The organism is Pseudarthrobacter sp. MOO14 (assembly GCF_058267675.1).
This window is the reverse complement of sequence record NZ_CM177849.1, coordinates 2,268,214-2,322,344: the sequence shown is the minus strand read 5'-3', so window position 1 is coordinate 2,322,344 and position 54,131 is coordinate 2,268,214. Positions and strand designations below refer to the sequence as shown.

59 protein-coding genes and 1 pseudogene (2 of these 60 only partly in view) are annotated in these 54,131 nt (G+C 67.9%); 36 read left to right on the top strand and 24 right to left on the bottom strand.

Annotated elements, in window-relative coordinates:
- On the top strand, window positions 1-106 hold the final stretch of the coding sequence (locus AC4EEV_RS10890) for an EamA family transporter (RefSeq protein WP_133832385.1). It extends 929 nt beyond the left edge of the window; 106 of the gene's 1,035 nt are visible here — the last part of the coding sequence; its start codon lies off the left edge, out of view; its stop codon occupies window positions 104-106.
- A 98-nt stretch (window positions 107-204) separates the two neighbouring features.
- Here the strand turns inward: AC4EEV_RS10890 and AC4EEV_RS10885 are convergent, their stop codons facing one another.
- Window positions 205-471: a WXG100 family type VII secretion target gene (locus AC4EEV_RS10885; RefSeq protein WP_018762880.1), complete on the bottom strand. Its 267-nt coding sequence runs from the start codon at window positions 469-471 to the stop codon at window positions 205-207.
- A 214-nt stretch (window positions 472-685) separates the two neighbouring features.
- Between AC4EEV_RS10885 and AC4EEV_RS10880 the strand changes: the two genes are divergently transcribed.
- A complete protein-coding gene (locus AC4EEV_RS10880) occupies window positions 686-958 on the top strand; it encodes a DUF2277 domain-containing protein (RefSeq protein WP_018762881.1) in 273 nt (90 codons plus the stop codon).
- Window positions 959-961: 3 nt separating this feature from the next.
- Here AC4EEV_RS10880 and AC4EEV_RS10875 read toward each other — a convergent pair whose 3' ends face one another.
- The 6 genes from AC4EEV_RS10875 to AC4EEV_RS10850 all read right to left on the bottom strand — a co-directional run bounded on the left by AC4EEV_RS10875 (window position 962) and on the right by AC4EEV_RS10850 (window position 6,444).
- Window positions 962-3,229, bottom strand: a complete 2,268-nt coding sequence (locus tag AC4EEV_RS10875; RefSeq protein ID WP_491328938.1) for a heavy metal translocating P-type ATPase — start codon at window positions 3,227-3,229, stop codon at window positions 962-964.
- A 28-nt stretch (window positions 3,230-3,257) separates the two neighbouring features.
- Window positions 3,258-3,497, bottom strand: coding sequence for a heavy-metal-associated domain-containing protein (locus AC4EEV_RS10870; protein ID WP_018762883.1), 240 nt, complete (start codon window positions 3,495-3,497; stop codon window positions 3,258-3,260).
- Between the two features lie 49 nt (window positions 3,498-3,546).
- The gene (locus AC4EEV_RS10865) at window positions 3,547-3,906 is read right to left on the bottom strand and encodes a metal-sensitive transcriptional regulator (RefSeq protein WP_018762884.1); all 360 of its coding nucleotides are present in this window, start codon (window positions 3,904-3,906) and stop codon (window positions 3,547-3,549) included.
- A 299-nt stretch (window positions 3,907-4,205) separates the two neighbouring features.
- Window positions 4,206-4,718 (bottom strand): universal stress protein, encoded by a 513-nt coding sequence (locus AC4EEV_RS10860; RefSeq protein WP_026264907.1) that lies wholly within the window; start codon window positions 4,716-4,718, stop codon window positions 4,206-4,208.
- A 94-nt stretch (window positions 4,719-4,812) separates the two neighbouring features.
- The gene (locus AC4EEV_RS10855) at window positions 4,813-5,577 is read right to left on the bottom strand and encodes a class F sortase (RefSeq protein ID WP_018762886.1); all 765 of its coding nucleotides are present in this window, start codon (window positions 5,575-5,577) and stop codon (window positions 4,813-4,815) included.
- A 102-nt stretch (window positions 5,578-5,679) separates the two neighbouring features.
- Window positions 5,680-6,444, bottom strand: a complete 765-nt coding sequence (locus AC4EEV_RS10850; RefSeq protein ID WP_285318985.1) for a hypothetical protein — start codon at window positions 6,442-6,444, stop codon at window positions 5,680-5,682.
- Between the two features lie 276 nt (window positions 6,445-6,720).
- On the opposite strand from AC4EEV_RS10850, the gene AC4EEV_RS10845 reads away from it, so the two are divergent.
- Genes AC4EEV_RS10845 through AC4EEV_RS10835 form a run of 3 tightly spaced genes read left to right on the top strand, consistent with a single transcriptional unit; the run spans window position 6,721 to window position 8,359 of the window.
- Entirely contained in the window at window positions 6,721-6,921 is a 201-nt protein-coding gene (locus AC4EEV_RS10845; RefSeq protein ID WP_018762888.1) for a hypothetical protein, read from the top strand.
- A 51-nt stretch (window positions 6,922-6,972) separates the two neighbouring features.
- Entirely contained in the window at window positions 6,973-8,079 is a 1,107-nt protein-coding gene (locus tag AC4EEV_RS10840; protein ID WP_491328937.1) for a WD40/YVTN/BNR-like repeat-containing protein, read from the top strand.
- Window positions 8,072-8,359: a MoaD/ThiS family protein gene (locus AC4EEV_RS10835; RefSeq protein WP_026264908.1), complete on the top strand. Its 288-nt coding sequence runs from the start codon at window positions 8,072-8,074 to the stop codon at window positions 8,357-8,359. The genes AC4EEV_RS10840 and AC4EEV_RS10835 overlap by 8 nt, the downstream gene beginning before the upstream one ends.
- A gap of 70 nt (window positions 8,360-8,429) precedes the next feature.
- Here AC4EEV_RS10835 and AC4EEV_RS10830 read toward each other — a convergent pair whose 3' ends face one another.
- Window positions 8,430-8,666: a hypothetical protein gene (locus tag AC4EEV_RS10830; RefSeq protein WP_018762891.1), complete on the bottom strand. Its 237-nt coding sequence runs from the start codon at window positions 8,664-8,666 to the stop codon at window positions 8,430-8,432.
- 123 nt (window positions 8,667-8,789) lie between these two features.
- Window positions 8,790-10,016: a pyridoxal phosphate-dependent aminotransferase gene (locus AC4EEV_RS10825; protein ID WP_109044813.1), complete on the bottom strand. Its 1,227-nt coding sequence runs from the start codon at window positions 10,014-10,016 to the stop codon at window positions 8,790-8,792.
- 155 nt (window positions 10,017-10,171) lie between these two features.
- On the opposite strand from AC4EEV_RS10825, the gene AC4EEV_RS10820 reads away from it, so the two are divergent.
- Window positions 10,172-11,095 (top strand): AEC family transporter, encoded by a 924-nt coding sequence (locus AC4EEV_RS10820; RefSeq protein ID WP_018762893.1) that lies wholly within the window; start codon window positions 10,172-10,174, stop codon window positions 11,093-11,095.
- 50 nt (window positions 11,096-11,145) lie between these two features.
- On the top strand, window positions 11,146-12,234 hold the full coding sequence (locus AC4EEV_RS10815) for an ATP-dependent DNA ligase (protein ID WP_491328936.1): 1,089 nt from the start codon (window positions 11,146-11,148) through the stop codon (window positions 12,232-12,234).
- Between the two features lie 106 nt (window positions 12,235-12,340).
- Here the strand turns inward: AC4EEV_RS10815 and AC4EEV_RS10810 are convergent, their stop codons facing one another.
- Window positions 12,341-13,660 carry an MFS transporter gene (locus AC4EEV_RS10810; protein ID WP_018762895.1) on the bottom strand — a complete coding sequence of 440 codons (1,320 nt, stop codon included), beginning with the start codon at window positions 13,658-13,660 and terminating at the stop codon, window positions 12,341-12,343.
- A gap of 229 nt (window positions 13,661-13,889) precedes the next feature.
- On the opposite strand from AC4EEV_RS10810, the gene AC4EEV_RS10805 reads away from it, so the two are divergent.
- The 12 genes from AC4EEV_RS10805 to AC4EEV_RS10750 all read left to right on the top strand — a co-directional run bounded on the left by AC4EEV_RS10805 (window position 13,890) and on the right by AC4EEV_RS10750 (window position 25,302).
- The gene (locus AC4EEV_RS10805; RefSeq protein ID WP_206073891.1) at window positions 13,890-14,765 is read left to right on the top strand and encodes an IclR family transcriptional regulator; all 876 of its coding nucleotides are present in this window, start codon (window positions 13,890-13,892) and stop codon (window positions 14,763-14,765) included.
- A 164-nt stretch (window positions 14,766-14,929) separates the two neighbouring features.
- Window positions 14,930-15,811, top strand: a complete 882-nt coding sequence (locus AC4EEV_RS10800) for a shikimate dehydrogenase (RefSeq protein ID WP_026264911.1) — start codon at window positions 14,930-14,932, stop codon at window positions 15,809-15,811.
- Window positions 15,811-17,688, top strand: a complete 1,878-nt coding sequence (locus AC4EEV_RS10795; protein WP_491328935.1) for a bifunctional sugar phosphate isomerase/epimerase/4-hydroxyphenylpyruvate dioxygenase family protein — start codon at window positions 15,811-15,813, stop codon at window positions 17,686-17,688. Before AC4EEV_RS10800 ends, AC4EEV_RS10795 begins: the two co-directional genes overlap by 1 nt.
- Window positions 17,689-17,741: 53 nt before the next feature.
- Window positions 17,742-18,629: a protocatechuate 3,4-dioxygenase subunit beta gene (pcaH, locus tag AC4EEV_RS10790; protein WP_491328934.1), complete on the top strand. Its 888-nt coding sequence runs from the start codon at window positions 17,742-17,744 to the stop codon at window positions 18,627-18,629.
- A gap of 4 nt (window positions 18,630-18,633) precedes the next feature.
- On the top strand, window positions 18,634-19,191 hold the full coding sequence (pcaG, locus tag AC4EEV_RS10785; RefSeq protein WP_109044808.1) for a protocatechuate 3,4-dioxygenase subunit alpha: 558 nt from the start codon (window positions 18,634-18,636) through the stop codon (window positions 19,189-19,191).
- Window positions 19,188-20,657 (top strand): lyase family protein, encoded by a 1,470-nt coding sequence (locus AC4EEV_RS10780; RefSeq protein WP_491328933.1) that lies wholly within the window; start codon window positions 19,188-19,190, stop codon window positions 20,655-20,657. Before pcaG ends, AC4EEV_RS10780 begins: the two co-directional genes overlap by 4 nt.
- On the top strand, window positions 20,650-21,468 hold the full coding sequence (locus tag AC4EEV_RS10775) for an alpha/beta fold hydrolase (RefSeq protein WP_491328932.1): 819 nt from the start codon (window positions 20,650-20,652) through the stop codon (window positions 21,466-21,468). The genes AC4EEV_RS10780 and AC4EEV_RS10775 overlap by 8 nt, the downstream gene beginning before the upstream one ends.
- Complete coding sequence (pcaC, locus tag AC4EEV_RS10770) at window positions 21,465-21,905, top strand: 4-carboxymuconolactone decarboxylase (RefSeq protein ID WP_018762903.1); 441 nt, start codon at window positions 21,465-21,467, stop codon at window positions 21,903-21,905. The genes AC4EEV_RS10775 and pcaC overlap by 4 nt, the downstream gene beginning before the upstream one ends.
- On the top strand, window positions 21,902-23,101 hold the full coding sequence (locus tag AC4EEV_RS10765) for a thiolase family protein (protein WP_109044805.1): 1,200 nt from the start codon (window positions 21,902-21,904) through the stop codon (window positions 23,099-23,101). Before pcaC ends, AC4EEV_RS10765 begins: the two co-directional genes overlap by 4 nt.
- The gene (locus tag AC4EEV_RS10760; RefSeq protein WP_018762905.1) at window positions 23,101-23,790 is read left to right on the top strand and encodes a 3-oxoacid CoA-transferase subunit A; all 690 of its coding nucleotides are present in this window, start codon (window positions 23,101-23,103) and stop codon (window positions 23,788-23,790) included. Before AC4EEV_RS10765 ends, AC4EEV_RS10760 begins: the two co-directional genes overlap by 1 nt.
- Before the next feature lies 1 nt (window position 23,791).
- A complete protein-coding gene (locus AC4EEV_RS10755; protein WP_109044803.1) occupies window positions 23,792-24,466 on the top strand; it encodes a 3-oxoacid CoA-transferase subunit B in 675 nt (224 codons plus the stop codon).
- Window positions 24,467-24,489: 23 nt separating this feature from the next.
- The gene (locus AC4EEV_RS10750) at window positions 24,490-25,302 is read left to right on the top strand and encodes an IclR family transcriptional regulator domain-containing protein (protein WP_491328931.1); all 813 of its coding nucleotides are present in this window, start codon (window positions 24,490-24,492) and stop codon (window positions 25,300-25,302) included.
- Window positions 25,303-25,309: 7 nt separating this feature from the next.
- On the opposite strand, the gene AC4EEV_RS10745 is transcribed toward AC4EEV_RS10750, so the two are convergent.
- The gene (locus tag AC4EEV_RS10745; protein ID WP_018762908.1) at window positions 25,310-25,744 is read right to left on the bottom strand and encodes a hypothetical protein; all 435 of its coding nucleotides are present in this window, start codon (window positions 25,742-25,744) and stop codon (window positions 25,310-25,312) included.
- A 301-nt stretch (window positions 25,745-26,045) separates the two neighbouring features.
- On the opposite strand from AC4EEV_RS10745, the gene AC4EEV_RS10740 reads away from it, so the two are divergent.
- From AC4EEV_RS10740 to AC4EEV_RS10705, 8 genes are all read left to right on the top strand, one after another.
- Window positions 26,046-27,578: an efflux RND transporter periplasmic adaptor subunit gene (locus AC4EEV_RS10740; RefSeq protein WP_491328930.1), complete on the top strand. Its 1,533-nt coding sequence runs from the start codon at window positions 26,046-26,048 to the stop codon at window positions 27,576-27,578.
- Window positions 27,575-28,300 (top strand): ABC transporter ATP-binding protein, encoded by a 726-nt coding sequence (locus AC4EEV_RS10735; protein ID WP_018762910.1) that lies wholly within the window; start codon window positions 27,575-27,577, stop codon window positions 28,298-28,300. Before AC4EEV_RS10740 ends, AC4EEV_RS10735 begins: the two co-directional genes overlap by 4 nt.
- Entirely contained in the window at window positions 28,297-29,538 is a 1,242-nt protein-coding gene (locus tag AC4EEV_RS10730) for an ABC transporter permease (RefSeq protein WP_285246436.1), read from the top strand. The genes AC4EEV_RS10735 and AC4EEV_RS10730 overlap by 4 nt, the downstream gene beginning before the upstream one ends.
- 7 nt (window positions 29,539-29,545) lie before the next feature.
- A complete protein-coding gene (locus AC4EEV_RS10725) occupies window positions 29,546-29,965 on the top strand; it encodes a hypothetical protein (RefSeq protein WP_018762912.1) in 420 nt (139 codons plus the stop codon).
- Window positions 29,966-30,329: 364 nt separating this feature from the next.
- Window positions 30,330-31,511 (top strand): Re/Si-specific NAD(P)(+) transhydrogenase subunit alpha, encoded by a 1,182-nt coding sequence (locus tag AC4EEV_RS10720; RefSeq protein ID WP_491328929.1) that lies wholly within the window; start codon window positions 30,330-30,332, stop codon window positions 31,509-31,511.
- Window positions 31,511-31,819, top strand: coding sequence for an NAD(P) transhydrogenase subunit alpha part 2 (locus AC4EEV_RS10715; protein WP_491328928.1), 309 nt, complete (start codon window positions 31,511-31,513; stop codon window positions 31,817-31,819). Before AC4EEV_RS10720 ends, AC4EEV_RS10715 begins: the two co-directional genes overlap by 1 nt.
- The gene (locus tag AC4EEV_RS10710; RefSeq protein ID WP_018762916.1) at window positions 31,816-33,189 is read left to right on the top strand and encodes an NAD(P)(+) transhydrogenase (Re/Si-specific) subunit beta; all 1,374 of its coding nucleotides are present in this window, start codon (window positions 31,816-31,818) and stop codon (window positions 33,187-33,189) included. The genes AC4EEV_RS10715 and AC4EEV_RS10710 overlap by 4 nt, the downstream gene beginning before the upstream one ends.
- Before the next feature lie 74 nt (window positions 33,190-33,263).
- Window positions 33,264-34,184, top strand: coding sequence for a diacylglycerol/lipid kinase family protein (locus AC4EEV_RS10705; RefSeq protein WP_018762917.1), 921 nt, complete (start codon window positions 33,264-33,266; stop codon window positions 34,182-34,184).
- 21 nt (window positions 34,185-34,205) lie between these two features.
- Here AC4EEV_RS10705 and AC4EEV_RS10700 read toward each other — a convergent pair whose 3' ends face one another.
- From AC4EEV_RS10700 to AC4EEV_RS10675, 6 genes are all read right to left on the bottom strand, one after another.
- Window positions 34,206-34,931, bottom strand: coding sequence for a maleate cis-trans isomerase family protein (locus AC4EEV_RS10700; RefSeq protein WP_461839571.1), 726 nt, complete (start codon window positions 34,929-34,931; stop codon window positions 34,206-34,208).
- Between the two features lie 8 nt (window positions 34,932-34,939).
- Window positions 34,940-36,364, bottom strand: a complete 1,425-nt coding sequence (locus AC4EEV_RS10695; RefSeq protein WP_491328927.1) for an amidohydrolase family protein — start codon at window positions 36,362-36,364, stop codon at window positions 34,940-34,942.
- A 35-nt stretch (window positions 36,365-36,399) separates the two neighbouring features.
- Window positions 36,400-37,188, bottom strand: coding sequence for an aspartate/glutamate racemase family protein (locus AC4EEV_RS10690; RefSeq protein WP_491328926.1), 789 nt, complete (start codon window positions 37,186-37,188; stop codon window positions 36,400-36,402).
- Complete coding sequence (locus AC4EEV_RS10685; protein ID WP_491328925.1) at window positions 37,185-37,868, bottom strand: GntR family transcriptional regulator; 684 nt, start codon at window positions 37,866-37,868, stop codon at window positions 37,185-37,187. Before AC4EEV_RS10685 ends, AC4EEV_RS10690 begins: the two co-directional genes overlap by 4 nt.
- Window positions 37,869-37,949: 81 nt before the next feature.
- Entirely contained in the window at window positions 37,950-39,305 is a 1,356-nt protein-coding gene (locus AC4EEV_RS10680) for an MFS transporter (protein ID WP_491328924.1), read from the bottom strand.
- 175 nt (window positions 39,306-39,480) lie between these two features.
- On the bottom strand, window positions 39,481-40,314 hold the full coding sequence (locus AC4EEV_RS10675; protein WP_109044791.1) for an ACT domain-containing protein: 834 nt from the start codon (window positions 40,312-40,314) through the stop codon (window positions 39,481-39,483).
- Window positions 40,315-40,471: 157 nt separating this feature from the next.
- Between AC4EEV_RS10675 and AC4EEV_RS10670 the strand changes: the two genes are divergently transcribed.
- Window positions 40,472-41,536, top strand: a complete 1,065-nt coding sequence (locus tag AC4EEV_RS10670; RefSeq protein ID WP_491328923.1) for an FUSC family protein — start codon at window positions 40,472-40,474, stop codon at window positions 41,534-41,536.
- Between the two features lie 49 nt (window positions 41,537-41,585).
- Here the strand turns inward: AC4EEV_RS10670 and AC4EEV_RS10665 are convergent, their stop codons facing one another.
- Window positions 41,586-42,830, bottom strand: coding sequence for an MFS transporter (locus AC4EEV_RS10665; RefSeq protein ID WP_491328922.1), 1,245 nt, complete (start codon window positions 42,828-42,830; stop codon window positions 41,586-41,588).
- Window positions 42,831-42,984: 154 nt separating this feature from the next.
- On the opposite strand from AC4EEV_RS10665, the gene AC4EEV_RS10660 reads away from it, so the two are divergent.
- Entirely contained in the window at window positions 42,985-43,728 is a 744-nt protein-coding gene (locus AC4EEV_RS10660; protein WP_109044861.1) for an IclR family transcriptional regulator, read from the top strand.
- A 112-nt stretch (window positions 43,729-43,840) separates the two neighbouring features.
- Window positions 43,841-45,028, top strand: a complete 1,188-nt coding sequence (locus AC4EEV_RS10655; protein ID WP_109044789.1) for a 4-hydroxybenzoate 3-monooxygenase — start codon at window positions 43,841-43,843, stop codon at window positions 45,026-45,028.
- Between the two features lie 38 nt (window positions 45,029-45,066).
- On the opposite strand, the gene AC4EEV_RS10650 is transcribed toward AC4EEV_RS10655, so the two are convergent.
- Window positions 45,067-45,606, bottom strand: coding sequence for a TetR/AcrR family transcriptional regulator (locus AC4EEV_RS10650; protein WP_491328921.1), 540 nt, complete (start codon window positions 45,604-45,606; stop codon window positions 45,067-45,069).
- Between the two features lie 54 nt (window positions 45,607-45,660).
- Here AC4EEV_RS10650 and AC4EEV_RS10645 point away from each other — a divergent pair, with 54 nt between their 5' ends.
- On the top strand, window positions 45,661-46,701 hold the full coding sequence (locus tag AC4EEV_RS10645) for an FAD-dependent monooxygenase (RefSeq protein ID WP_491328920.1): 1,041 nt from the start codon (window positions 45,661-45,663) through the stop codon (window positions 46,699-46,701).
- Here the strand turns inward: AC4EEV_RS10645 and AC4EEV_RS10640 are convergent.
- Both AC4EEV_RS10640 and AC4EEV_RS10635 read right to left on the bottom strand, forming a co-directional pair.
- Window positions 46,676-46,831: pseudogene (locus AC4EEV_RS10640) on the bottom strand (acyl-CoA thioesterase); the annotation flags it as partial. The gene AC4EEV_RS10645 and the pseudogene AC4EEV_RS10640 overlap by 26 nt on opposite strands.
- Before the next feature lie 7 nt (window positions 46,832-46,838).
- Window positions 46,839-47,342 carry a GNAT family N-acetyltransferase gene (locus AC4EEV_RS10635; protein ID WP_109044787.1) on the bottom strand — a complete coding sequence of 168 codons (504 nt, stop codon included), beginning with the start codon at window positions 47,340-47,342 and terminating at the stop codon, window positions 46,839-46,841.
- 155 nt (window positions 47,343-47,497) lie between these two features.
- Here AC4EEV_RS10635 and AC4EEV_RS10630 point away from each other — a divergent pair, with 155 nt between their 5' ends.
- From AC4EEV_RS10630 to AC4EEV_RS10620, 3 genes are all read left to right on the top strand, one after another.
- Window positions 47,498-48,013 carry a MarR family winged helix-turn-helix transcriptional regulator gene (locus tag AC4EEV_RS10630; RefSeq protein ID WP_018763702.1) on the top strand — a complete coding sequence of 172 codons (516 nt, stop codon included), beginning with the start codon at window positions 47,498-47,500 and terminating at the stop codon, window positions 48,011-48,013.
- A gap of 131 nt (window positions 48,014-48,144) precedes the next feature.
- Window positions 48,145-48,432, top strand: a complete 288-nt coding sequence (locus AC4EEV_RS10625; RefSeq protein ID WP_491328919.1) for a hypothetical protein — start codon at window positions 48,145-48,147, stop codon at window positions 48,430-48,432.
- Window positions 48,429-49,361 carry a serine/threonine-protein kinase gene (locus AC4EEV_RS10620; protein ID WP_018763700.1) on the top strand — a complete coding sequence of 311 codons (933 nt, stop codon included), beginning with the start codon at window positions 48,429-48,431 and terminating at the stop codon, window positions 49,359-49,361. Before AC4EEV_RS10625 ends, AC4EEV_RS10620 begins: the two co-directional genes overlap by 4 nt.
- Here the strand turns inward: AC4EEV_RS10620 and AC4EEV_RS10615 are convergent.
- Both AC4EEV_RS10615 and purB read right to left on the bottom strand, forming a co-directional pair.
- On the bottom strand, window positions 49,358-50,035 hold the full coding sequence (locus AC4EEV_RS10615) for a histidine phosphatase family protein (protein WP_285319027.1): 678 nt from the start codon (window positions 50,033-50,035) through the stop codon (window positions 49,358-49,360). The genes AC4EEV_RS10620 and AC4EEV_RS10615 overlap by 4 nt on opposite strands.
- A 142-nt stretch (window positions 50,036-50,177) precedes the next feature.
- Entirely contained in the window at window positions 50,178-51,620 is a 1,443-nt protein-coding gene (gene purB, locus AC4EEV_RS10610) for an adenylosuccinate lyase (protein ID WP_491328918.1), read from the bottom strand.
- Window positions 51,621-51,787: 167 nt separating this feature from the next.
- Here purB and AC4EEV_RS10605 point away from each other — a divergent pair, with 167 nt between their 5' ends.
- Window positions 51,788-52,093, top strand: a complete 306-nt coding sequence (locus AC4EEV_RS10605; protein ID WP_109864191.1) for a hypothetical protein — start codon at window positions 51,788-51,790, stop codon at window positions 52,091-52,093.
- Window positions 52,090-53,463 (top strand): hypothetical protein, encoded by a 1,374-nt coding sequence (locus AC4EEV_RS10600; protein WP_491328917.1) that lies wholly within the window; start codon window positions 52,090-52,092, stop codon window positions 53,461-53,463. Before AC4EEV_RS10605 ends, AC4EEV_RS10600 begins: the two co-directional genes overlap by 4 nt.
- Before the next feature lies 1 nt (window position 53,464).
- On the opposite strand, the gene AC4EEV_RS10595 is transcribed toward AC4EEV_RS10600, so the two are convergent.
- Window positions 53,465-54,131, bottom strand: partial view of a hypothetical protein gene (locus AC4EEV_RS10595; protein ID WP_491328916.1) — the 3' portion only. Its footprint extends 233 nt past the window's final position; 667 of the gene's 900 nt are visible here — the last part of the coding sequence; its start codon lies beyond the right edge, outside the window — the gene reads right to left on this strand; it ends in the stop codon at window positions 53,465-53,467.

The following is a 54,131-nucleotide window of genomic DNA, read 5'->3' as shown; positions in this document are numbered from 1 at the left end:
GCGGCTCGACGAGCTCCGCGCCGCGGCCGCGGACGGGGAAGCGCCCGGGGCTCCCATGCCGGCGTCGGCCCTGGAGCACGCGAACGACGTCGAACCCGTGCCGTAGCCGCTGCCGTCCAGGGGAACCCATGCCTTAAAGGACAACGGCCCGGGCACCTTGCGGTGCCCGGGCCGTCCGGGCGGCACATCGTGCCGCCCAAGGCATTAGCCGTTCGAGGCCTGGCTCTGCTGCTCAGCATTGCGCTTGGCCTTGCTGCCGGCCTCTTTCAAGGCCTCGGCAACCTTGGTCAGCAGCGTGGAGTGCTGGCCATCCCATTCGCTCTTGAACTTGTCCGCGTCCGGGCCCTTCCAGTCGGTCCCGTGCAGAAGTTTGGTAAGTGTGGATTTCTGCGTCTCGATCTCGGACGCCCCTGCCTGAAGCTTGCTGCCGAGCTGGCGAAGCTGCTCAACGTCTGCACCCCAAATAGCCATCAGTTTCTCCTTGTTAGAACGTGGATCCGAACCTGGTCGGCATCCCCAGCGGCCCCCCGGCTCATCCGGAAGATCCATTGCCTAAAACCTACCCCGGTCCGTAAAACGGTGTCGATGGGCAGCCCTGCCCATGCAGGCCTCCCCATGGCGCCGTGGCTGGATCCGGTAAAAAAAGGGGTCGATCCCAGGCGTTCGAAGAGCCTAGCATGGCGGTATGTGCCGGAATATCCGAACCCTTCACAACTTTGAACCGCACGCCACGTCGGAGGAAGTCCATGCTGCCGCATTGCAGTATGTCCGCAAGATCAGCGGCAGCACCAAACCGTCCAAGGTCAACCAGGAAGCCTTTGACGATGCGGTGCACGAGATTGCGCACATCACGCAGCACCTGCTTGACGCCCTGGTGACGCAGGCGCCGCCGAAGGACCGTGAGGCCGAAGCGGCCAAGGCCAGGGCGCGCGCGTCCGTGCGGTACGGTACCGCCTGAGGTTCACTGCCCCGGTTTTCCGAAGCTGCGCAACCGCAGCGAGTTGGCAACCACCAGGACGGAGCTGGCGGCCATCGCGGCTCCGGCAACCATAGGGTTGAGCAGGCCGAAGGCCGCCACCGGGATGCCCACCGCGTTGTAGAAGAATGCCCAGAACAGGTTGGCCTTGATGGTGGCCAGGGTCTTCCGGGACAGCTCGATGGCCTGCGCCACTTGGGCCAGGTCGCTGCCCATGACGGTCAGGTCGGCGGCCTCGATGGCAACGTCGGTTCCGGACCCCATGGCAATCCCCAGATCCGCCTGCGCCAGGGCGGCGGCGTCATTTACGCCGTCGCCGGCCATGGCCACCGTGGCACCGCCGGCCTGGAGTTTGCGCACCGCTTCGACCTTTCCTTCGGGCAGGACGCCGGCGTGGACATCGTCCGCGGCGATGCCGACGGCGGCGGCCACCCGGGCGGCGACCGCGGCATTGTCCCCGGTCAGCAGGATGGGCCGCAGGCCCAGCGCCTTCAACCGGGCGACGGCGGCCGCGGAACCTTCCTTGACGGTGTCCCGGAGGCTGATGATTCCGGCCGGCATGCCGTCCACCGCGACGCAAACAGCCGTGGCACCGCTTTCCTCGGCGGCCATCAGGTTTACCTGCTGGGCGGGGTCCAGGATGATGCCGTTCTGCTCCAGCCAGCCGCTGCGCCCCGCCAACACAAACCTGCCCTGCACGGTTCCGGATACCCCGCCGCCCGGGGCGGAACTGAACCCTTGCACCGGCGGCAGGCCGTCGTCGTCCGTTGTGCCTGCAGGATCCAGGGCGGAAGCCGCGGCCGCAACGGCCCGGCCCACCGGGTGCTCGGAGGCGGCCTCGACGGCGCCGGCGAGCCGGAGGATTCCACCCCGGGTGAACCCGGGGAATGCCAGCACGGCGTCTACGGCCAAGGCGCCGGTGGTGACCGTGCCGGTCTTGTCCAGCAGGATGGTGTCCACGGTGCGGGTATCCTCCAGGACCTGCGGGCCCTTGATCAACAGGCCCAGCTGCGCTCCGCGGCCGCTGCCCGCCAGCAGGCCGACCGGGGTGGCCAGGCCCAGGGCGCACGGGCAGGCAATCACCAGCACGGCGACGGCCGCCGTGAAGGCCTGTCGAAGGTGGCCGCCGTCCGCGTCCGGGCCGGCGAGCAGGAGCCACAACACGAACGTGAGGGCGGCAATGGCCAGGACCACCGGAACGAAGACGGCGCTGATGCGGTCCGCGAGGCGGGCAATAGGTGCCTTGCCGGTCTGGGCCTGGGATACCAGGCGGGCCATCTGGGCCAGGGTGGTCTGAGACCCCACCCGGGTTGCCCGGACCAGCAGACGCCCGGAAGTGTTGATGGTGGCGCCGGTTACGCGGCTGTCCGGGGCCACCTCCACGGGAACGGACTCGCCCGTGACCAGCGACGTGTCCACGGCGGAATCGCCCTCGATGACCACACCGTCGGTGGCGATCTTCTCGCCCGGGCGGACCACCAGGACGTCGCCCACCTGCAGGTGGTCCGCGGGGATCTGCTGTTCGCGTCCGCCGCGCAGGACCGTGGCGTCCTTGGCGCCCAGGTTCAGCAGGGCCTGGAGCGCGTCGCCGGCCTTGTGCTTGGCGTTGGCCTCCAAGTAGCGGCCGAGGAGCAGGAAGGTGGTGACCACGGACGCCACCTCGAAGTACAGGCCGCCGGACATGGCCTCCATGCCCGGGTGCTCCGTCATGCCGGGGTCGGCCACCAGCTGCCAGGCCGAGAAAAGGTAGGCGGCGGCGACGCCGAGCGACACCAGAGTGTCCATGGTGGATGCCAGATGCCTGGCGTTGACTGCGGCCGCGCGGTGGAAGGGCCACGCCGCCCAGGTAACCACGGGAAGCGACAGCAGGGCCGCCGCCCAGCCCCAGTTGGGGAACTGGAACGCCGGGACCATGCTCACCAGGAAGACCGGAACGGTCAGGACGGCGGCGAGGATGAGGCGGGGGCGAAGCTGGGCGGCGGCGTGTTCGACGCTGCGTTCCGCCGTGCGCGGCACGCGGACGCTCGCTGTGTACCCTGCGGCGTTGACCGTGTCCACCAGCTGCTCGTCGGTGATGCCGTCCGGGGCCGTCACGTAGGCCTGCTCCAGCGGGAGGTTGACCGCGGCTGCCACGCCGTCGAGCTTGCCGAGTTTCTTTTCCACCCGGTTGACGCAGGAGGCGCACGTCATCCCCTGGATGTCCAGTTCCACCACGCGGGTGCCCGGCGGGTGCAGCAGTTCTTGGTGGCTCATGTCCGCTTTCCGGTATGGGAGGGGTTTTTCAGGCCTCGTTGGCGACCATCAGGTAGCCGGCCTCAGCCACGGCCTCCCCGAGGTCCTGGGGCGAGAGGCCGCCGCTGGACGTGATGGTCACGGTGGAGATGCCGCCGGCGTTGAGGTCCACCTTCACGGCTTGGACCCCGTCCAGGGCTTCGATTTCTTCGCTGACCGCGGATACGCAGTGGCCGCAGGTCATGCCCGAGACACTGATGGTGGTGATGGCGGGGGAGGTGGTGCTCATGGCGTGCTCCTTCTTTCTGGCCGGCGGTAGCCGGGGTGGGGTTCTGTGGTCAGCGAAGCAGGCGGCCGATGGCGTCGGCGGCTTCCTTCACCTTGGCGTCGATCGCCTCGGCGCGCGCGGCGGGGTCCGGTTCCGAGGCAGCGCCCACCACGCAATGGCCGATGTGTTCCTCGACCAGGCCCAGGCTGACGGCATGCAGGGCCTTGGTGACGGCGGAAACCTGGGTCAGGATGTCGATGCAGTACTTGTCTTCATCCACCATGCGGGCGATGCCCCGGACCTGGCCTTCGATGCGCTTCAGGCGCCGAAGGTAGGCCTCCTTGTTCCCCGTGTACCCGTGCTGGGGCGTTTCATCGCCTGCCGGGCGGGCAGTATCCACCGCCGCGGCAGCTTCTTCGGTAGGGTTCATGTACCCAAAACTATACCCCGTGGGGGTATCTGGCAAGTACCCCGTGGGGGTATTACTCCCCGAAGGGATTCCTGCGTGGCCGGCTGCTGAAAGGGCACAAAAAAGCTCCGGAGTGCGTTATTGGGGGATACGCACTCCGGAGCAGCATTTGGGCAGTTTCCCGCTTTCCACTTCCGCGGAACCGGCCTGCTTGAATCAGCTTACTGGCTGGTAGGGCACCGCGCCAGCTACGCGAATAACTACTTTCGCTTTACTTTAGGCGGTCACCCGGCGGGCTGTTTGCCTTTGGAATCCGCGGGTCACGGTACGTCCTCATGGGCTGGCATCCGATAGGGGACCACCAGGACGGGGCGGCTCTGGTGATGGCTGAGCCACGTGCCCGCCGAGCCGCTGAGGGCCTCCGAAAGGCGGTGCGAAAAGCCGCGCTCGGAGGTTCCCACGATGATCATCGGGGCGTCCAGTTCGGCGGCGAGCTGCCCCAGGGCGCGGGCCGGATCCCCGGCAAGCGTGCGGAGCGACCACTCCGGCGCGCCGCCGCCGGACGCCGCTTTGTCCACGGCAGCACGGATCAGGGCCTTCAGTTCGGTTGCAACGCCGCGGATGTCGCTGTCGTCGTCCGGGTGCAGGGAGAGGCGGTGGGCGGATCGGGCAGGGTCCCACTCGACCAGGTAGCTGGCCTCATCCACGTAAGCGCATACCAGGGGCGCGGCCAGTCGGGCTGAAAGGTTGGCGGCGGTCTGGAGGACCTCGGGGTGCTGTCCGGGCGTAACGCCCACCAGCAGCGGTGCACCGTCAGCGTATTCCCACGTCATGCTGCCCATTGTCCGCCCGCGGGGTCCGGCGTCAACAGGTACCTTCGGCCTGTCGCATGGAGCCGTTCGCCCTGCGCTGTTGCCGGTTTCGGCGCTAGGCCGCTGCCGGGTAGGCAGTGACCACAACATTCTTGCCCCACGGATCTTCCGTGTAGCAACTGATCAGGACCAGCCGGTTGGGCACCATGTCCCAGACCGGGCTGTCCTTCAGGGTGGACTTCACGTAGGTGGTGACACTGTCCACCTTGTAGGTGATGGTGCCGGCAGCGGTTTCCACCTCAAAGCGGTCGCCCACGGCCGCCGTTGAACTGAGGTGGTTGAAGGGGGCGTCCGCGCCCTCCCAGCTGTGGCCGATCACGTAGGTGGTGTTGCCGGAGCCTTTGCCCGGGACTCCGAACGGTGTCAGCCAGTAGCCGTCCTTGGTGGCAGGCGGCTCGATGGTCCGGCTGGACTGGGCGGCGCCATCGAGGTCCAGGGGATGGATGGCCACATCGAAGTCAGCGGAGGGGTAGCGGATGTGGACGGGTTGCGCCGCAGCCGGAAGCTGGGGTCCTGCCGGGGCCGCCGAGCCCGGGATTGCGGCCGGTGACGCCTGGACAGGGGCGGACGTGGCATCCGGCGTGCCTGTTGACGCCATCGGGGCGGCCGCACTGCCGGACGGAACGGCGCCTGGCGTCATGGGGACCGTGACCGCGGAGCCGGTGTGGGACGCCGCGTGTCCTTGGGGGAACAACGGACTGCCAAAGGTGAACGACAGGAAGGCCACCACGCCGCAGGAGAGGATGGCCAGGTCGCCCCGGTTCACGCGCCGCCACGGCCGCCTGGCCCGGGCAGCATGCCGGCTCCGTTCCTGTGGCATGGCACTCCTCCTGCGTTGTTCGGTGGTGGAAGGAAGGCGTCCTGCCGGGCACTGGCAGGACGCCTTCCTTGTCGCGGGGCCGCTGCGAGCGGCCTGTCCCGGCTAGCCGGCGCTGTTCACGGAGCGGGACCGGCGGCGTACTGCCACCGCAGCTCCTGCGGCCGCCAGTGCCCCCACGCCGGCAAGCCATGCCGGGCCGCCGTCCCGGGCGTCAACCGCCGTCTGGGCGTTGAAGCCCTGGTTGGTTCCCACGCTGACGGGGGCTGCCACCGGAGCGGCCTGGGCTGCGGCCTGCGGGGACGCGGCAACCTGCTGGGCGGCAGCGGGCTGGGCCGGCGCGGCCGCAGCGACGACCGGGGCCGGCGGGTTGACCACCGGAGCCGCGGCCGGCGGCTGCACCACGGGCTGAGCGACGACGACGGGCGGATCGACGGCCGGCGGTGTGACCACGGGGGGATCGACGACGACCGGCGGTGTCACCACCGGTGGGGTCACCGCCGGGGGATCGACGACGACCGGCGGTGTCACGACCGGCGGTGTCACGACTGGCGGGGTCACCACGGGAGGATCGACGACGACGGGAGGATCGATGACCTCGCCCGGGGGCAGCGGCGCGCAATTGGCGACGTAGAGGATCTTTCCTGCGTTGGTCCAGTTCTTTCCCTGTGGAAGTTTGGGCGTTGGCGGGATGATGTCTTGTGCATGCTGGTCGTGACCGCCAATCCCGTTGACGTTGAACGACAACGGCGTCAGGCCGCCGCTTCCCTGATGGCAGACCACCACCTGGTCGGAGGCCGCCATGGCGGGTGCTGTGACGCTGAGCAGGCCCAGCCCCATCACCCCCAGTGTGGCTAAGGTGCGTTTCATGTTTTCTCCCCATATATATGTGTGAAACGGACCATGGTGGGGAAAGGCAGCGGTGGCGCCAATGGCCCCAGCAGCACGGTCAGCTTGCGTGAGTTTTCAGGCTAGGGGCGCCCCCGAAGGCAGTCGCGAGTAGCGGCTACTCGTCTTTTCTGCGGCCGGGGCGGCCAGGTTACTTGCGGGTACCCTAAAAGCCGCACGGCCCACCTGCTTCCGCTGCAAAGCCTTGTCCGCCACCTGCGCCCCGCCTAACGTTTTAAGTGACGCAGGGAGGTGAACATGGAAATCTTCATGTGGTGGCTGGACCTGGACCTTGCAAGCAAAGAGTGGCTCCGGGAAAACCTCTATGCGGAGGAGTTGCCGCTTCCGGTACTCCAGGGCATTGCGGAGGCCGGCGGACCCCACCCCGGTAATCCGGCGGCCGTCCTTAACGCCGCCGACTGGGACTTTATCCAGACCCAATCGGAGTTCGTGGACTGAACGCCTGCGGGACCTTGGAAACCATTGCGCGCTGATCCCTCGGGTGGTTGCATGGTGCGCATGGCAACGGCGCAAACATTCCTCCTGGCGATCGGCACTAAAAAGGGACTCTGGCTGGCCACAAGCCAGGACCGGCAGGAGTGGTCTTTCACCGGGCCCCATTTCCTGATGGCAGAAATCCCCAGCATCGGGATCGACACCAGGGAGGGCCGCACCAGGATCATGGTGGGAGTCAGCAGCCCGCACTGGGGTCCCACGGTGGCGCACTCCGATGACCTCGGCGCCACCTGGACCGAGCCGGAGCACGGGGCCATCAGGTTCCCGGAGGACACGGGCGCGGCCTTGGAGCGCGTCTGGCAGATCTATCCGGACGCGGAGTCACGCCCCGGTGTGGTGTGGGCAGGAGCCGAACCCATCTCGGTGTGGAAGTCCACGGACGGCGGCGAGCACTTCGAGCTGAACCGGGGTTTGTGGGACCACCCCCACCGCAGCGAATGGGGAGCCGGCTATGGCGGGGCGGCGGCGCACTCGATCGTGGTCCACCCCGGAGGGGACACCGTCCACGTGGCCATGAGCACCGGCGGCGTTTACCGCTCGCTCGACGGTGGCACGTCGTGGGAAGCGCGCAACAAGGGAATCTCCGCGTACTTCATGCCGGATCCCAACCCCGAGTTTGGCCAGTGCGTGCACAAGATCGCGGCGGACGCGGTGGTGGACGGGCGCCTCTACGCGCAAAACCATCACGGGGTCTACCGGACGGACAACAATGCCGAGAGCTGGGACTCCATCGCCGAGGGCCTGCCGGCCGATTTCGGCTTCGTCATGCTGGCCCACCCGCGCAGGGCGGGGACGGCATGGGTGGTTCCGCTGAAGGCCGACGGCGAACGCATCCCGCCCGGGGGCCAGCTCGCCGTGCACCGGACGGACGATGCCGGGGACACCTGGACGAGGCTCGATGCCGGCCTGCCGGACAAGGAATACAACAGCGTGCTCCGGGATGCGGCGTCGGTGGACACGGCCGAGCCGGCAGGGGTGTACTTCGGCACCCGGGGAGGGGCCGTTTACGCGAGTGCGGATGAGGGCGGAACGTTCACGGAAGTGGCCACCCACCTGCCGGACGTCCTGTGCGTGCGGGCGGCAGTGGTGGCCGGTGCCTGACATTTCGTTGGTGCTTCCCAGCGTCCTGCAGCCCTTGGCCGGCGGGCAGTCCGTGCTGACTGCACCCGCCGACGGGCCGGTGACGGTGGGAAAACTCCTTGACTCGGTGGCCGCCGACTACGCCATCCTGGGCCGGCGGCTCCGCGACGAAACCGGCGCGCTGCGGCGGTTCGTCAACATCTACGTGGGTGGCGACGAGGTGCGGCGGCAGCAGGGCCTGGACACTGAAGTCGCGCCGGGCCAGGAGGTCCTGGTGATCCAGTCGGTGGCGGGCGGCTGAACGGCAGTGCCCGGTCGGCCTGGCGGCGGGCAGTCCTGACTGACTGCGCCCGCCGCCAAACGTCCGGTGCCTAGGCCACGCGCCACACGCTGCATTCGTCCGTATTGATGGCTTTCCGGACCCCCGTGATCCGGTCCAGGATCCAGACCACGCCGATCCCGGGGGCGGTTTCCTGGACACTGCCGCGGCGGATCACCACGTCGTCGTAGGAGGGCCCCACCGAGAGGCGGGCTTCGATTTCGTCACCGCGGTGGAGCTGGTCCAGTGCGCGGACTCTGGTTACATGCGTGGTCGCCTTCTTCAACATCGCGGGGCCTCCTGGCTGGAGCTGGTGCCGGCTCTTGCCTGCGTTAACCAGTGTGGGCGCGGATTGTTGCGTGCCGGTTTCCTCGCGGTTAGGGCGCGGTTAGTTCTTCGCGCCGCGGCGGTTTCATGCCGCTGTTCCGCCCCGGTAGGCGGCCAGGAAGCTGGATATCCGGCGGACCGCTTCCTCGATGTCCAGCACCGAGGGGAGGATCACGAAGCGGAAGTGGTCCGGTGCGGGCCAGTTGAAGGCCGAGCCGTGGGAGACCAGGATCTTTTGGTCCCGGAGCAGGTCCAGGACGAACTGTTCGTCGCTCTTAATGGGGTAGAGCTCCGGATCCAGGCGGGGAAAGAGGTACATGGCGCCCGACGCCGGCACGCAGGTGACGCCGGGGATGGCCGTGAGCAGCTTGTGGGCGAGGTCGCGCTGTTCCCGCAGCCGGCCGCCCGGCTTCACCAGGGCCTCGATGCTCTGGTAGCCGCCCAGGCAGGTCTGGATGGCGTGTTGGGCGGGTACGTTGGCGCACAGGCGCAGCGACGCGAGCAGTTCCAGGGCTTCGCGGTACCCGGCGGTAGCGGCCAGCGGCCCGGTGACGGCCACCCAGCCGGCCCGGTAGCCGGGCATCCGGTAGGCCTTGGACAGCCCGCTGAACGTCAGGCAGCAGATGTCCTCGGCAACCGCCGCGGTATGGATGTGCTGGGCATCCGCGTACAGCACTTTTTCGTAGATCTCGTCAGAGAACAGGACCAGGTTGTGCTTCCGGGCCAATGCCGCGAACTGCTCCAGGATGTGGCGCGGGTAGACGGCGCCGGTGGGGTTGTTCGGGTTGATGATCACGATGCCCTTGGTGCGGGCAGTGATCTTCGCTTCCACATCGGCCATGTCCGGCCACCAGCTCTCCGCTTCGTCGCAGAGGTAGTGCACCGGCTTGCCGCCGGTCAGGGTCACGGCGGCCGTCCACAGCGGATAATCCGGTGCCGGGACCAGGATTTCGTCGCCGTTTTCCAGGAACGCCTGCAGGCACATGTTGATCAGTTCGCTGACGCCGTTGCCGATCACGATGTCCTCGACGCCGATGTTCATCAGGCCCCGGGTCTGGTAGTACTGCGAGATGGCGGTCCGCGCCGTGAAGATACCCTTGGAATCGCTGTAGCCCTGGGCGCCGCGGAGGTGGTGGATCATGTCCACCACCACGGACTCCGGCGCTTCCAGCCCGAAAGGTGCGGTGTCCCCAAGGTTCATCTTGAGGATCCGGTGGCCCTCGGCCTCCATGTTCTTGGCCGCCTGCAGGATCGGTCCCCGGAGTTCGTACCGGACGTTCTGGAGTTTGCTGGAATGTTGCATGGCGCGCATGGTTGATTTTTTCACACCCGCCGGTCCGCGGCGTGCGGCAGCCCACGTCGTGGACGCCTGCCGACCGAAGGCCACTTGTTCGATAAGTTGGATACTTGTAGTCCCACTCGTCCCAAACCGGGCAGCAGGCGCGGGACCGGAAGGAAGTACCTCCTATGGGCGGAGTGCTCATCGGCCTCGCCGTGATCGGCGTCGTCATCGCCGTGGGCTACCTTGCTGCGCGCTGCGGCCTGGGCGACGAACCCACCATCATGGCACTGACCCGGACCGCCTTCTTTATCACCAACCCGGTGCTGCTCTTCACGGTGGTGTTGAAATCGGATCTGTCAGTGGTCTTCTCCGCCTACGTACCGCTGGCCGTGATCACGGCCGCCGCCACCGCGTTGCTGTATGTGGCAGCCAGCCGGATCTGGTTTCCGCGGCCGCTTGCGGAGACGGCCGTCGGCGCGATGGCGGGGTCCTATGTCAACGCCAACAACATTGGCATCCCCATCACGCTCTACGCCTTGGGGGACGCCACACCTGTGGCCCCCGTGCTCCTGGTCCAGCTGCTCCTGTTCGCCCCGCTGGTCCTCACCCTGCTGGACCTCTCCGCCGCGGGACGGTTCTCTCCCCGGCTGATGCTCACCCAGCCCTTCCGGAACCCCATGATCATCGCCTCGCTCCTGGGCGTGGTCCTGGCCGCGTTGCACGTGGAGCTCCCGGCCCCGGTGATGGCCCCGCTGACGCTCCTGGGCGGGGCGGCCGTCCCGGTGGTGCTGCTGGCATTCGGGATGTCCCTGCGCGGAACCACCATGCTTCGAAGTGCCGGCCACACCCCCGAAATCCTTACTGCCACGGCACTGAAGTCCGCGGTGATGCCCGTGGTGGCCTTCGTCGTCGGACGCTTTCTGTTCAACCTTGACCATCACATGCTCCTGGGCGTGGTGCTCATGGCGGCGCTTCCTTCGGCGCAGAACGTGTTCCTGTTTGCCAGCAAGTACGGCCGGGGCGTGGCCGTGGCACGGGAAACCATCCTGCTGTCCACTGCCGCCGCGGCGCCGGTGCTGGTGCTGATCGTCTGGCTTTTGGCCGCCTGAAACCGTGCCGCCCTACCGTCGAGGGGTGCGGCCGGGCAAGAATGGGCGCTATGGAACTTCCCGTGATGCCGCCCGTCCCGCCCATGCTCGCCAAGGCCGTCAGCGGCATCGATGGCATTCCAGGCAGTGGGGACCTCAGCTACGAGCCCAAATGGGACGGCTTCCGGTCCATCATCTTCAGGGATGGGGACGACCTGGAGATCGGCAGCCGCAATGAGAAACCCATGACCCGGTACTTCCCGGAACTGGTGGCCGCCCTGAAGGAGAACCTGCCGCCCCGCTGCGTGGTGGACGGCGAGATCATCCTGGTGGGCGCCTCCGGAGACCGGCTCGATTTCGATACCCTGCAGCAGCGCATCCACCCCGCCGCCAGCCGGGTGAAGCTGCTGGCCCAGCAGACACCTGCCTCCTTCGTGGCGTTCGACCTCCTGGCCCTGGGTGATGACGACTACACCGGCCGGCCGTTCTCGGAGCGGCGGGCAGCCCTGGAGAAGGCGCTCGCGGGCAGCAGCGCGCCCGTCCACCTGACGGCAGCCACTACGGACAAGGACACCGCCGCGCAGTGGTTTGAGCAGTTCGAGGGGGCGGGCCTGGACGGTATCGTGGCCAAGCGGCTGGAGGGCCGCTACGAACCTGACAAGCGCGTGATGTTCAAGGTCAAGCACGAACGGACCGCTGACTGCGTGGTGGCCGGCTACCGGCTCCACAAGAGCGGGCCCGACGCCATCGGTTCCCTGCTGCTGGGCTTGTACAAGGACGACGGCGGCCTGGCCAGCGTGGGCGTGATCGGCGCCTTCCCGATGAAGCGGCGCAAGGAATTGTTCGACGAGCTCCAGCCGCTGGTGACGGACTTCGACCACCACCCGTGGGCCTGGGCCAAGCAGGAGGAGGGTGAGCGGACGCCGCGGAACGCCGAGGGCAGCCGCTGGAGCGCCGGCAAGGACCTGTCCTTCATTCCCCTGCGGCCCGAGCTCGTGGTGGAAGTCCGCTACGACCACATGGAGGGCGAGAGGTTCCGGCACACCGCGCAGTTCAATCGCTGGCGCCCGGACCGGGACCCGGAATCCTGTACCTACGCCCAGCTCGAGGAGCCGGTGAACTTCGACCTCGCTTCGGTGCTGGAGACCGGCCGGCCGTAGCAGACTGCTGCGGAAGCAGCCCACCATTATCAAAGGAAAGCCCGCCATTTGGGGGAATGGCGGGCTTTCCGGCTCTAAAACCGGGCTGGTGTGACGCTTTCGGCGCCTATTTCACGCCCAGCAGCCTGGTGGGGGTGCGGAAGGACTCCCTGGCAGTCAGGGCCGAGACGGCGGCGATGGCGCAGATGATGCCGGTGAAGACGGAGATCTGAACCCAGCCGCCGGGCTGGATGCCGCCCATGGCCGCAACGATGGCGGGGGCGAAGCCTGCCATCAGGAAGCCGAGCTGCGTGCCGATGGCCAGGCCGGAGAAGCGGACTTTGGTGCTGAACATCTCGGCGTAGAAGGATGGCCAGACGGCGTTGGCTGCCGCGTAGCCTCCGGAGAAGTAGCCAATGGCGGCCAGGAACATCAAGGGGATGCTGCCGGACTCCAGGCTGAGCAGGAACACCGGGGTGAGGATTGCGCTGGCCACGGCGCCGTAGATGAAGACGGGCTTGCGGCCGATCTTGTCCGCCAGCATCCCGAAGAGCGGCTGCGTGCCCAGGGCCACCAGGTTTGCACCCACCACGAGCCACAGGGTGGTAGTGCCGTCGACGCCGGCCACGGTCTTGGCGTAGCTGATGGCAAGTGTGCCGAACACTGTGGACACGGCGGCGATGAACGCGCAGCAGATGACGCGGAGGACGTCGCGCCAGTGGCCCTTGAGCAGGTCGGCGACGGGCAGCTTGGCGATCTGGGCGGTCTTGCGGGCTTCTTCGAAGGCGGGCGGTTCGTGCAGGGTGCGCCGGATCAGGAACGCCACAACCACCACAACGGCACTGAGCCAGAACGGGATGCGCCAGCCGATGCCGAACTTGATCTCGTCCGGCAGGGCCAGGACAGGGATAAAGACGAGTGCGGCGAGGATTTGGCCGCCTTGGGTGCCGGTAAGGGTCCATGAGGTAAAGAAGGAGCGGCGGTTGTCCGGGGCGTGCTCGAGCGTCATGGAGGAGGCGCCGGCTTGCTCGCCTGCGGCCGAAAGGCCCTGGCAGAGGCGGGCCAGCACCAGAAGGACGGGAGCCCACCAGCCGACGGTCTTGAAGTCCGGCAGGCAGCCGATCACGAAGGTGGAGGCGCCCATCAGCAACAGCGTAAACATCAGTACCTTGCGGCGGCCCACGCGGTCGCCGAAGTGGCCCAGGATGATGGCGCCCACCGGCCGGGCCACGTAGGCGAAGCCGAACGTCGCAAAGGACATGATCGCGGCATTCGTGTCGGCGTCCGGGAAGAAGACCTTGGGAAAGATCAGTGCGGCTGCGGAGCCGAAGATGAAGAAGTCGTAATACTCGACGGCGCTGCCGAGGAAGCTGGCAAGGGCTGCCTTCTTGGGCGTCCCGCCGGAGGTGAGGGCACCCGCCCCGGCGGACGGAAGTGTCTGGCTCATGGTGTTCCTTTGGTGTGACGACATTGTCGCGGATGGATCTGGTGGTCGCAGCCGCCGCTGCCTGGGTGCGGGCGGCGCGAGCGGCTGGAGTCCGGAAAGACCCGGCAATTCGTAGCCACATGGTGAGAGCTACTTTTGCGATACAGAAACTATGACTGTGAGCGCAGTCACTTGTCAAGAAAATACTCACGATCTAGAAATAGCTCTCACATTGTGGCAACATCGAGACATGAGTGTGAACCAAGCCACAGTGGCCGACGACGAATCCACTGTTCCCGGCCCGACTGTCCCCGACCAAGCGCCCGTCAATGCCCTGCCTCCCGAACCCAAGGCCGCCACCAAGGCGGCCGAGCGCCCGGACATGGTGGGCAAGGCCCTCAGCCTGCTGGTCCTCCTGGGGGATGAACCCCGCGGTGCAAGCGCCGCCGAAATCTCGCGGCGCGCGGAGCTGCCGTTCAGCACTACGTACAGGCTGCTGGGGTCGCTGGCGCGCGACGGTTTCGTTGATTATGAGCCGGAGGGCCGCCGCTACCATCTTGGCTTGCGGATCTTCCAGCTCGGCCAGCGGGTCTCCAACCATCACGGCTTCGCCGGCACCGCCCTGCCCATCCTGCGGCGGGTGACCGAGCGGACGGGGGAGGCCACCATCCTCAGTGTCCGCGACGGCCTCCACCACCTGACGGTCAGCAAGGTGGACGGCCCGCAGATCTTCCGGGTCACCAGCGACCCCGGCCACCTGGGCTCACTCTCCACCACGGCCGTGGGGAAGGCCCTGGTGGCTTTCGCCGACGATGCGGAACGCGAGCGGCTGCTCTTGGAGCTTCCGCTGGAAGCCCTCACCGAACGTTCCATCACGGACCGCGATGCCTTCCGCAGGGAAATCGACGAAGTGCGCCGCCGGGGCTACGCCGTCATGGACGAGGAGAATGAGGCCGGCATGCGCGCCGTGGCCGTCCCGCTGCTCAACAGCCAAGGGCACGCCTTCGCCTCATTGGCCACGGCAGTCCCCGTGTTCCGCCTCAGCCTTGAAGAGCTGGAGGCGCACGTTCCCGTCCTGCAGGAGGCGGCCGCAGAGCTGGCTGACCGCCTGCCCCAGCGCGGCTGACCGCCTCGAGCCGCGCCACCCAACCCTGCAAGCCATCAAAATGTTCGTATATCGAACTAGGGTGCGCAAGGTGAACAACTGCTGTACTGTAATCCCTGTCACCGGACAAGCCGCTCCCCGCGTGGAGGCAGCTCTCCGGTGCCGTTACCAAAGGAGCTGCACGGATGAGTCATCGAACTGAGTCCTACCTCGTGGGACTGGTCGGAGACGGCGTCACGCCATCCCTCACCCCTCCCATGCATGAACGCGAAGGGGACGTGCAGGGCCTGCGCTACCTCTACCGGCCCATTGACCTCCTCGATCTGGGCTTGTCCGGCGAATCCGTCGGCACCATCCTGCAGAGCGCACGCACCCTGGGCTTCAACGGCCTGAACATCACCCACCCGTGCAAGCAGCTCGTCCTGGAACACCTGGATGAGGTCTCCCCGGACGCCCGCCGCCTGGGTGCCGTCAACACCGTGGTCATCCGGGACGGCCGCTTCATCGGGCACAACACCGATTTCTCCGGTTTCGCCGCCGCCCTGGCATCCGGCCTCCCCGGAGCCCGCCTGGACCGCGTCGTGCAGCTGGGCGCCGGCGGCGCCGGATCCGCCGTCGCCTATGCCCTGCTCACCGCCGGCGTGCGGACCCTTGACCTCGTGGACATGGACCCGGCCCGGGCAGCTGCCCGGGCCGCCGAGCTGCAGGGCTTCTTCCCGGACAGCACCATCACGTCAGGCACGCCGGCGGACCTGCCGCGGCTGATGCCGCTGGCCGACGGGCTGGTGCACTGCACCCCCGTGGGAATGGCCGCCCACCCAGGCCTCCCGCTGGACCTGGGCCTGCTGGAGCAACGCCACTGGGTGGCGGACATCGTCTACCGTCCCATCGAGACCGAACTGGTCCGTGGGGCCCGCGCCAAGGGCTGCGAGGTCCTGGACGGCGGCCGGATGGCCGTGGGACAGGCAGCGGATGCCTTCCGGATCTTCACCGGCCAGGACGCGGACCCGGACCGGATGCGGGCACACTTCCTGGAGCTTGTAGCCGCCGAGGAGGTGGCGGCCTGATGCGTACGGGAATCGCCACGGTCTGCCTGTCCGGGACGCTGAAGGAAAAGATGCAGGCCTGCGCGATTGCCGGGTTCGACGGCATCGAGATTTTTGAGCAGGACCTGGTCACGTCGCCCCTCAGCCCGGAGGACGTGCGGAAAATGGCGGCCGACCTTGGCCTCGGCCTGGACCTCTACCAGCCGTTCCGGGACTTCGACGGCGTCACCCCGGACCTGCTCAAGGCCAACCTCCGGCGCGCCGAGGCGAAGTTCAAGCTCATGTCCCGCCTGGGCATGGACACCATCCTGGTGTGCTCCAACGTTGCCACGGCCACCATCGACGACGACGGCCTGCGTGCCGAACAGCTCGCCGAGTTGGCACAGCTGGCTGGGGACCACGGCGTCAAGGTGGCGTACGAGGCACTCGCCTGGGGCAAGTACGTCAACGACTACGAGCACGCCTTCCGGCTGGTGGAGACCGTGGACCACCCCAACCTGGGGACCTGCCTGGACTCCTTCCACATCCTTTCCCGGGACTGGGACACCTCCCACATCGAAGCCTTCAACCCGGACAAGATCTTTTTCGTCCAGGTGGCGGACGCCCCCAAACTCTCCATGGACGTGCTGTCCTGGAGCCGCCACTACCGGGTCTTCCCCGGCGAAGGCCAGTTCGAGCTGGCAAAGTTCATGGGCCACGTGGTCCGTGCCGGGTACACCGGCCCGGTTTCCCTGGAGGTCTTCAACGACGTCTTCCGGCAGTCCGACGTGGACCGCACAGCCATCGATGCCATGCGGTCACTCATCTGGCTGGAGGAACAGAGCGCCAAGTGGCTCGCGGACGCCCCCGCGGCCGGCACCGAAGGCGCACCAAGCAACGGAGCCGCGCCCCGCCGTCGTTATCCCATGGAACTGGCCACCCTGCCCAAGGTCAACGAACCGGCCGGGTTCAACTTCGCCGAGGTCAAGGCGGACGATACCGCGCAGCTGGAGAAGCTCCTGGGCCAGCTCGGCTTCGCGTTCGAGGGGCGGCACCGCACCAAGGACGTCCAGCTCTGGAGCATGGGCCAGGCCCGCGTGATCATCAATGAACAGGCGGCCTCGCACGCCGAACCCGCCATCGCCGCGCTGGGGTTCGACGTCGATTCCCCCGTGATTGCCTCGGCCCGGGCCCAGCAGCTCAAGGCCCCCGTGGTGGCCCGCAAGGTCCAGGCGGACGAGGAAGTCTTCCAGGGCATCGCCGCCCCGGACTCCACCGAAATCTTCCTCTGCCAGGGCAGCCCGGACGGCACCGCCGCCTGGACCCACGAGTTCGGCGAAGGCCTCGAACACCCCTCCGCGGGAGCCCGGGCCGTGATTGACCACGTCAACCTCGCCCAGCCGTGGCAGCACTTCGACGAGGCTGTCCTCTTCTATACCAGCGCCCTGGCCTTGGAGCCCCAGCCGTTCGCCGAGGTGCCCAGCCCCAGCGGCCTGGTGCGCTCGCAGGTCATGCAGACCTCCAACGGAGCGGTGCGGCTGGTGCTCAACCTCGCCCCGGTGCAGCAGGCGCACGGCCAGAAAACGTACCAGGAACACATCGCCTTCGCCGTGGACGACCTCGTGGCCACGGCCCGCGCCGCGCGCGACAAGGGCCTCGAGTTCCTGCAGATCCCCGCCAACTACTACGAGGACCTGGACGCCCGGTTCGACCTTGAACCCGGATTCCTGGCCACGCTGCAGGAACTCAACCTGCTCTTCGACCGGGACGCGGACGGGGAATTCCTGCATTTCTACACCGCCACCGTGGGCAGCGTGTTCTTCGAAATGGTGGAACGCCGCGGCAGCTACGACGGTTACGGCGCCCCCAACGCCCCGGTGCGCCACGCGGTTCAGTACGACTCACTGCACCGCACGTGAGCCAACCCAGACCACAGACACTGCAAACCCAACAGATGAGAAAGGAGCCAGCCATGCCGGAAGACATCACCGCGGAGCTGGAGTCGGAGGAACTCGTGCCCCCGGCCGAACCGAAGGCTGCCCACCAGCCACTGGACAAGGCCATCGAATCGCAGGCGGACCTCAGCGCAGAGATCCACGCCATCGGCGAGGCATACCAGCGGGCATTGAAGGACGGCGCCCAGCCGGAAACCCAGCCGCGGCTGGACTACCCGCCGTACCGCAGCAGCATCCTGCGCCACCCCACCAAGAGCCTGCAGCACGCCGACCCCGAAACCATTGAGCTCTACTCGCCGGCCTTCGGGCACCAGGACGTGCACGCCCTGGAGTCCGACCTGACCATCCAGCACAACGGCGAACCCCTGGGTGAGCGGATCATCGTCTCCGGCAAGGTCCTGGACGGCGAGGGCCGTCCGGTGGCGGGACAGCTGGTGGAGATCTGGCAGGCCAACTCCTCAGGCCGGTACATCCACAAGCGCGACCAGCACCCGGCCCCGATCGACCCCAACTTCACGGGCATCGGCCGCTGCATCACGGGCCCGGACGGCTCGTACCGGTTCGTCACCATCAAGCCCGGTGCCTACCCCTGGAAGAACCACCTGAACGCGTGGCGCCCGGCGCACATCCACTTCTCGCTGTTCGGCACCGAGTTCACCCAGCGCATCATCACCCAGATGTACTTCCCAGGCGACCAGCTCTTCCCGCTGGACCCGATCTACCAGACCATCGTGGACCAGGACGCCCGCGACCGCCTGGTGGCCACCTACGACCACAGCCTCACCGAGCCCGAATGGGCGCTGGGGTACAACTGGGACATCGTCCTGACCGGGCCCAAGCGGACCTGGACCGAAAACGAAGCGTTCGGTACAGCAGGCGACAGTAGTGACGAGGCAGGAGAGTAGGAAAATGAGCACCAAACTTGTTCCCACCCCGGGCCAGACCGTTGGCCCCTTCTATGGCTATGCGCTTCCGTTCGAGAAGGACAACGAGCTCCTGGCACCCGGCTCGCCCGGCTCCATCCGCCTCCAGGGCACCGTTTACGACGGTGCCGGCCACACCGTCCCGGACGCCATCCTGGAAATCTGGCAGCCCGACGCCAAGGGCAACGTCGTCCAGCGCACCGGTTCCCTTGTCCGTGACGGCTACACCTTCACCGGGTGGGGCCGCGGCGCCGTGGGCAACTCCGGCGTTTTCACGTTCACCACGGTCAACCCCGGCCCCACCAAACCGGGCGCGGCGCCGTTCATCTCCGTGGCGCTCTTTGCCCGCGGCCTGACCAACCGGCTGTTCACCCGCATCTACCTGCCTGAGGACGCCGAGGCGCTGGCCAAGGACCCCCTGCTCAGCTCGCTGGATCCGGAGCGCCGCAAGACGCTCATCGCCCGCCGCGACCCTGACGGCGGCCTCACCTGGGACATCCGCCTCCAGGGCGAGGGCGAGACGGTCTTCCTGGACTTCCAGTGACCAACGCCGCCCCGGGAGATCTGCGCGCCTTCGCGGAAGAGGCCGACGCCGGCCTGCTCAGTCCCGTATCAGCGTCACCGTTGGTGGCGGCGCTGACGGGGGACCGGGCAGTGCTGGCGGCGATCCTCGCCGTCGAATCGGGCTGGGCAGCCGTACTGCAACGGGCCGGCCTGGCACCTGCCCCTTCTGCCGCCGTCGTGGCTTCCGCTGCCGAGGCAGGGCGATACGACCTCGCCGACATCGCGCTGCGCGCCCAAGGCGGCGGCAACCCGGTCATTCCGCTGGTGGCGGACCTCCGGAAGAAGGTGGCCGCGCTGGACAGCGCCGGGATTGGTGCCGGGAAAGCCGTCCATACCTCCCTGACCAGCCAGGACGTGCTGGATACCGCCCTGATGCTGGTGGCCCGCAACACCGTCCATGCCGTGCTGGCCGACCTGAAAGCCACCGCGGCGGCGCTCGCCGCCCTGGCGGGGCAGCATGCGCAGACGCTGTGCGTGGGCAGGAGCCTGGCGCAGCATTCGCTTCCGTATACCTTCGGGCTCCGGGCCGCGCAGTGGTTCCAGGGCGTGGCCGCCGCAGGCCGGCAGCTGGAAGGCCTGGAGTTCCCGGTCCAGTTCGGCGGGGCGGCGGGAACGCTTGCTGCCGGAACAGTGCTGACGGAGGGCTCCACCGCCACCCCGTTTACCTTGGCCGATGCCCTGGCAGCCCAGCTCGGCCTGGCCCCCGCGACGGCTCCCTGGCACACCAACCGCCTGGCCGTCACGTCCCTGGGGCACGCCCTGGCGTCCGTGCTGGACGCCTTTGGCAAGATCGCCGCGGACGTCCTGTTCCTGAGCCGTCCGGAAGTAGCCGAGCTGGCCGAGCCGCGGGCCGCCGGCCGCGGCGTGTCCTCCGCCATGCCGCAAAAACAGAACCCCGTGCTGTCCGTCCTGGTCCGCAGCGCCGCGCTGCAGGCACCGCAACTGGCTGCCCAGCTGCACCTGGCCGCCGCCACCTTCAACGACGAACGCCCGGACGGGGCCTGGCACACCGAGTGGCCGGCTCTCCGGCAGCTGCTGGCCCTTACCCTCGGGGCCGCCGGCCATATCCGCGAACTTGCCGAAGGGCTGCGGGTTTTCCCGGACGCCATGCGCCGCAACCTGGACCTTGCCGGACCGCTGCTGCTGGCCGAGGGCGTGAACGCTGCCGTGGCTCCGCTGCTGGAGGAGAAGGACGGCCGAAGCGGCAAGCAGCAACTGCAGGACGTGGTGGACCAAACGCTGCAGGAGCCCCCCGCTGGGCAGGCCGCCACCTACCGGAAGCTGCTCCGCGAAGCCGTTCCCGCCGCCGTCGTTCCTGACGCAAGGCTGGAAGAGCTTCTGGACCCCGCCAGCTACCTTGGCCAGGCGGCGGAGATTGCCCGCCGCATCCTGGCATCTTTCCCAGACCATGTTTCCCCCAACGCGAACGGAGCTTCCCGTGGCTAAACCGGCCGTCAAAGCAGCGCTGCTCTCACCCCAGCGACCCTTGGGTGACCACCCCCTGCTGGTGGTCGGTCCTTCCCTGGGCACATCATCCATCCTCTGGAACCGGGCGGCGTCCCTGCTCGGCAACGACTACGACGTGGTGGCCTGGGACCTGCCCGGGCACGGCGTCTCACCGGCCGCAACGGAACCCTTCGACGTCGCTGCCCTGGCTGACGCCGTTGTGGACCTGGTGGATTCCATCGCCCCGGACGAGGCGTTCCACTACGCGGGTGTCTCCCTGGGCGGCGCGGTGGGCCTGCAGCTCGGGATCCAGCACGGTGAACGGCTCAAGAGCCTCTCCGTACAGAACAGCGGCGCGAAGATCGGCACCCCGGAAGCCTGGCTGGAGCGCGCCGAAACGGTCCGCACCCAGGGCACGCCCGTGATGATCCAGGGCTCCGCCCAACGGTGGTTCGCCCCCGGCTTCATGGACCGCGAACCGGAGTTCAGCAGCCGGCTCCTGCATTCACTGCGCGATGCCGACCGCTTCAGCTACGCTTTCTGCTGCGAAGCTCTGGCAGCCTTCGACGTGCGCGGTGAACTCGGCGGCATATCCGTCCCCACCCAGGTCATTGCCGGTGCGCTGGACGCCGTGGCCACGCCGGACATGGCGGACGAAGTGGCCACCGGCATCACCGCCGGGGGCGGCACTGCCACCGCCGTGACGGTGGATGGCATCTCGCACCTCGCTCCCGCGGAAGCCCCCGCCCACGTGGCCGACCTGATGCGCCGCCTGATCAGCTGGGCCGAATCAAGGGAGGCCGCCAAATGAGCGCCGCCGAGCGCGCCGGCCTGGAGCGCCACGGCGTGGTCCAGCCCGGGGCCACCAGCCAGGAAATTTACGACGGCGGCATGGTGGTCCGGCGCGAAGTGCTCGGCGACGCGCACGTGGACCGGGCCAACGCCAACAAAGATGAGTTCACCAACGACTTCCAGGACATGATCACCCGGATCGCCTGGGGCGGCATCTGGACCCGGCCTGGACTGTCCCGGCAGATGCGTTCCGCGGTCACCATCACCGCCATGGTGGCCCACGGGCACTGGGAGGAGCTGGCCATGCACATCCGCGCCGCCCTTCGGAACGGCCTCAGCAGGGACGAAATCAAGGAAATTTTGCTGCAGACCGCCATCTATTGCGGAGTTCCCTCCGCCAATACCGCCTTCAAGACTGCCCAGCAGGTCTTCAAAGAAATGGATGCCCCGTCATGAACCAGGCATTTGTGTACGACGCCGTGCGCACCCCCTTCGGCAAGTTCGGTTCCGGCCTCGCCGGGGTCCGGCCGGATGACCTTGCCGCGCACGTGATCAAGGAATCCGTGAAGCGGGCACCCGGGCTTGATCCCGAGCGGATTGATGAGGTGGTGTTCGGCAACGCCAACGGCGCGGGCGAGGAAAACCGCAACATCGCCCGGATGGGAACCCTCCTGGCCGGGCTGCCGGTGTCCATCCCGGGCACAACGGTCAACAGGCTCTGCGGTTCATCCCTGGACGCGGCGATCATCGCGTCCCGCCAAATCAACGCCGGCGACGCCGACCTGATGCTCGTGGGCGGGGCCGAGTCGATGTCCCGTGCCCCGTGGGTGCTGCCCAAGACGGAAAAGCCCTACCCGGCCGGGGACATGACCCTGGCCTCCACCACCCTCGGGTGGCGGCTGGTGAACAAGGCCATGCCGAAGGAGTGGACCATCTCCCTGGGTGAGGCCACCGAGCGGCTCCGCGAAAAGTACGGGGTGACCCGCGAGGCGCAGGACGAGTTCGCCGCTGCCTCGCACAATCTCTCCGCCGCGGCCTGGGATGAGGGGTTTTACGACAACCTGGTCGCCCCGGTGCCCGGGACGGACCTGGTGCGGGACGAAGGGATCCGCGCCGGTTCGTCGGCCGAGAAACTTGCCGGGTTGAAGACGGTGTTCCGGGCAGAGGACGGCACGGTCACTGCGGGGAACGCATCCCCGCTGTCCGACGGCGCCTCCGCGGCCTGGATCGGGTCCGAGGCGGCCGCCGGGCTGCTGGGGCTGGACCCGCTGGCCCGGATCGCGGGCCGCGGCGCGCACGCGAACGATCCGCAGTTCTTCGGCTACGCACCCGTCGAGGCGGCGAACAAGGCCCTCGCGAAGGCGGGGATCGGCTGGGACCAGGTGGGCGCCGTCGAACTTAACGAAGCCTTTGCTGCGCAGTCCCTGGCCTGCATCAATGCCTGGGGGATTGACCCCGGAATCGTGAACCGGCAGGGTGGGGCGATCGCCATGGGGCACCCGCTGGGTGCTTCCGGCACCCGGATCCTGGGCACCCTGGCCCGGTCCCTGCAGGCCTCCGGCGAACGCTGGGGTGTGGCCGCGATCTGCATCGGCGTGGGCCAGGGCCTGGCCGTGATACTTGAGAACGTGACCGCTGGAAAGGACCAGTAATGCTGACTTTTGTTGATTCGGTCCAGGAGGCCGTGGCCGGGATCAAGGACGGTTCCACCGTGATGATCGGCGGGTTCGGCAACGCCGGGCAGCCGTTCGAACTGATCGATGCGCTGCTGGAGTGCGGGGCCACGGACCTGACCGTGGTGAACAACAACGCCGGCCAGGGCGACCAGGGCCTGGCCCTGCTCATCAAGGAAGGCCGGGTGCGGAAGATGATCTGCTCCTTCCCGCGGCAGTCTGATTCGTGGCACTTCGATGCCAAGTACAAGGCCGGGGAGATTGAGCTGGAGTTGGTGCCGCAGGGCAACCTGGCCGAACGCATCCGTGCCGCCGGGGCCGGGATCGGCGGGTTCTTCACGCCCACCGGGTACGGCACCATGCTGGCCGAGGGTAAGGAAACCCGGATCATTGACGGCCGCGGGCAGGTCTTCGAGACCCCCATCCACGCCGATGTGGCCCTGATCAAGGCGCTGAAGGCGGACGGGAAGGGCAACCTGGTGTACCGGAAGACGGCCCGGAACTTCGGCCCCATCATGGCCGCGGCGGCGAAGCACACCATCGTCCAGGTCTCCGAGATTGTCCCCACCGGCGGGCTGGACCCGGAAAACGTGGTCACCCCCGGCATTTACGTCAACACCGTGGTAAGAGTTGCCCGCAGCGGCAGCGCAGCAGAAAAGGTGGCCTGAGATGAGCCTCACCGAAACCAGCATCAAGACGTCCGAGACGCCCCTGGGCCGTGATGACCTGGCCCGGCTCGTGGCCCGCGACATCGCCCCGGGCTCTTTCGTGAACCTCGGGATCGGCCAGCCCACCCTGGTGTCCAACTACCTCACCGAGGAACAGAACATCACCCTCCACACCGAGAACGGGATGCTCGGCATGGGACCCGAAGCCACGGGCGGGGAGATTGACGAGGACCTCATCAACGCGGGCAAGATCCCGGTCACCGAACTGCCCGGCGCCTCGTACTTCCACCACGCCGATTCCTTCGCGATCATGCGCGGCGGGCACCTGGACATCTGCGTCCTGGGCGCCTTCCAGGTCTCGGCCACCGGTGACCTCGCCAACTGGCACACCGGGGCACCCGGGGCAATCCCCGCCGTCGGCGGCGCCATGGACCTGGCCACCGGCGCGAAGGACGTCTTCGTCATGATGACCCTCCTCACCCGCGATGGCGCCTCCAAAATCGTCGAGGCCTGCACCTACCCGGTCACCGGCGTCGGCTGCGTCACCCGCGTCTACACCGACAAGGGCGTCTTCCTCACCGGCCCCGAGGGCGTCACCGTCCGCGAAACCTTCGGCTGCACCCTCGAAGAACTCCAGGAACTCCTCCCCGTCCCCCTCAAGGCCGCGGCTGCCTGAGGACAGCCCTAGGATTGGGAACCATGACCGACGCCGTCCGCACAGACACCCAGGCCACACCGCAGGCCAGCGACCAGTACGTCCAGTCGCTGGCCCGCGGCCTGGCCGTGATCCGCGCCTTCGACGCCGAGCGTCCCGTCATGACGCTCACCGAGGTCGCGTCCCGCACCGGCCTGACCCGGGCCACCGCTCGCAGGTTCCTGCACACCCTGGTGGAACTGGGCTACGTGCGGACCGACGGGAAGACGTTCGCGCTGACGGCCAAGGTGCTCCAGCTGGGATACGCGTACCTTTCCGGGCTGTCACTGCCGCAGCTGGCCCAGCCGCACCTCGAGGAGCTCTCCCTGAAGCTGGGCGAGTCCACCTCCGCCGCGGTGCTGGACGGTACGGACATTGCCTACATCGCCCGGGTGACCACCCGCCGCATCATGAACATCGGCATCACGGTGGGCACCCGCTTCCCGGCGTACGCCACGTCGATGGGCCGCGTCCTGCTGGCGCACCTGCCGGCGTCGGACCTCAAGGCCTACCTGGCGGCGGCCGACGTCAAGCCGCTCACCCCCCGCGCCTTGGGCAGCGTCCTGGAGTTGCTGACCGTGCTGGAGACCGTCCGGGCCCAAGGCTGGTGCCTGCTGGACCAGGAACTTGAGCTGGGCCTGATGTCCGTGGCTGCCCCCGTCTATGACGGTTCCAAGGTGGTCGCTGCGGTCAACGTGTCCCTGCAGGCCCAGTCGGTGGACGCCAAACCGGACCGGGACGCCTACCTGGCTTCCGTGGCACGCGAAATCGTGGCGACGGCGAAACTCATTTCCGCCGATCTCACCGCCCGCGGTTAAGAGGGAATTAGCTGGTCCGGGTCTGTGCGAACAGCCGGCGGAGTGTGAAGAAGCAGCCCAGCCCGCTGAACAGCAGGGCCATCAGGAAATCGCCGCCGTACCCGTCAACGAGTTCGCGGTTGGTGGCCAGGTTGAAGAACAGGAGATCCCAGGTTTCGGCATCCGCCAGCATTGTCAGCGGAGAGCCGCCGCCAAGGAACTTCGCCGCGTCTACCAGCATGCCGCCCCAAAACGCCAGCAGCACGGTCCCAACGGTCACGACCGCAACAACCCAAACGCCCCGCCGGCTGATCAGTCCTCCTGTTCCGAGGACGTACAACCGGGCAGCCAGGGAAGCGGCGATGAGCGCGACGATGGAGGCCACCCAGCCCATGTTCCACAGCACCAGCCACGCCACTACGCCAACGGGTACGGCCGCAAGGGCATGGACAGCCCCGCGCACCACATCTTCCCGTGCGGCCGGTTGCGGGAGCGGGGGCTGAAAATGCTCCGCAGGAGGTACCCACGCGTCGGAAGATGTCTGGCCGTACTGCGGTAGGCGAGCTCCATGCCCACCCTCCCGGCCGGACGGTGTGGAATCGAAATCTGCGCGCTCTGACATGGGTCCCCCAAAATGTGTGATGTGTAAATCCCGCCTATTCTCACACAGCCGCTCCCGGAGCGGGACGACACAAAAGGTCCCCAGCGCCCCGCTCCCACCATTTTCACGGCATTTCTTCAGGTGCCCCTTTTAAGGTCCAGCCATGACCTCAAAATCCCTTGTTATCAACCTGGGCCTGGGCGCCGTCATTCTCGCCCTCGGCGCAGGCACCTACCTCACGGCCACGGCGGCTGGCTCCACCACCCCGTCGGCGGCCGCGCGCACGGTAACGGTGGGCAAGGCGGCCATTTCTTCGGTGGCCACAGCCTCGGGTAATGTCGCCCCGCAAACCACCACGGTGGTCAGCGCCCAGAACTGCAGCGGCGTGATCCAATCGGTGGCAGCGACATTGGGCCAGCAGGTGACTGCCGGGCAGTTGCTCGTGTCCATTGATCCCGCCAACGCCCAGAACGCCCTGAACGCGGCCCAAGCCCAGCTGGATTCGGTGACGGCACAGGCCAACCAGCAGCAGGTATCCGCCGCCGGGCAGGTGGCATCGGCGAACCAGAGCCTGGTGAACGCCCAGCAGTCCGCCGGCCTGGACTCCTCCCAGCAGTCCGCTGCGGTGGCCGCGGCCCAGAAAGCCGTGGATGCCGACAACGCTGCCGTGACCGCCTCCCAGGCAGTGCCCGCCCCCACCCCGAAGCCTGCCAACTGGACGGACCCTGTGGCGGCGGCCCAGAACCAGCTGGCCAAGGACCAGGCCGCGCTGACCCAGGCGCAGAACCAAGCCGCCTCCACACAGCTCAAGGACAAGCAGCAGGTTGCCTCCGCCACCACTGCCCTGGGCAATGCCCAAAACGCGGCGGCCTCGGCAGGGGGGACCAATGTCACCAGTGCCCAGCTCGCCGTCGAGACGGACAAAGCGAACCTCGCCGCGTGCAACCTGACCTCGCCGGTGACCGGAACCGTCACGTCGGTCACCGCAACGGCCGGTGCGCTGACGGGATCCTCCTCGGGGTCCCCGGCAGCGTCGTCAGGGTCCGCCGCCAGCGGGGGCACCGGAGCGGCCACGTCCGCGTCCTCCGGGGCAGCGTCCTCCGCCGGGTCAAGCTCCGGCAGTGGCCTGGTCACCATCAGCGACACCGGCCACCTGCAGGTGGTGGCCGGGTTCTCCGAGTCTGATGTCACCAGCATGAAGCCGGACCAGACGGCCCAGTTCACCTTCCCCGCCCTGGCCCAGGATCCTGCCGCCCCACCGGTCACCGGCAAGGTGGTTTCCATAGCCCAGACTTCAAGCACCACCAACGGCGTGGTCACCTATCCGGTGACGGTCTCCATCGCCAACCCGCCTGCCGGACTGCGCCTGGGCCAGAGCGCCAACATTTCGGTCACCACCGCCACGGCCGACGACGCCCTGGTGGTGCCCAGCCTCGCCATCACCACCACGGGGAACCGGCAAACGGTCAACGTCCTCAAGAACGGCACCCCGACGCCGGTGACGGTCACCACCGGGATCAGCGCCAACGGGCGCACCCAGGTCCTGACCGGTCTGGCCGACGGGGATCAGGTGGAGCTTCCGGCTATTTCCGGCACGCTTGACAGCGGCAGCACCTCCACCGGAGGCGGATTCGGCGCCGGCGGCCTGGGCGGCGCGGGCACCCGCGGCGGCGGCACCCGGAACGGCGGCCAGTGACCGTGGCAGCCGTCATCGAACTGTCCGGCGTCAGCAAGGTCTACGGCAAGGGTGAGGCAGAGGTGCGCGCGCTGGACGCCGTGGACATCGCGATCGAGCGGGGCGACTTCGTGGCCATCATCGGAGCCTCGGGTTCCGGGAAGTCCACGATGATGAACATCATCGGCTGCCTCGACGCGCCCAGCACCGGAAGCTACCACCTGGACGGCATCAATACCCGGGAACTGGACGAGTACCAGCAGGCCCAGATCCGCAACCGCAAGATCGGCTTCGTGTTCCAGAACTTCAACCTGATCTCCAGGACCCGGGCGGTGGACAATGTGGCCATGCCGCTCGCCTACGCCAAGGTGGGACGCCACGAGCGGCGCAGCCGCGCACTGGCCATGCTCGATACCGTGGGGTTGTCCAGCCGCGCCGGCCACAAGCCGTCGCAGCTCTCCGGCGGCCAGCAGCAGCGCGTGGCCATTGCGAGGGCCTTGGTGACCAACCCCGTCCTCCTGCTGGCCGATGAGCCCACGGGGGCGCTGGACTCGCGGTCCTCGGCCGAGATCCTGGACCTTTTCGGGAACCTGCACGCCAGCGGGCGGACCATCGTGATGATCACGCACGAAATGGATGTCGCCGAGCGGGCCGGCAGGGTGGTGCGTATGCAGGACGGCCGGATCGTCTCCGATGTCAGGCAGCAGCCGGTGCCCGCGGGAACCTTCGCGGTGGCGCCGTGAACCTCCTCGAATCGGCGCGCTTCGCCCTCTCCGGGGTGGCCGCCAACAAAATGCGTTCCGTCCTCACCACGCTGGGGATCCTGATCGGCATCGCCGCCGTCATCATCCTGCTCGCGGTCGGTGCGGGGACAAGCAACAACATCAAAGCCCAGATCGGCAAGCTGGGCACCAACGTCCTCACCGTCAGCCGGTCCACCAGCGTGGGCGGCCGCAGCACCGGCGGCCAGGCCGGGGCAAGCCGTACACGCAGCACCAACCTCACCCTCGAGGACGAGCACGCCCTCACGGATGCAGTCCTGGCCCCCGATGTGGCCCGCACGGCGCCGATCGTCCAGGCGCAGGGCGTCACGGCAACGTACACCAGCGCCACCCACTCCGTTGCCAGCTTCCTCGGGACCACGTCCTCGTACTTCGATATCACCAACAGCGCCATGGCGTCCGGGGCGTCCTTCACCGAAGCCGACCAGCAGGCAGGGAACCCGGTGGCCGTCATCGGAAATACGGTGGCCAGTGATCTCTTCGGCGCCACCACCGGTTCCGCGGTGGGCCAGACCATCCAGCTGAACGGCCAAAATTTCACGGTGTCCGGCGTGCTCGCGGTCAAGGGGTCCACCGGCCTGAACGATCCCGACGACATCGTGGTGGTGCCGTTCTCCGCCGCGCAGAACAAGTTCACCGGCTATGCGCCCACCCTCGCGTCCATTACGGTGCAGGCGGCCTCCGCGGACGTCATGAACCAAGCCCAAAACGAGATCCAGATGATCCTGGACGCCCGCCACCACGTCGACTCCACCAACCGGGACTACCAGGTCCGCAACCAGGCGCAGATACTCACCACCGCCACCAACACCACCCAAACACTGACCATCCTGCTGGGCGCGGTGGCTGCCATCAGCCTCCTGGTCGGCGGCATCGGCGTCATGAACATCATGCTGGTCACCGTGACGGAACGGACCCGGGAGATCGGCATCAGGAAGGCCATCGGCGCGTCCCGGGGCAGTATCGTGACGCAGTTCCTGATCGAATCCCTGGTGATTTCGGTCATCGGCGGGGTCGCCGGGATCGCCGTCGGCTTCGCGGGCAGCGCGTTCCCCGTGCTCGGCGTCCAGCCCGAGGTGCAGGCCTGGACAGTCTGGCTGTCCCTGGCGGTGTCAGCCGTCATTGGACTGGTTTTTGGGGTCTACCCCGCCAACAAGGCCGCGAAGCTGCGGCCCATCGATGCCCTCCGCTATGAATAGGAAACCCGTGAACAGCTCCAGCCCATACACCCCGGACACCGACGCAGCCACCGAAGCGCTGCCCGTTCCCCTGACCGCCCCCGGCGAGGACCACGGGCCGTTCCGGGACCAGCCGGCGGAAGTCCCCGCCGACGACGAACCCTTCATTCCCAGGAAGCGGTACACGCCAGGCCGTACCACGAAAGTCCTGGTCTGCGTTCTGCTGGTGGTGGCCGGATTCTTCGGCGGCTCGATGGTGCAGAAGCAGCTTGACCTCGGCGCCCGGGCCGGCCGGACCAACGTGGGCAACTTCCAGGGAACCAACGGGCGTGCCGGGGCCGGTGCCGGCGACACCCCCGGCACCCAAACGCCCGGCCAGGGTCGCCGCAACGGCAACAACGGTGCTGCCGCGCCAACCGCCGCGCCCACCGGTGCTGCCGGCCAGTAGGGGGTCCGGCCCGCAAAGGTGAGGCCGACGGCGGGAGCTGCGTCCCGTCGTCGGCCTCACTTTTCGCTGCGGGTCCGGACAGTCCGGGGTCTACCCGACCGGGTTGCCGAGTTCACGCAGCGGGGTGAATGCAGACGCGCCGAGCCGCAGGCCAGGACATCGAGGCGACAGTCCTCCCCGAGTTGCTGGAAGCCACGCGGCGGATCGCCCTGGATTACGGCGGGTCGGCGGGCGCTGCCGCGAGGTAACTGTTTGCCATCCAAGCCGGCCACCCTACTCCCGCCGCGGCGCGCAGGGCTCTAGACTCAAGCCAACTGCGTGCAGCAGAGCCGCTGCCACGCCCTTCAGGAAGAGGAGGCAGCGGGTGAAACTGGGCATTCCGCGGGAACGCCGGGAGGGCGAGCGGCGCGTGGCCGCCACCCCCGACACCGTCAGGCAGTTGACCGGAATGGGCCTGGACGTCCTGCTCGAAACCGGGGCCGGGACGGCCGCGGGCCACTCCGACCATGACTACCGGCAGGCGGGCGCGGAGATCGTCGCGGAACTGGACCACGGCGCCCTCGACATCCTGGCCCACGTCCGACCGCTGGACCCGGACACCGCTGCCGCCTTGAAACGGGAAGCGGTGGCTGTGGGGCTCGGGTCGCCGTCGTCCGAACTGCCCACGGTGCAGGCGCTCGCGGACAACGGCGTCACCTCCTTCGCCCTGGAGCTGGTGCCCCGCATTTCCCGGGCCCAGTCCATGGATGCGCTGACCTCGCAGGCGCTGGTGGCCGGCTACCGCTGCGTGCTCGAAGCGGCCATCCGGCTGCCGCGGTTCTTCCCGCTGTACATGACCGCCGCCGGGACCATCCCGCCGGCGCGCGTCCTGGTCCTCGGCGCGGGCGTGGCGGGACTGCAGGCCATCGGGACGGCAAAGCGGCTGGGGGCGCGGGTGTTCGCCAACGACATCCGGCCCGCCTCCGCTGACGAGGTGGCTTCCATGGGCGGCACCTTCATCCGGCTGGACCTTGAAACCGCGGAAGCGGCCGGCGGCTACGCGCGGCAGCTGAGCTCCGATGCCGGCACCAGGCAGCGCCAGCTGCTGGCCCCGCACGTCGCCCAATCGGACGTTTTGATCACGACGGCGGCCGTCCCGGGCCGTCCCGCGCCCCTCCTGGTGACCCGCGAGATGGTGCAGGGCATGCGCCCCGGATCGGTCGTCGTCGACCTCGCCGCGGAGTCCGGCGGAAACGTGGAGGGATCCGTGCCCGGCCAGGACATCCCCATCCCCACCGCGGACGGGTCCGGGCAGATTACCCTGGTGGGCCTGAAGGACCCGGCCTCCGCGATGGCGTCCGACGCCTCCCGCCTGTACGCCAAGAACGTGGCCAACCTGCTGGCCCTGATGGTGCGGGACGGCGCGCTGGCCCTGGATTTCGACGACGAAGTGGTGGCCGGAGCCTGCCTGACCCACGACGGCGTGGTGCGGCACCAGCCCACCGCCGCACTGCTGGCCGCCCGGACCGGCGCAGCCGCCACGGCCCGGCAGGACGGAGCACTCTGATGGACGGGACAGCCCTGCTGACCATTACCGTACTGGCAGTGTTCGTCGGCTTCGAGGTGGTGTCCAAGGTCTCCAGCACCCTCCACACGCCGCTGATGTCCGGCGCGAATGCCATCCACGGGATCATCCTGGTGGGTGCCATCATCGTGGCCGGCCAGGCGGCAAACCCGTGGGTCTTGGCGGTGGCACTGCTCGCGGTGGTCCTCGCCACCGCGAACCTGGTGGGCGGGTTCGTGGTGACGGACCGGATGCTGCACATGTTCCATGCGAAAAAGGATGCCGGGCAACCCAAGGGCGGCAGCAAATGAGCATCCTCGATCCCGTCTGGACCGCCCTGCTGTACCTGGCCGCAGCGGTCTTCTTCATCCTGGCGCTGCGCGGACTCAGTTCGCCGCGCACCGCCCGCCGCGGAAACCTGGTGGGCGCCCTGGGTGCCGTGATCGCCGTCGTGACCGTCTTCCTGTCCGCCCGGCTCGAGAACATCCCGTGGATCCTGGGCGCGATCGTGGTGGGCTCCGCCGTCGCCGCTCCCGTGGCGCGGCGGGTCAGGATGACGCAGATGCCGCAGCTGGTGGCCCTGTTCAACGGGGTGGGGGGCGGCGCTGCCGCGCTGGTGGCCCTCCTCGAGCTGGGCCATGCGGGGGAACCGTGGGTCCGCGTGGCCATCGTTTTCACGCTCCTGGTGGGGGCCGTTTCGTTCGCCGGCTCGGGCATCACGTTCGCCAAGCTGCAGGAGCTGATGACCACCCGGCCCGTGGTGTTCTACGGGCTGCCCGTGGTGATGTCGGTGGTGCTGCTGGCGGCGGTGGCCTCCGGCGTCGCCGTCGTCGTTTCCGGGTCGCTGCCCCTTGCGGTCCTGCTGCTGGTCCTGGGCCTGGCCGCGGGCGTCCTGCTGGTCCTGCCCGTGGGCGGCGCGGACGTGCCCATCGTCATCTCGCTGCTCAACGCCTTCACCGGCCTGGCCGTCGCGGCGTCCGGCGTGGTGCTCGGCAACGTCCTGCTGGTGGTGGCCGGCACGCTGGTGGGCGCCTCGGGCACCATCCTCACCCGCGCCATGGCGGCGGCCATGGGCCGGAGCGTCGCGGGCATCCTGTTTGGCGCCTTCCGCGGAGGGTCGACGGCGGGATCCACGGCAGTGAGCGAGCGTCCGGTCCGGTCCTCCTCGCCGGAGGACGTGGCGGTCCTGCTGGGCTACGCCCAGCGCGTGATCATTGTTCCCGGCTACGGCCTGGCCGTGGCGCAGGGGCAGCACACCGCCGCCGAACTGGCGCTGGCCCTGGAAGCCCGGGGCATCCAGGTGGACTTCGCCATCCACCCGGTGGCCGGCCGCATGCCCGGCCACATGAACGTGCTGCTGGCGGAAGCCAACGTTCCCTACGAATCGCTCAAGGAAATGGGCGAGATCAACCCGGAGTTCAAGACCACCGACGTCGCCCTGGTGGTGGGTGCCAATGACGTGGTCAACCCGGCGGCCAAGACATCCTCCGGGTCGCCGATCTACGGGATGCCCATCCTGGAGGTGGCGGAAGCGCGGCAGGTGGTGTTCCTGAAGCGTTCCATGCGCCCGGGGTTCGCCGGCATCGAGAATGAACTCCTGTTCGAGCCGCAGACGTCCCTGCTGTTCGGCGACGCCAAGGAGTCCCTGGCCCAGGTGCTGGGCGCCGTCAAGGCATTGTAGGCGCGGAACTGCAGCCGCTTCGGGTTACTCTTCTCTCAACAGCCTGCTTGCTTTCCACCCCACCAGAGGACGCCATGACTGACACCAGCTCCACTTCGCCCAAACGTGCCGCCATCATTGTCAATCCTGCCAAGCCGGTGGACTTCGATGTGCGCGGCCTGGTGGCCAAGCACTGCGTCGAGAACGGCTGGGGCGAGCCCATCTGGCTGGAGACCACCAAGGAGGACCCCGGCGTCGGGCAGGCAAAGGAAGCCCTGGCTCAAGGGGCGGACCTCGTCATCGCGGCCGGCGGCGACGGTACCGTGCGCTGCGTCGCCGAGGTCCTGGCCGGCGGTGATACGCCCATGGGCCTGCTCCCCCTGGGGACCGGGAACCTGCTGGCACGCAACCTGGGCATGGACGTGACCGATTACGACGGCGCCATGGCCGGCGCCCTGACCGGCGCCGAACGGAAGATCGACGTGGTCCGCGCCAAGCGGAGCGATCCGGACCAGGACCAGCTCTTCCTGGTCATGGCGGGCCTGGGCTACGACGCCACCATCATGGGCGACACCAACGAGGACCTCAAGGACAAGGTGGGGTGGCTGGCCTACGTGGACGCCGGCATCCGGAACCTGCCCGGAAAGCCCGTGAAGGCCACCTTGGCGATTGACGGCAAGACCGTGATGCACCGCGGCGTGCGCAGCGTGATGGTGGGCAACTGCGGCAAGGTCCAGGGCGGCGTGGAGATCTTCCCCGACGCCAAGATCGACGACGGCCTGCTGGACATCGCGGTCCTGGCACCCCACCACGGCAAGCTCGGCTGGCTGTCCGTGCTGGCCGGCATCATCGGCAAGGGCCGGAACCGGGATACGGCGGTGGAGTATTTCCAGGGCAAGACGGTTGAGATCACCCTGGAGCACAAGGACGACTACCAACTGGACGGGGACCACGAGGGTGAGGGCAAGCACGTGCTGATGAGCATCGAGCCTGGAGCCCTGACCCTGCGGATGTAAGCGCCCGGCGGGGCACGCCGGCTAGGCCAGGAGCCTGCCCCAGCGCGGCTCCAACAGCGGAGCCCCCGCCAGTTTCAGGGCGTGCCAGAGGGTGACCGCCACGGAGTCAAGGACCGGAACGCCGGTGCTCTCCTCGATCTCGGCGGTGATGTTGGCGCCGTAGAGGTTGGTGCACAGGTACACCAGGGCGTCGGGCGCGGCGGCGGCGAGTTCCCGCGATCCCGGCAGCATCTCCGCGTCCGTGACCCTGGCGAACGACTCGTTGTCGCTGAGCCCGAGCGCCCGGTGGTCCACGGTTTTAATGCCCTCGCGCTCGTAGGAGGCGATGACCTGGTGGTTCACATCGCCTGTATACGGCGTGAACAGGCCGATCCGTTCGGTGCCGAAGGCCCGGAACGCCTCAAGGTAGGCCAGCGTGGAGGTAGTGGCCGGGATGCCCGTGGCCTCGGTAATTTCCGCCGCCAGCTCCCGGTCGTGCGCCGAACCCAGCCACGACCCCGAGGTGCCGTTCCAGGCGATGACGTCCACGTCCGCCGTCGCCAGCAGCCGTGCGGCCTCCCGCATGACGGCGGGGTCGAACTGGCGGTTGGCGGAGTCGTCCAGGGCGATCCGGGTGACGGGAATGCGGGTGAAGTGGACCGTGACGTCGCTGCGGCCACCGAGGATCCGGTAGGTCTGCGGCTCCAGGCAGGTGTTGGAGGACGGCACGATCATGCCGATCCGGCGGGGGCGTGTGGTTGCAGGCATGGGAACTCCTAGAGGGCGGCGGCAGGCGCCGCGGCGGCGGGAAGGGACTGGTGCTCGCGGAAGCCGTTCCGGTTGATGAACCGGCCTGCGGGACCGGGATCGTGGAAGCCGTCAGCGTCCAGCACCACCCGGCCGTTGGAAACCACGACGGCGGGCCAGCCGGTGAGTGCCTTCCCGTCGAAGGGCGAGAAATCGGTCCCCATGTGCAGGGCGGCGCCATCCACCGTGCGTTCCTCGGTGGGGTCGAAAACCACCAGGTCGGCGTCGAACCCCTCGGCGATGCGGCCTTTGCCGGGGACCGCGTTGATGCGGGCGGGGCCGTCCGCGAAGGCCTCGACGAACTGCTCCACGGAGGCGCCGGCGGAGGTCATCGCGGTGAACGTCACCGGCATCCGGGTCTCCACGCCGGGCAGCCCGTGCGGCATGGCGCGCACGTCATCGGTGCGCTCGCGCTTCTGGGACAGGTCGTAGCAGGAGTGGTCCGAGGACATGGTGTGGATGGCCCCGGACGCCAGCCGCTCCTTGAGCGCGGTCACGGTTTCCGGGCTGCGCATGGGCGGGCAGCAGGCGAACCATTCGGGAAAGGCGGACGCGTAGACAGTGTCGTCCAAGGTGACGTAGTGCGGGCAGGTCTCGGAGTAGGCCTGGAGCCCGCGCCCGCGTGCCTCCGAGACGAGGTCCACGGCCCCTGGCGTGGACTGGTGGACGAAGTAGACCGGCGCCCCGGTGTATTCGGCCATGGCCAGGGTTTCCTTCACCGAGATCTCCTCGGCCAGCTCGGGGCGCGTCCGGTGCAGGTGTTCGATCCCAATCCGGCCGTCCTGGGCGTGCTGTTCGGTGCAGTCGGCGATGATGGGATCGTGTTCGGCATGGATGTAGGCGAGGCCGTCCAGCCGGACCAGTTCCCGCATGACCTTCAGGATGGTGTCCCCGTCGGCCATGGTGGTGCCGCGGTTGGTGGTGTACATCTTCACGGATCGGACGCCCTCGGCGGCAAGCTGCTCGAGCTGCCAGGGGATGGTTTCGTCCCAGGTGACCACCGCGCCGTGGAGGGCGACGTCGCACCGGGATTCGGTGGCGAGTTCCTTTTTGTGCAGGGCGGCGGCGAGCGGGGTTTCCTGGGCGTCCCGGGGGATGCCGAAGTCGATGATGGTGGTGGTACCGCCCCAGAGTGCCGCGGTGGACGTGGTCCGGAAGTCGTCAAGGGTGCGGAAGCGTCCGGTGACCTGGGCGACGTGGCAGTGTCCGTCAACGCCGCCGGGGATGACGAGTTTGCCGGCGGCGTCGATGGTGCGGCCGGCGGCAGGGACCGGCTGGTCAACGTCGATGAGCGCGACGATGCGGCCGTCCTGCACCACGATGTGGGCGCCCTGGCGGCCATGGCTGTTGACGATCGTGGCGTTGGCGATGACGAGTTCTGGCTGGTGGGACATCGGTGTCCTCCTTGTGGGTGTGGTGGCGTCTGGCTTTAGGCGGCAGGCTGGGGCGCGCCGGCGTGCTCCTGGCGGGCCGCAAGGGTTGCGTCCAGGGTGCCGGAGAGGCCTTTGCGGTCCTTCGCCGGGGGAGGGGCGAAGGCGCCCGCGCGGTGCGGTCCGGACTGCAGCCCGGCCACCGCTTCGGCCATGCGGATGCCGGCGGAGATGCCGTCAACCACCGGAACGGGGATCTGTCCTTTGAGCTCGCGGGCGAGGCCTGCCAGCGGGGCGCCGGCGAGGATGACGACGTCGGCGCCGTCCTCCGCCACGGCCTGCCGGCTGAGTGCCAGCAGGGTTTCCTTGAAGTCCTGCTGGACCGAGCCGATGCTGGTGAGGGAGTCGTTGATGGAGCGGATGGAGGCCAGCCGGCCGGCGAGCCTAAAGCGTTCGACGCACTCGCGGTACCAGGGCTTGATCCGGTCCGAGATGGCGATGATGGAGAAGCGGTGGCCCTGCAGCGCCGCCGCGCAGAGTGCGGCCTCGGTGATGCCGATGACCGGGACGTCGGCCAATTCCTTCAAGGCGGGCATGCCGGGGTCGCCAAAGGCTGCCACCACGATGGCGTCAACCGGGTCCGCGCCGGGGCGGGTGTGCTCGGCGACGATTTCGGCGACGGCCCCGGCGGCGATGAGGGATTCGAACCGGGTTTCGATGTATTCGACGCCGTGGCCGGCGGTCCGCACCAGCAGGTCGGTGCCGGGGGCGGCGGAGCGGAGGGCCTCGGATTCGATCAGGGCCGTGACGTCGGCGCTGATGTTGGGGTTGATGACCAGGAGTTTCATTTTCTCTTCCGGTGGAATTCTGGTTCGGTTTTCTGGAAGTCCTCGGGGAACTGTTCCCGGTACTTTCCGATATGGGAGGCGGATTGGGCGGCCGCACGGTCGGGGTCGCCGCTGGCAATGGCGGCGTAGAGCTCCCGGTGTTCGCGGATCAGTTCGGGCAGGTCGCTGACGTGCCGGAACAGCCAGTGCATCCGGCCCTGCAGGGGTTCCAGGGCCGATTTGAGGAAGTTGTTGTCCGCAATCCCGGTGATGGCGTCGTGGAACTCGCTGTTGGAGCGGTGCGCTTCCATTACCGCTCCCTTGGCAAGGAAAGCCTCTGCGTTGTCCAGCAGCCCCTTGAGGTAGGACAGGTCCTCAGCGGTGGCGCGGCGGGCGGCGAGCCGGCAGGCCAGCACCTCGAGGGACTGGCGGACGTCGAAGAGGTCCTCAACATCCTTGGGGCTGAGGCTGCTTACTTCCGCCCCGCGTGCCCCGCGGTCGCTGATGAGGCCTTCCTGCCGGAGCATGCGGAGGGCTTCGCGGACCGGCAGGCGGGAGACGGAGAATTCTGCGGCGAGGTCGCGTTCCACCAGCCGCGTGCCGGGAGCGTAGTGCCCTTCGAAAATGCGGGTGCGGAGGGTGTCCCGGACGGTCTCGCGGAGGGGGCGGTCCTTGTCCTGGGTCTCTTCTGCGGTCAGCATGGTACTCCATTTTCGATTTCTTGTATGGCACTGCTCCCGGCTGCGGGGGCGTGGTTTGCAAGTTTCCCTGCGAGGGCCAGCTTAGACAGGAAGCCGCTTGTTGTAGTTCAGGGTGAGGACCGATGCGCCCATGATTACCGCGGAACCGACAAAGTACAGCAGCGCCCAGGTGTAGGAGCCGGTGGCCCCGACGATCAGGCCGACGACGATGGGGGTCACGAAGCCGGAGATGTTGCCGCTGAGGTTCATGGCGCCGCCCAGGACCCCGGCGTTGGTGCGTCCGCCCAGGATGGAAGGGATGCTCCAGAACAGGCCCACCCAGCGCAGGAAGAACAGGACAACGGAGAGCAGGACGACGGCGGTGGTGGCGTCGGGGACCACGGTGACGCCTACCAGGCCCGCTACGACGATGGCGCTGGAGATGCCCAGGAGGGTGCGCATGACGAGGTTGGCGGAGGCACCGGAGGCCCGCCACTTGTCGGCGATGGCGCCGCCGATGATTTCTCCGACGAACCCGGCTCCGAAGATCACCAGGGTGGACCAGCCGATGGTCTTCAGGTCGAAGCCCTTGGCTTGGGCCAGGTACAGCGGCCCCCAGGTCAGCAGGCCGTAGAAGACTCCGTTGAATCCGAGCCAGCCCAGGCACATGGCCCAGAAGGAGCGGAACTTCAGGTAGGGGAGGAGGCCGCGTTTGCCCGTGCTGCCGTCCAGGGTGGCTTCGGCGTCCTCGGCGGCGTGCGAGGCTTCGATGTAAGATGCTTCGGCTTCGTTGACGGCACGGTGTTCCCGGGGGTTGTCCCGGACGTACCACCAGACGGCGAGTCCCATGAGGACGGTGGCGGCGCCGGCGATCACGAAGGACCAGCGCCAGCTGCCGGTGGTGGCAATGAGGCCGGCAATGATGATGCCGCCAAGCCCGGCACCCAGGGGTGCGCCGGCGTCCAGGATGGTGGCGCCGCGGCCGCGTTCGGACCGGTGCATCCAGATGGCGTTGAGCTTGCCCCCGGCGGGCATGACGCCGGCCTCGGTCACGCCGATTCCAAGCCGGGCGATGAACATGCTCAGGAAACCGCCGGCCATGCCGGACGCTGCTGTGGCCGCGCCCCAGCCGATGCAGGAGGCGGTCATGACCTTGCGCGGGCCGAACTTGTCGATCAGCCAGCCCACGGGAACCTGCATCAGGGCGTAGGTCCAGAAGAAGGCGGACAGCAGCAGGCCCACCAGTTCGGGGGCGAGGTTGAATTCCTTTTGGATGATGGGCAAGGCCACGGAGATGGAGCCGCGGTCGATGTAGTTGACGGACACGAGGACCAGGAGCAGCAGGAAGAGCCGCCACCGGACGGAGCTGCGCCGTTGCAGTCCGTCCTTTCGGGGCTGGGTGGTTTGGGATGCGGATTCGGCGGATGGCGCCGTTGTTTCAGTGTTTGGGACGGACACAGCTTCTCCTTCACGGGGAAGTTCACGAATGGGGAGGATTCGATTTTGGGATCCCAATTTGGGATCCCAAAAACAAAGTTAGAAGTGACTCCCGCCACTGTCAAGGGTTTTTGCCCGACAGCGTTCCGCGGCTCCTCCGAACGGATTGTGACTGGTGCCCGCACGGTCTCGACGACTATGGGGAGGAACCCGCGGGGCGGTGGGATAGGGTTTCGGCCAGCTCGGCGAGGCGGTGGGCCCGTGCGGATTCGGCCGGAGTGAACGGCTCACCCGGCCGGGAAAAGGTGATGGGCCCCTGCCAGGCCGTGGGGATCTTCAGGCGCGTCCCGTCGTCGGCCGGTGACCCGGCGTCCTGTGGCGGCACGATCTGCGCATGCAGCAGCTCGGCCACCGCCAAGGGGAGTTCGTCCGGCGCGGCAGCGATCCGCGCCGCGAGGCTGAGCGCCTTCGTCTGCCCGTCCGCCATCGCCAGGGACGTGGTGGGCCATACGTGCGGACGGCTGCCGCCGCCGTCGTGCAGGGCTGCCAGCAGCTCGCGCTCGCCCACCTCGCCCGGGACCGCGAGGACGAACTCGTCCAGGACGCCGGCCGGGGCGGGGTGCACGTGCAGGCCCAGGATGTTGGCATCCAGCCGGGCCAGTGCCCGGGTCATCCTTTGCAGCGAACCGGGCTGGTCCGCCAGCAGTGTCCGTGCCCGCCACAGCGACGGGGCCGCCGCCAGCTGGCGGCGGTGCCGCAGTGCCGGCGCATGGAGCCAGCTGCGCAGGATCCTCGCCGCCGACGGTTCGGCCACCCAAATCACCAGGACTGTGGCCGTCAGGGTCAGCACCAGGACCTTGGCCACGTAGGGAAGGTGGGTCTCCACCACCAGGGCGTGGACCAGCAGCTCGATGGGCAGCATTACGGCCACGTTGGCAACGGTGAGCCGCGCCTTGGGCGGCTCGGGCATCCGGCCGCAGACCTCGCAGCTCAGGTCGGCCGCGGGCGTGTTGTGCGGAGGGCGCTTCATGACTCAAGCATCACCGGGTGCTGTTTCCGCCGCGTTGCCTCCTGATTCCATTCATGGGAACGTGCCAGGGGCCTTCCGGGTCCCGCACCGTAGGATTTATCAGGAACGTCAGCGCGGCCGCCCGTCAGAATCCACCCCCAAGGAAGGCGCTGCCCACGTGAAGTTGTTTTCCGAGATGTTCAGCATTGGTCCCGGCAACAAGGACCACCATCCTGCCTTGAGGTGCGCTGTCGGTGTGTTCGTGCCGCTGATTACCTTGGTGCTCCTGGGCCGGCTGGACCTGGCAATCTTCGCGTCCTTCGGGGCGTTCACGGGCATCTACGGCCGCGGCGAGCCGCACGCGGTCCGGTTCGTGCTGCAGTTGCGGGCCGGACTGCTGATGTTGCTGGTGATCTTCCTGGCGGCGCTCGCCGCACGAATGGAATCCGCCTGGGGTCTTGAACGCGCCACCACCACCTGGCTGCTGGTCCTGGCCACCACCCTGGTTGCCGGGGCCTGCTCGGTGGCTATTTCCTGGTTGCGGCTTCGCCCCGCCGGGTCCCTCTTCCACATTTTCGCCTTTGCCGCCATCGCTTCCATTCCCAACCAGCCGCCGCTGTGGCAGGGGATGCTGGTGGCCGTCCTCACCACCGTGTTCGCCCTGCTCATCGGCTTCTCGGCCCGGATCCTTCCCAGCCACCGGACCCCCTGGACCCGGCCGGCCCCGATCCGCCGTACCCCCGCAGAGAAGCGTGCGGCCCGGCTTGAAGGCTTCGGTTACCTGGTGGCCGCCGGACTTGCCGGGTCACTGGCCACATGGGCCGGCAGCCGCCTGGGATTCGGCCACAACTATTGGGCCATGGTGGCGGCGGTGGTGCCCCTGGTGGGCCACTCCACGCGGCACCGGGTCCGCCGGGGCATCCAAAGGATCATCGGCACCGTCCTGGGCCTCGCGGTGCTGGCCGCCGTCCTGCTGCTCGGCCTGCAACCCTGGCAGACCGTGCTCGTCATGGCGCTGTGCCAGTTCGGCGCCGAAATGTTCATCCTCCGCCAGTACCTGCTGGCCCAGGTTTTCGTTACGCCCCTGGCGCTGGTGTCAACGCTGCTGGTGGTCCCGGCGTCGCCAACCCTCTTGCTGCGCGACCGCATCATCGAAACCGTCATCGGTGCCGCCGTCGGCATTGCCGTGGTGCTGGCGCCCGGCGCGTGGCGCCGCCTCAGGCAGCGTTCGACGACGGCCTGACCGCCTTGTGCCTGCCCCTGCACCAGGGGCAGGGGCGGACGGTGACGCGTTACGGACGTTCGGTGGCTGATGCTTCCGGGACCGCTTCTGCCCGGACCGCAGCGATGGCGTGCGGCACCGTCACCAGCGCCACCACGGCAATCGCGGCAGCAGCCGCAAAGACGTAGAAGCCCCAGGGATAGGCGATGTTGGCAGCCACCAGCGTGCCGGTGACGGCAGGGCCCATGATCGCGCCGAGCCGGCCCACGCCGGCGGCGAAGCCGAGGGCTGTAGCACGGAGGGTTGCCGGGAACAGCTGGCTGACCCATGCGTAAACCAGTACCTGTGCGCTGAAGACGAACACGCCGGTGACAAAGACTGCCGCGTTGAGCAGCAGTTCACTCTGGATCTTAACGCTCAGGACAGCCAGGAAAACCGCAGAGAGTCCGAACCACAGCAGCACCACACGCTTGGTGCCGTGCTTGTCGGCCAGGATCCCTGCGATCACCAGGCCCACCACGGCCCCCACGTTGAGGACCAGCAGGAGGACCAGGCCGGTGCTGACGGTGTACCCGGCGCCGGCCATCAGCTGCGGAAGCCAGGTGTTCAGGCCGTAGACCAGGAGCAACCCCATGAAGGACGCCGCGGCGATGGCCAGCGCCACCAGTGGGTAGGGCTTCCGTGCCAGGTCCCGGAAACCGGTGCGGGCTGCGGCCGGTTCGGTTCCTGCCTCAGCCGGGGGAAGGGTTTCGGGGAGCTTGAACCACAGGAAGGGTGCCAGTGCGAAGCCTGCGAGTCCGCCCACAATGAACATCATCCGCCAGTCCGGGATCAGCAGCAGGGCAAGGAAGGCCGTGGCCACAGCGCCGGCGTGGTAGCCGGTCATGGTCCGGGTGGTCGACTTTCCGGCGGTACCTGCCGGGGCGTAGTCGTTCATGTAGGCCAAGGCGGCCGGGAGGCAGGCGCCCAGTCCCAGCCCGGCAAGAAGCCGGAAGGCGCAGAACACCGCCACGTTGGGTGCGAACACCACGGCGATGGTGAAGATCGAAAACCACAGGACGCAGGCCACCAGGAGGCGGCGCCGGCCAAAGCGGTCGGACAGCGGGGCGATGAACAGGGCACCGGCGCCAACGCCCACCAGTGAGATTGTGGCGGCCAAGGTGGCGCCCACCGCGTCGAAGCCAAGGTCATGGGTCTTGATCAGTGTGGGAATGACGGTGCCCAAAACCACCAGGTCAAAACCGTCCAGAACCATGGCCAGCCAGCAAAGCCAGACCGGCCACGTGGAACGGTGCTGGGATGGCGCAAATGACATAGAAATACCTCGGTGTATCTTCCGGGAGTTTTGAGCGGCAGGCTGCTTTGCCGGTCGTAGGTGGGCGGCAGGCCCGCATCCCCAGTGAGGTTTGTATCACTATCGGGTGTAATCTGGGACAACTTTTCCCATTCAATGGAAGCAGGTGGTCACGCTGGCCAACTCCCCGTCCGGCGACTCCGTGGTGGACCGGATCGTGCGGCTGATCTCCGCGTTTCCCCAGGATGTCAATGCCCTCCAGTTGTCTGACCTTGCTGGCCGGGCAGGCCTTCCGCTGACCACCACCCACCGGCTGGTGGGCCAGCTGGCAGGTCACGGACTGCTGGAGACTGCTCCCGGCGGGATGGTGCGGCCTGGACTCCGGCTGTGGGAACTGGTGAATCGTGCCTCGCCGGCGCTGGCGCTCCGGCAGGCAGCCATGCCGTTCATGGAGGACATCCAGCAGGTGCTGAACCAAAACGTGAACCTGGCAGTGCTCGATGGCTGGGAGGCCCTCTTTGTGGAGCGCCTGTCACGGCGCGGCTCGGTGGCCAACCGGGCCCAGGTGGCGGGGAGGATGCCCATCCATATCTCGTCCGCCGGACTGGCACTGATGGCCCACCAGGACAAGGCCATGCAGCAGGAGTACCTGGGCCAGTTCACCGATCCCGAGGGAAGGCTGGCTGCGGCCGACGTGCGGGCGCTGCTGGCCGAGGCCGCCCATCAGGGCTTTGCGCAACTGAAAGGCGTAGTGGATGCGGGCACCTGGGGAATCGCGGTGCCCGTGCTGGACCGCCGGCAGCGGGCCGTAGCCTCACTGGGTGTCGTGGTGCCCCTGCAGGAGATGCGCCTGCAGGCACTGGTTCCGGCCCTGCAAACGGCTGCCCGGGGCATCGCCCGGCAACTTGCCGACGCCTGAGCCATTCAACGGAATTTCTGTAACGCCGGTCACCCGGCTTCCCCCACACTGATGGCAGACAAACGATCCGGTGCCGCCCGTGGCGGGACCCGCAGCGAAGCGAGACGCAGCCATGGCACGAAAAACCATCACCACCCAAGTGGCCATCATGGGAGGCGGTCCGGCAGGGCTGATGCTGTCCCATCTCCTGGCGAAGGCAGGCATCGAGTCAACGGTCATTGAGGTCCGCAGCCACGAGGAGATCGCCCACACCGTCCGCGCCGGAATCCTGGAGCACGGCACTGTGAATCTGCTGGTGGACAGCGGGGTTTCGGACCGTGTGCTGCGCGAGGGCGACCGGCACGATGGCATCGAACTGCGGTTCAACGGCGAGAGCCACCGCGTCGACTTCAAGGACCTCGTGGGCGAGTCCGTCTGGCTCTACCCGCAGACGGACGTCTTCCTCGACCTCGCCGCGCGGAGGAAGGACGACGGCGGCGACGTCCGCTTCAGCGTCACCGACACCTCCGTCCATGACCTGGAAGGCAGCCCGAAGGTCTGGTTTACCGACGCCGAAGGCGTTGAATTCGAGATCCAGGCGGATTTCCTGGTGGGTGCCGACGGCTCCCGCAGCCACTGCCGGTTCCAGATCCCGGAGGCCCACCGCAAGTGGTACTTCCACGAGTACCCGTTCGCATGGTTCGGCATCCTGGCCGAGGCTCCCCGCAGTTCCGACGAACTGATCTACGCCAACTCGGCCAACGGCTTCGCCCTGATCAGCCAGCGTACGGAGACGGTCCAGCGGATGTATTTCCAGTGTGATCCCAAGGAGAACGTGGCGGAGTGGGACGATGACCGGATCTGGGCCGAATTCCGGAGCCGCGTCAACGGGAACGGCTTCGAGCTCAAGGAGGGCCCGGTCATCGAGAAGATGGTCCTGCCGTTCCGCAGCTTCGTCCACACCCCCATGCGCCACGGCAACCTGTTCCTCGCCGGGGATGCCGCACACACTGTGCCGCCCACCGGAGCCAAGGGCCTGAACCTGGCCATCAACGACGTCAAGGTCCTCTTCGAGGGGCTGGACAGCCACTACAACTCCGGATCGGGACACCTGCTGGACACCTACAGCGACCGCGCCCTGGACCGGGTCTGGAAGGCGCAGCAGTTCTCGTACTGGATGACCACCATGCTGCACACCCCCGCGGACGCCGACGACTTCTCCCGGGCCCGCCAGCTTGGCGAACTGAATTCCGTGGTTTCATCGCGGCACGGCATGGCCTACCTTGCCGAGGCGTACACAGGCTGGCCCGGCGCGTCCTAGGGGCCAGGGAGGACGACGACGGACTGCCGGGCCCGCTTTTACGGGGCCAGCAGGCGGCGGATCGCCGCTGCGGTTGCGGCCACGTCGGGTTGCTGGTCCCGGCGGACGGTGAGCAGGTGGAGCAACAGGCCGTCGGCGTAGTCGGCGACGTCCTGCGCCCGCCTTGCTGCGCCCGCCACTCCCAAACCATCCAGGGCCTGCTCCAACCCGCCCACCAGCAGGTAGTGGCCGGCGGTCACCGCCTCGGGCCGGTCCAGCGACAGGGCCAGCCGCGCCCGCGTGAGGCCGGCGTGCTGCCGGGCCAGGGCGAGCACCATGGCGGCCAGCTGGTCCGCCAGTTCCGGAATGCCCGGCGGTGGTCCGGCGGGACCGGCCTCGCGCAGCAGTCCGGCATCAAGCTGCAGGAGGCGGTCCAGTGCGGCCTCGACGAGGGCTGCCCGGCTCCGGAAGTAGTTGGACGTGGTGCCTTCCGGGAGGCCGGCGGCGGCGTCGACGGCGCGGTGGGTCAGGCCTTTCATTCCCTTGTCCGCCACCACCCCCAGGGCGGCGTCCATCAGTTCCGTGCGGCGGTCAGGCATGCGCCCAGTGTAAGTGCCTCTTCCATGCCACTACAAAAGTAGTAAAATGCCTGCATGGAAGCGATCTCGATCGTGGGCGGCGGCATCGCGGGCCTGGCCCTGGCGGCCAGCCTGGACCCTTCACGCTTCGACGTGTCCATCTTCGAGAAGCGCCCCGAACTGCCCGCGGTGGGCACCGTGCTGGCCATGTGGCCCAATGCGCAGCGTGCGCTGGCGAGGGTGGGGGTCCTGGCCGGGGCGCGTGCGGTCAGCCCGGTGCTGGGAAACGGATCCATCCGCAATGCCGCAGGCAGGCCCTGGGTCACCGTCCGGGGCGGGGAGTTGTTCGGCATTTCCCGGGTGGACCTGTTGCGGCTGCTGGACGGGGCCGTGCCCGGAACCGTCCGCAGGGTAGCCGCCCATGTACGGCAACTGCCTCCGGTGGAGGGGCTGCTGGTGGGGGCCGACGGGGTGCACAGCGTTGTCCGCCACGAGGTGTGGGGTGCTGCAACGGATGCCAGGCTGACTTCCGCCCTTGCTGTCCGCGGCACCATTCCTTCCCCGGTAGAAGCCGGCGAGGTGGGGGAGTATTGGGGGCGGGGCGACCTGTTCGGCATTGCCGCCGCCCCGGGTGGAACCAACTGGTACGGGAGCTGGCGGTCAACGCTCGGCCCCACGGGAATCGGTGTGGAAGAGGCGCTCACGCAGGCGAGGCGGCGCTTTGCGGACCACGCACCCGCCATCCGGCAGGTGCTGGCCGCCGCGAGTCCGGAGCTTTCGTTGGCCCAAAGGATCTGGACTGTGCCCCCACTGCGCTCCTATGTACGGGGTGCTGCCGTGTTGGTGGGGGACGCGGCCCACGCCATGACGCCCAACCTCGGGCGGGGCGCCTGTGAATCGCTGGTGGATGCCGTGGTCCTGGCGGATCTGCTAAACAGCCTGCCGCGGGAAAAGGCGCTCGCCGCCTACGACCGGCAGCGCCGGCTGCGGACGCGCGCCCTTAGCCTAGGGTCCGCGGCGATGATGAAGGTGGCTCTGGCGGACGGTGCCCAACCCTTCCGGGACCGCCTGCTCAACCTCGCCGCCCGGCTCAGTCCTGCTGCAGCGTATCCGTGAGGCGGTGGGTGGGGATCCGGTTGCGGTCGTAGGTGGTCTCCGTGTAACCGTGCGGTGCGGGTTTGCCGGATGCGTTCAGGTTGACGGAGGCGATCTCCTCGATGGTGAGGACGGCTTGCATGGTGATCATGCCGGTCCTAGGCCATGGCCGTGTGGGCGGCGCTGCGGGCGTTGATGCTCTTGGCGTAGCAGTAAGAGTGCTGCACCCCGATATAGGGCCCAAAATTTGGAATCGCCTCAAAGCCGGAATTTTCGTAGAAATTCCTTCCGTCGGGCTGGGCCGAGCCGGCTTCCGCCTTGATGCGCGTGATGCCCTGCTTGAAGGCCTCTGCCTCCAGGGCCGCCAGGATGGAGCTGGCGACGCCCGAACCGCGCGTGTAGGGCAGGACGTAGAGCCTTTTGATCTCCGCCGTCGATCCGTCCAGGAGTCGCAGCCCGCCGCAGCCCACGGGCTGTCCCGAGCCCTTGTCATAGGCCACCAGGAAGACGGCGCAGTCGGCGCCCGACGGCGGCGGGCCGGGTTCGTGGTCCGGCCGGCCAAAGCGGGCGTCGAGTTCGGCCTGCTGGGCGCGGCGAAGATCAGCGCCCACGGGATTGGACCAGGGGACCTGCCTGATGTTCAGCCTGGGGTTTGTCTGCATATCTGCCTCGATTCGCCGGAGGGGTATGCCTGACAAGGCTAGGTGCCCGGGATTACGCGGGTGTTTCCTAACGGTAAGCACCTGGATAACGCCATTCCGCTGCGTATCCGTAAGTTGCTTGGCAGGCTAGTTATCAGTTGGTCTAAAATGATTCCATGGTTTCTACGGGCAATGAGGGCTCCGGCTACTGGTACGGGCCTGACGGGCAGCTGGACTATAGCGCAGCGGTTTTGAAGTCGCTCCGCGACTACCGGTCGGCGGAGACGGAAATCCGCCGTACCACCAGGGATTCCATGGGCATGGGCGAAACGGACATTCTCGCCCTGCGGTACCTATTGCGGGTGCAGGCGTCCGGCAAGCAGGCGGTGCCCAAGGACCTGAGCCAGTTCCTCAATATTACGAGCGCTTCCACGACGTCGCTGATCGACCGGCTGGTTGCCAGCGGCCATGTCCGGCGTGAACCGCACCCCACCGACCGGCGCTCTGTGGTGGTCATCGCCACCGGGGAATCGGATAAGGAAGTCCGCGAAACGCTGGGGGCCATGCATCGCCGAATGATGTCCGTGGCGGAAAGCCTCTCTGCCGAGGATGCGCGCATCGTGGTTGATTTCCTGCAGCGGATGACGGACGCCCTTGCTGCGCATGACGGGGAAGCAAAGAAGATTAGCTAGGCGGACTAGCTAGATCAACTAGTTATATGTAAGCTTACGATTGTTCCCCGAAGCTGCTTCCCAACGGAGTCGTGAGTGAGTTGGTTACTTTCACCGAAATTTCACCGCCTGATCCCTGCGATGATGCGGCAATGCTGACGAGTCCCCGCCTGGTGCGACCCTCCCTGGACGGCAATTCCGCGCCGCAGGGAAAGTCCGCGATCCACTGCGGTACTGCAATGCAGCTGGTCACTCCCGCTGTGGGCTCCGAGGGCGCCAGCTACACGTTCGCGCCGGCTGACAGCAACAGCATTGAACTTCCGCCCGTGTGGCGCTGCGGCTGCGGGTTCCAGCTCGATGCGTGGCCTGCGGGCGGTGACCGCAAACGTTCAGCGGGCGCCTCCCGCCAGGAATCCTCCTCAGCTGTCCTGCCGGCATGACCGCCGTCGGGACGGTGCTGCCCGCGGCAGTGCAGCAGCCCCCCAATCCGGCCGCGGGCGTCGTGTTGGCCGGGCGGTACCGGCTTGGCGAAAGGCTGGGTCGCGGATCCGCTGCCGAGGTGTTCCGGGCCGTTGACCTGGAAGGCGGCCCCGATGCCGCCGTCAAGATTGCCACAGCAGGACACCGGAAGCACCAGCAGCGGATCCACAATGAGGCGGCGGTCCTGGCCGGGCTGGACCACCCCTCCATCGTGAGGTTTATTGCCGGAGGCGTCATGCCTGCAGGTAGTCCTTCCGCCGGGCATGCCTTCCTGATCGAAGAACTGGCGCTCGGGACAAGCCTCGCGGAGGCCATCCGGATGCGGAGCATGCCCCAGGCAGATATTGCCGTGTGGGCGCGCGGTCTCTTCGGTGCGCTGGCGCACCTTCATTCCAGGGGACTGGTGCACCGCGACATCAAACCGGCCAACCTGATGTTGAGCGGCCTGCGGAGGAGTCCGGTGCGGATTATCGATTTCGGGATTGCCGCGCCTGCGGGTTCTGCCCCCGAACCGGGCATCTCCTCCGGGACTGTGCATTACATGAGTCCGGAGCAGGCTTCCGGCCACGTAGCGGACCCGTCGTGGGATGTTTATGCCCTGGGCCTGGTCCTCCTGGAACTCCTCACCGGGACCAAGGCGTTCCCAGGGACGGCAATCGAGTCCCTCGTGGCCCGGACCCTGAGGTCCCCGAAGGTCCCGGACCACCTGGGCGACTGGGGCGTCCTGTTGCGCGCACTGACTGCGATGGACGCCACGCAGAGGCCGGCGGCGGCGGACGCAGCCGCAATGGCAGCCCGGCTTGTCCCCGCGGTTCCGCGGGGCAGCCAGGGCAGTCCGTGCAGGACGCGGCGGATCTTCCCCGGCCGCCGGCACCGGCAGCAGCTCTAGGGAGCCGTGACGTCCCGGCCGGTCGGATCTTCTGCCGTCGGGTCGGCCAAGGCAAGGCCGCCTACGGGGCTGCCATCCCAGTGGATCAGGTTCCACCCGCCATCCAGGCTCCCCTCGACCGCCACGATTCCGGTGTTTGCCAGGATGTGCCGGGCCGCAAACTCGTGTCCTGCACCCCGGGCCCGCAGCCCCGTCCACGTACGGATCGCGGCGCCGTGGCTGACGACGGCCGCCGTGCCGTGCCGGTCCCGCACCGCCCGCTCCACCACGTTCGCGATGGCAGCGTCGAAGCGGTCGAAGAAGGCATGGCCGTCGGGTCCCGCCGGCATGCGCTGGTCCAGGTTCCCGGCGGCCCAGGAGATAACGGTCCCCATGTAGCGCTTGTGCGATTCGTGGTCCGTGAGCTTCTCCAGGGAGCCTGCCTCGATTTCATGCAGGCCGTCCAGGACTTCAATGTCCAGGGAATGCAGCCGGGCCAGCGGGGCCGCGGTGATCTGCGTCCGGATCAGCGTGGAGGCGTAGAGCGCCCCGATCCGCTCGTTGGCCAGGGCCCGTGCCATGGCCTCGGCCTGGCGTTCACCCAGTTCGGTCAATCCAGGACCGGGGTGGTCGGTGTCCAGTTGGCCCAGGACGTTGCCGGGGGTCTCGCCGTGTCGGATCAGGAGCAGCCTCATGATTCCAGTTTCCCACCCGATCGGACACCGGCTCTCACCTGCGCCGCAGCGGCAGGCCGGCACGCGGGCCGGGATTCACGGACGGCGCCGGACCCTCCCGGGCCCGGCGCCGCCGTCGTGCGTTCCTGCCCTGCTGTGGGCTTTACTTCAGGTGGTCCACCAGCTGGTCCGCAATGCCGGTGTACTTGCCGGGCGTGAGGTCCAGGAGCCGGGCCTCGGCCTCGGGGGACAAGCCCAGGCCCTGCACGAATTCCCGCATGCGGGCGGCGTCCACGCGGTGGCCGCGCGTGAGGTCCTTCAGCCGTTCGTACGGGTTCTCCATGCCTTCGACGCCGGCGATCGCCTCTGCGCGCATGACCATCTGGATGGCCTCTCCCAGGACTTCCCAGTTGGTGTCCAGGTCGCCTGCCAGCACGTCCGCGGCCACGTCCAGGCGCTCCAGGCCCTTGGCAACGTTCGAGATGGCAAGCAGGGAGTGGCCGAAAGCGACGCCGATGTTGCGCTGGCTGGAGGAGTCGGTGAGGTCGCGCTGCCAGCGGGAGGTGACCAGGGTGGAACCCAGGACGTCCAGCAGGCCGGAGGAGATCTCCAGGTTGGCTTCAGCGTTTTCGAACCGGATGGGGTTGACCTTGTGCGGCATGGTGGAGGAGCCCGTGGCGCCGGCGACGGGGATCTGCGCGAAGTAGCCGATGGAGATGTAGCTCCAGATGTCGGTGCAGACATTGTGCAGGATCCGGTTGAAGCGGGCGACGTCGGCGTACAGCTCGGCCTGCCAGTCGTGGCTTTCGATCTGGGTGGTCAGCGGGTTCCAGGTGAGGCCCAACCCCTCAACGAAGGACTTGGACACCTGCTGCCAGTCAGCACCCGGGACGGAGGCCACATGGGCGGCGTAGGTGCCGGTGGCGCCATTGATCTTGCCCAGGTATTCGGTCCTGGCAATCCGGTCCAGCTGGCGGGTCAGGCGGTGCGCGATGACAGCCAGTTCCTTGCCCAGGGTGGTGGGGGTGGCCGGCTGGCCGTGCGTGCGGGACAGCATGGGAACCGCGCGGTTCTCCTCCGCCATGGTGCTGATTTGCGCCACGAGCTTGCGGGCAGCGGGGAGCCACACGTCCTCCACGGCACCCTTCACGCCGAGGGCATAGGACAGGTTGTTGATGTCCTCGGACGTGCAGCCGAAGTGGACCATGGCGGTCAGGTTTTCGATGCCGATGGCGGGCAGGCGGCGCCCGATGTAGTACTCCACAGCCTTCACGTCGTGGACCGTAACGGCCTCGATCTCTGCGAGTTCGGCCACCGAGGCGGCGTCGAACTCCGTGACGACGGCGCGGAGCTGCTCCTGCTGTTCCGTGCTCAGCGGGCCGGCGCCGGGAAGGACGTTGTTGCTGGTCAGGTGGATGAGCCACTCCACTTCAACGGCCACGCGGTCCCGGTTCAGTGCTGCCTCTGACAAGTAATCGACCAGGGGCGCGACGGCGGGCTGGTAGCGGCCGTCGAGGGGTCCGAGCGCGATTTTTTCCGGCGACGCGGCGAGGGCCAGGCGTCCTGAGGGCGTACGGGTGTCAGCTGTGGCGGCAGTTTCAGGCATGCGTTGATTCTTTCACGAAGTCGGGCGGCGCCTTAAGCGGGCAGCTCACGTTACTTGTCCACATAGCCGACGGCGGCCCTTATGCGCGGCGGCCGGTGTTCCTAGCGTTGGGATGGCAGGTGGTGGGGCGGGGCGTGATGAGCCCGGAAGGCAGGGTAGGAGAGGGCATGGGGAACGATGTGACGGAGGGGATTTGGGGCAGTGCGCAGCGCACCGGCGGCGAGCTCCAGCAACTGACAGGCCGGATCGCGGGCTGTGAGGGCCGGGTGGAACAGGTCTTGGCAGGTATCCGCGACACCCAGCTGCTCACCTGGGAGTCGCCGGCGGGCCGCGCCTACCGGGATGCGCTTTCAGTGCAGGCTGCCGCGTTGCGTTCGGCAGTCAGGTGGCTGGAGGATGCCAGGCAAGCGGTGGGCCGCCGTGCGGGCGAGCAGGTTCCCCTGCTCCCCACCGGTTCGGGGTGGCCGGGATGACTACAGACTTTCCGCCCGGCTCCGAGGGCATCAGGCTGTCCCGCTCCTCGAGGGACGGGGACCTGACGGTGCGCGGCGGGGTCGGCGGCATCAGCGTTCAGCTCGAGGAACTGACAAGCGGCGCACGCAGGATTGATGACCTTGCCGGAGATCTCCTGGACGCGGAGGTGGAGATGGGGCGTGTCCTGGACGACCTCTGCATGCTCGACCATCAGCCCCCGTGGTCAGATGCGCCGCACGTGGGGGCTGTGCGGGAAGGCCACTTCCGGCTTCGCACTGTGCGCAGCGGGATGCAGGAACTTGCCGCCCATGTTCGGGCCTGCGTGCGTGACTACGCTGACGCCGAGCACTGGGCCGCAGCGGGCCGGCGGATTGGTATCAACTGGTCCAGCGACGCCGGACCTTCCCTCGAACTCATGACCCAAGCCCGCGCGGTGGACCGTTCCGCGATGGAATCGATCATCGTGGGCCTGGGACTTGGGGCGCCGGAAATGCAAAAGGGCATCGACAATGCTCCCCATGCCAGGGACCTGGTCCTGAAGCTCTTTGCCGGGAACGCGGTTCCACGGGCCATCTCTGTTCGGCAGGAGGAATCAGTGCGTGTTGACCTTGATACCTCACCGGCCGGTCTCCTGGAACAGATCCGCCTCATCGATGCCCGCGGGGCCGGTTTTATCGAGGTCATCCAGGTCGATAACGGCGGTCAAAAGACGTTCGTCGTCGTGATTCCGGGTACCCAGTCCGCCGGAAAGTACGCCGGCGGTTCAAACCCTTTCGATGAGGCCGGCATCGCCGAGGGAATGCTCTATGACTCCGAGCAGATCAACGCTGCCGTGCTCCAGGCACTGGCCGCCGCCGGGGCCGACCCAGGAGCACCCGTGGTGGCGGTGGGATACAGCCAGGGTGGCATCCACGCCATGAACTTTGCCTCCGACCCGCGGGTTGGGCAGGAATACGACGTGAGGTATGTGCTGACGGCAGGGTCGCCGGTGGCGGGGATCAGCGTTGACGAAAAGATTTCGGCCCTGCACCTGGAGCACCAGGCCGATTGGGTTCCGGGCGCGGACGGTGCGGCGAACCCCGAAACCCGCAATCGTGTCACCGTCTCCCTCGACACCCCGCTCCGTGAGGTGCAGGGCGAGGGCGCCCTCGGGCTGGGCCACGGCTTGGCCGGCTACCAGGAAGGTGCGCGGCTGGTCTCGGCAAGCAGCGATCCCTCACTCGTCAGGTCCACCGCAGCTTTGGACGGCGTCTTGGGAGCAGGCGGGGTTGCCACTGCCACGCGGTTTTCCTTGACCCGGGCAAAAGCGCCATCATCCCTGGTTCCCCCTGATGCCCGCGCCAGAGAGCGACACCTCGGCGGCCGCTGAATCACGCGATCTGGGCGGCATGCATCGCGGCGTAGGCATCAAGCGGGGCCGGGTCCGGCGGCGGGACCGACAGCGGAGCCGCGGGGGCGGGGGCCGCGCCGGGGCACCGGTAGTTGTAGTCGAGGTCCCCGTCAGTGAACTGCGTGAGGGCAACCATGCCGCCTGGCGTGAGGGGTGCTTCCCCGCACAGCTCCCGCGCCGTGGAGGTGGATTCCGCACCCGCCAGCCAGCTCTTGAGCCCGGAGAGGTTGCTTCCCGGATTGATGGCGCCGACGATTTCGCCGAATTGATATGCCGTGGAGTAGATCCCCACCTCTGCCCCCGCGCTTTGCAGGTACGCCGCCATGCCTTCCAGTTCGGCGGCGTTGGCGGCCTTGTCCCAGAGCCAGCTGTTTCCGGTTTCAACGTCCAGCCACCACGTACGCCGCTCCCCGCCGCCCGCTTCCTTCAGGATCGCCACGTCATTGAGGGCCATGGCGTACCCGTGGACATAGGCGCAGGCCGGCGATGCCGAGCCGTCGCACACTCCGTAGGGGTTCCCGACGTCCTTGCCCTGGTACGTGTTGCCCGCCGGCCACCACAAGGGTTCCACCGGCCCGGTGGCGGCGGTGTTCACGTACACCGCCGCCGGAGTTCCTGCGGTGGCATCGGAGGTGCGCTCCGCCCAG

Coding starts and splice junctions, on each gene's coding strand:
- AC4EEV_RS10885 (WP_018762880.1), bottom strand. CDS start 471: ATGGCTATTTGGGGTGCAGACGTTGAGCAGCTTCGCCAGCTCGGCAGC.
- AC4EEV_RS10880 (WP_018762881.1), top strand. CDS start 686: ATGTGCCGGAATATCCGAACCCTTCACAACTTTGAACCGCACGCCACG.
- AC4EEV_RS10875 (WP_491328938.1), bottom strand. CDS start 3,229: ATGAGCCACCAAGAACTGCTGCACCCGCCGGGCACCCGCGTGGTGGAA.
- AC4EEV_RS10870 (WP_018762883.1), bottom strand. CDS start 3,497: ATGAGCACCACCTCCCCCGCCATCACCACCATCAGTGTCTCGGGCATG.
- AC4EEV_RS10865 (WP_018762884.1), bottom strand. CDS start 3,906: ATGAACCCTACCGAAGAAGCTGCCGCGGCGGTGGATACTGCCCGCCCG.
- AC4EEV_RS10860 (WP_026264907.1), bottom strand. CDS start 4,718: ATGACGTGGGAATACGCTGACGGTGCACCGCTGCTGGTGGGCGTTACG.
- AC4EEV_RS10855 (WP_018762886.1), bottom strand. CDS start 5,577: ATGCCACAGGAACGGAGCCGGCATGCTGCCCGGGCCAGGCGGCCGTGG.
- AC4EEV_RS10850 (WP_285318985.1), bottom strand. CDS start 6,444: ATGAAACGCACCTTAGCCACACTGGGGGTGATGGGGCTGGGCCTGCTC.
- AC4EEV_RS10845 (WP_018762888.1), top strand. CDS start 6,721: ATGGAAATCTTCATGTGGTGGCTGGACCTGGACCTTGCAAGCAAAGAG.
- AC4EEV_RS10840 (WP_491328937.1), top strand. CDS start 6,973: ATGGTGCGCATGGCAACGGCGCAAACATTCCTCCTGGCGATCGGCACT.
- AC4EEV_RS10830 (WP_018762891.1), bottom strand. CDS start 8,666: ATGTTGAAGAAGGCGACCACGCATGTAACCAGAGTCCGCGCACTGGAC.
- AC4EEV_RS10825 (WP_109044813.1), bottom strand. CDS start 10,016: ATGCGCGCCATGCAACATTCCAGCAAACTCCAGAACGTCCGGTACGAA.
- AC4EEV_RS10820 (WP_018762893.1), top strand. CDS start 10,172: ATGGGCGGAGTGCTCATCGGCCTCGCCGTGATCGGCGTCGTCATCGCC.
- AC4EEV_RS10815 (WP_491328936.1), top strand. CDS start 11,146: ATGGAACTTCCCGTGATGCCGCCCGTCCCGCCCATGCTCGCCAAGGCC.
- AC4EEV_RS10810 (WP_018762895.1), bottom strand. CDS start 13,660: ATGAGCCAGACACTTCCGTCCGCCGGGGCGGGTGCCCTCACCTCCGGC.
- AC4EEV_RS10805 (WP_206073891.1), top strand. CDS start 13,890: ATGAGTGTGAACCAAGCCACAGTGGCCGACGACGAATCCACTGTTCCC.
- AC4EEV_RS10800 (WP_026264911.1), top strand. CDS start 14,930: ATGAGTCATCGAACTGAGTCCTACCTCGTGGGACTGGTCGGAGACGGC.
- AC4EEV_RS10795 (WP_491328935.1), top strand. CDS start 15,811: ATGCGTACGGGAATCGCCACGGTCTGCCTGTCCGGGACGCTGAAGGAA.
- pcaH (WP_491328934.1), top strand. CDS start 17,742: ATGCCGGAAGACATCACCGCGGAGCTGGAGTCGGAGGAACTCGTGCCC.
- pcaG (WP_109044808.1), top strand. CDS start 18,634: ATGAGCACCAAACTTGTTCCCACCCCGGGCCAGACCGTTGGCCCCTTC.
- pcaC (WP_018762903.1), top strand. CDS start 21,465: ATGAGCGCCGCCGAGCGCGCCGGCCTGGAGCGCCACGGCGTGGTCCAG.
- AC4EEV_RS10765 (WP_109044805.1), top strand. CDS start 21,902: ATGAACCAGGCATTTGTGTACGACGCCGTGCGCACCCCCTTCGGCAAG.
- AC4EEV_RS10760 (WP_018762905.1), top strand. CDS start 23,101: ATGCTGACTTTTGTTGATTCGGTCCAGGAGGCCGTGGCCGGGATCAAG.
- AC4EEV_RS10755 (WP_109044803.1), top strand. CDS start 23,792: ATGAGCCTCACCGAAACCAGCATCAAGACGTCCGAGACGCCCCTGGGC.
- AC4EEV_RS10750 (WP_491328931.1), top strand. CDS start 24,490: ATGACCGACGCCGTCCGCACAGACACCCAGGCCACACCGCAGGCCAGC.
- AC4EEV_RS10740 (WP_491328930.1), top strand. CDS start 26,046: ATGACCTCAAAATCCCTTGTTATCAACCTGGGCCTGGGCGCCGTCATT.
- AC4EEV_RS10715 (WP_491328928.1), top strand. CDS start 31,511: ATGGACGGGACAGCCCTGCTGACCATTACCGTACTGGCAGTGTTCGTC.
- AC4EEV_RS10710 (WP_018762916.1), top strand. CDS start 31,816: ATGAGCATCCTCGATCCCGTCTGGACCGCCCTGCTGTACCTGGCCGCA.
- AC4EEV_RS10705 (WP_018762917.1), top strand. CDS start 33,264: ATGACTGACACCAGCTCCACTTCGCCCAAACGTGCCGCCATCATTGTC.
- AC4EEV_RS10700 (WP_461839571.1), bottom strand. CDS start 34,931: ATGCCTGCAACCACACGCCCCCGCCGGATCGGCATGATCGTGCCGTCC.
- AC4EEV_RS10695 (WP_491328927.1), bottom strand. CDS start 36,364: ATGTCCCACCAGCCAGAACTCGTCATCGCCAACGCCACGATCGTCAAC.
- AC4EEV_RS10690 (WP_491328926.1), bottom strand. CDS start 37,188: ATGAAACTCCTGGTCATCAACCCCAACATCAGCGCCGACGTCACGGCC.
- AC4EEV_RS10685 (WP_491328925.1), bottom strand. CDS start 37,868: ATGCTGACCGCAGAAGAGACCCAGGACAAGGACCGCCCCCTCCGCGAG.
- AC4EEV_RS10675 (WP_109044791.1), bottom strand. CDS start 40,314: ATGAAGCGCCCTCCGCACAACACGCCCGCGGCCGACCTGAGCTGCGAG.
- AC4EEV_RS10665 (WP_491328922.1), bottom strand. CDS start 42,830: ATGTCATTTGCGCCATCCCAGCACCGTTCCACGTGGCCGGTCTGGCTT.
- AC4EEV_RS10655 (WP_109044789.1), top strand. CDS start 43,841: ATGGCACGAAAAACCATCACCACCCAAGTGGCCATCATGGGAGGCGGT.
- AC4EEV_RS10650 (WP_491328921.1), bottom strand. CDS start 45,606: ATGCCTGACCGCCGCACGGAACTGATGGACGCCGCCCTGGGGGTGGTG.
- AC4EEV_RS10645 (WP_491328920.1), top strand. CDS start 45,661: ATGGAAGCGATCTCGATCGTGGGCGGCGGCATCGCGGGCCTGGCCCTG.
- AC4EEV_RS10635 (WP_109044787.1), bottom strand. CDS start 47,342: ATGCAGACAAACCCCAGGCTGAACATCAGGCAGGTCCCCTGGTCCAAT.
- AC4EEV_RS10630 (WP_018763702.1), top strand. CDS start 47,498: ATGGTTTCTACGGGCAATGAGGGCTCCGGCTACTGGTACGGGCCTGAC.
- AC4EEV_RS10625 (WP_491328919.1), top strand. CDS start 48,145: ATGCTGACGAGTCCCCGCCTGGTGCGACCCTCCCTGGACGGCAATTCC.
- AC4EEV_RS10620 (WP_018763700.1), top strand. CDS start 48,429: ATGACCGCCGTCGGGACGGTGCTGCCCGCGGCAGTGCAGCAGCCCCCC.
- AC4EEV_RS10615 (WP_285319027.1), bottom strand. CDS start 50,035: ATGAGGCTGCTCCTGATCCGACACGGCGAGACCCCCGGCAACGTCCTG.
- purB (WP_491328918.1), bottom strand. CDS start 51,620: ATGCCTGAAACTGCCGCCACAGCTGACACCCGTACGCCCTCAGGACGC.
- AC4EEV_RS10605 (WP_109864191.1), top strand. CDS start 51,788: ATGGGGAACGATGTGACGGAGGGGATTTGGGGCAGTGCGCAGCGCACC.
- AC4EEV_RS10600 (WP_491328917.1), top strand. CDS start 52,090: ATGACTACAGACTTTCCGCCCGGCTCCGAGGGCATCAGGCTGTCCCGC.